Origin of the sequence: Nonomuraea sp. NPDC050733 (assembly GCF_040654215.1) — a bacterium.
In the GTDB taxonomy this organism is placed as follows: Bacteria; Actinomycetota; Actinomycetes; order Streptosporangiales; family Streptosporangiaceae; genus Nonomuraea.
Genome location: NZ_JBFAHO010000017.1, coordinates 55158 through 109779 on the forward strand (window position 1 = coordinate 55158; position 54622 = coordinate 109779).

The following is a 54622-nucleotide window of genomic DNA, read 5'->3' on the forward strand; positions in this document are numbered from 1 at the left end:
GCGCCAGCCCGGTCGCCCGGCCGAGGCTCGCGTCGGCGCCGGCGTGCGGAGAGCCGTTGGAGAAGCGCACCAGCGCGTCATGCCGTCCCGGCGTGGCGTAGATGCCCTGCGCGTACTCGGCGGGAAGGCCGTCGAGGATCTCGACCTCTCCCCTGACGATCCCGTACCCCTTGGCGTGCGCGTCACGGACAGCCAGGCCGGTGCCCTCGGCCTCGACCGACTCGGTGATGAACCGCTCCGTCTTGCCGATCACCGTCCGCAGCATCTCGTCGAAACCCGGAACGGCGGCCTCGACGTCCGGCGTGTAAGGGACGAATCGTGACGGCATGAGCTCGACCATCTCCCTTGTCCCCCACCCGCTGCGGGCGACACCGTGAGTTCAGCCCGGGGCGATGGGAGCACGGAGCTCCTGGCCGACAACCAGGGTAAGCACGCAGGTCTGTGGAGTGCCGTGGCGAGGCAGCCATTTGGCGGACAGATTGTCGGTGGATCGCCGAAAAATCGCTCATTCATGCCCCCCGTAGCGCTATGCCACTTTTGCCGCGCTGCCGGACCGGGCGGGGCGGCTCGTGACGGGTGCAACCCGGCGATCTTCCGGGCGGGGCGGCGTGAGGATTCCGTAACGCCGTCCGTAGCAGGTCGGCAGGGGTTCATAACCGGTCGCCACCAGGGTGAGGTCAACCGACCGGGCGGGCGCGGTGTTCTCCCACCGCACCGTCCGTCCCCTCCTCCCCTGGAGCCACCCTCATGGCCGCCGCCCCGAACCGCTGGTGGGCACTGCCCGTCGTGCTGGTCGCCGTCTTCATGACGACGCTGGACTTCTTCATCGCCAACGTGGCCGTCCCCTCGATCAGGACCGGGCTGCACGCCGGCGGCTCCGAGGCGCAGCTCGTGATCGCCGCCTACGGGCTGGCGTACGCCGCGGGGCTGGTCGTCTCCGGCAGGCTCGGCGACCTGTACGGGCCGCGCCGGGTCTTCTCGGCGGGCCTGGCGCTGTTCACGCTCGCCTCGGCCGCGTGCGGGATCGCGCCGGCCGCCTGGGTCCTGGTGCAGGCCAGGGCCGTGCAGGGGGTCGCCGCGGCGCTGCTCGCGCCGCAGGTGCTGGCCCTGCTCGGCGACCTGTACCAGGAGGCGGACCGGGCCAGGGCCTTCGCCTGGTACGGCACGGCGGTGGGACTGGCGGGCGTCAGCGGGCAGGTGATCGGCGGGCTGCTGATCGCGGCGGACCCCTGGGGACTGGGCTGGCGGGCCTGCTTCCTGGTCAACGTGCCCCTGGGCCTGGCCGCGCTCATGGCGGCTCGGCGTGTCCTCCCCTCTCCGCCATCTGTCCGACCGGACGACGGGCCGATGGCAGGTGGCGGCCGGGGGCTGGACCTGGCCGGGGCGGGGCTGGTCGCCGCCGGGCTGGTGGCGGTCGTACTGCCGCTGGCTCAGGGGCGCAAGCACGGCTGGCCGGCGTGGACGTGGCTGTGCCTGGCGGCCTCGGCTCCCCTGCTCTGGGCGTTCACGCACCGGCAGCGCCGTCTGGCCGCCGCCGGGCGGCAGCCGCTGCTGGACCTCGGCGTCTTCCGGGAGAAGGGGTTCGCGGGCGGGCTGGTGGCGGTGGCGCTGCTGTTCGGCGGCTCGGCGGGGCTGTCGTTCGTGCTGGCGCTGTACCTCCAGGAAGGGCTCGGGCTCGGGCCCGCGGCGGCCGGGGCGGTGTGCACGGCGCTCAACGGCGGGTTCCTGGCCGCCTCCGCGTGCGGAGCGACGCCGGCCGGGCGCCTGGGGGCGCGGCTGCCCGTGGCGGGAGCCGCCATGCTGCTGCTCGGGCTGCTCCTGCTCGACCGCGCCGTCGCCGGACACGCCGGCGCCGCTTCCGGGGGTGGGGCTGTGGCGTGGCAGGTCGCCGGAGCGCTGCTCGTGACGGGCGCCGGGATGGGGCTGCTCATGCCGCCGCTGCTCTCCACGGCGCTGGCCCGGGTGCGGCCGGCGCTGGCCGGCGCGGCGGCGGGCGTGCTGGGCACCGTACAGGAGACAGGGGGCGTGCTCGGCGGCACGCTCACCGGGACGGTCCTGCTGGGCGCGCTGGAGTCGGGCTGGGAGCCCGCCGCGCGGGCGGGGCTGGCCGTGCCCATCGCGTGCGCCCTCGGCGTGCTCGCCATGACCGCGCTGACCCTCCGGCACACCCCGGCGGCTCGCTCGATCATCAGCGGCGGGACCGGGTCAAGAACCAGCACGACGCCTTGACCTGCACCGACCTCATGATCACGTGGCGCGGCGAACGAACCGGAGTAGACTTGGGCTACCGAGGACTTTTGTGTGCGTTGGCAGCAGGTCGGCGTCGCCCACGGCGATAGAACACTTGGGTCCCTCCCCGGGGGGCCTGGACGGGCAGGCGATCATGCCGCCGGCGCTTCTCACTGCTCACGATCCGCTCAGCGCCGCCGCCGCCGTGGTGCCGCGCGTCGACTCGCGGACGAGGCTCGACCTCGATCCCGTTCTCGACCGGCACCGCCGCTCGCACGACGTCACCGACGGGACCTGGTGGCCGTACTCACGTGATGCCGCGGACGAGTTGCCGAGTCTGATCGCGGCCGTGGACCAGCGGCGCGGGCGCACCACGCTGCGCGTCGGCGTGCACGCGGAGGCGTGGGAGCACATTCCGCGCCGCCTGCCGGCGCGGGGGCGCCGGATCGAGGTCAGGCTCTTCCACCACGCCGCCCAGGACCTGATCGTGCTGTGCTTCGCCGGCGGGGAGCATCTCGCCCTGCGGATCGTCCCGCCCGACGCCGCCCGCGGTCGCTAGCCGCCGGCCCGTGGCCCAGGTGGCCGCCGGGCGTCCCACACTTCTTCTCCGCGCTGCGACAGGAGAGTTCCATGCGCATCTTCTCGCCGGCTCGTCCCGGCAGAGCCGGTCCGGTGACCACCGTCGTGCACCTGACCGGCGAGATCGACATCTTCACCGGCGAAGCCCTTCGGCGGCGGCTGCTGCGCGCCCTGCCCTACGAGGGCGGCCGGCTCGTCGTGGATGTGTCCTCGGTGTCGTTCTGCGACGCCTCCGGCCTGGCCGTCCTGGTCGACATGCAGCGCCGGGCCCGGCAGCGGGGGGTCACGCTCGCGCTGAGGGCCCCGCGCCCGCAGCTGTCGAGGCTGCTGCGCATCACCGGCTTGGAGCGCGCGTTCACGATCGTCCCATGACACCCCTGGAAACAGGACGAGCCGGGGCCCGCACCGGTGAAGGTGCGAGCCCCGGCTCGGGGTGTGCCCTGGGTCAGGCGGGAACGATGTTCTCGGCCTGCGGGCCCTTCTGTCCCTGGGTGATGTCGAAGGCCACGCGCTGGCCCTCACGCAGCTCGCGGTAGCCGCCCTGGGAAACGATGTTGGAGTAGTGGGCGAAGACGTCGGCGCCGCCGCCGTCCTGCTCGATGAAGCCGAAGCCCTTTTCCGCGTTGAACCACTTCACGGTTCCGTTAGCCATGTCGATCTCCTTCTGGTTGGCAGGGCCGGTGCCCGCCGTGTGCGGACGCCGCGTCGCCGTAATGAGCCCATCCGGAGATGACCGGCAAACAAAAATGCGCCTGAGGGTTACATACCGTCAGGCGCACACAAAGTTCGTATGGGTACCTCAACTGCAACTGGCTTCAGCCTAGCACATCCCCGACCCGCTCCTTCGTCGCCGAGCGGGTCTCCGGCGGGGTGCGGCTCACGCCGACCGAGTGGCGCATGGTGGAGCTGCCGCGACCCGGCCGTCCACCTGCTGACCGAGCCGGGCATGGGCTACCGGTTCATGCCCCGACCCGTATGTTTGATGGGTCTTTGGGTATGGTTGCCGCTGGTGTGCCGGGAAGTCTGGTCGGCTTGTTCTACAGCCGACCCTGCCCGGGAGTTCTCCTTGACCCGCACGCCGCCGCCGTCCCCCCGTGTCCTGCGCCTGTTCGGCCGCGGCTCGCGGGCCGAGTCCCGGCGCATCGCCGACGTCCTGCGCACCGAGACCATCGGCGGCGCGCTCCTGCTCGCCGGCGCCCTGCTCGGCCTGGTGTGGGCCAACTCACCGTGGGGTGGAGCGTACGAGGCGCTGCGGTCGTTCAAGGTCGGGCCCGCCACCCTCCACCTGGACCTCAGCCTGGCCGCCTGGGCGGCCGGCGGCCTGCTGGCGATCTTCTTCTTCGTGGCCGGCCTGGAGCTCAAGCGCGAGTTCACGGCCGGTGACCTGCGCGACCCGCGGCGCGCGGCGGTCCCCGTCGCCGCCGCCATGGGCGGCGTGCTCGTCCCCGCCGTCGCGTACCTGGTCACGACCTCCGTCGCCGGCGCCGCCGACGCGGCGCAGGGGTGGGCGATCCCGACCGCCACCGACATCGCCTTCGCGCTGGCGGTGCTCGCGGTGGTCGGCCGGCACCTGCCGGCCGCGCTGCGGACGTTCCTGCTCACCCTGGCCGTGGTGGACGACCTGCTCGCCATCGTGATCATCGCGGTCTTCTACACCGAACGGCTCGCGCCGCTCCCGCTGCTCGGCGCCGCCGTGCCGCTGGCCGTCTTCGCCCTCCTCGTACGGCGGGACGTGCGCGCCTGGTGGCTGCTGCTGCCACTGGCGGCGCTCACCTGGGGCCTGGTGCACGCCTCCGGCGTCCACGCCACGGTGGCCGGAGTGCTGCTCGCCTTCACCGTTCCCGCCTCCGCCCGCCAGCCCCGGGGAGCGGTGCCGGCGGAGCATTTCGAGCACCGGTTCCGGCCGTTGTCGGCGGGGGTGGCGGTCCCGGTGTTCGCGTTCCTGTCGGCGGGGGTGGCGATCGGCGGGGCGGACGGGCTGGTCCGGACGATGAGCGACCCCGTCGCCCTCGGCGTCGCCGCCGGGCTGGTCGTCGGCAAGCCGCTGGGCGTCATGGCCGCCACCTGGCTGGTGTCCCGGTTCACGCACGCCGAGCTGGACGAGAGCCTGTCCTGGGTGGACGTGCTGGGGCTGGCGCTGCTGGCCGGCATCGGGTTCACCGTGTCGCTGCTCATCGGGGAGTTGGCCTTCGGCGTCGGCAGCGAGGACGACGCCCACGTCAAGATCGCCGTGCTCGCCGGCTCGCTGACGGCGGCGCTCCTGGCGGCGGTGGTGCTGCGCCTGCGCGACAACGTCTACCGCCGCATCGAGCGGGAGCAGGCGCCTTCCGGCCCGTCCTAGACCTGTCCTGGGCGCGGGTGCCGGGCTCAAGCTGCTCGCGAGCTGGGCCGCCACCACCCACCACCCCGACCAGCAGGGGTTCAGGTCGCGGCCCTGACGTCCCCCGCGGGGTCGTTCGTGGTGCCGGCCGGGGCGCGGTCGAGGCGGCCGGTCCAGACGCGGCTGAGCTGGAGCATGCTGCCGCCGAACATCAGCACGCCGATCGGCACGTGCAGGACCTTGACGTGCGCCATGCCGAGCGCCGCCTGCACGAGCGTGAGCACCAGCATTCCCACCGCCGGCATGATGACGGCGAGCCGGCGCGTCATGACGGCCGCCACCAGGTGCAGCAGCACCGTGACGACGACCGCGACCGCGGACGCGCCGTGCAGCTCGCGCCCGCCGGGTGAGGACAGCAGCAGGCCGGCCGTGACCGCCTGGACGATGAGCGCGAGGGTCTGCAGCAGCATCGCGACACGTAAGAACACGGGGTCTCCTCCGGGGAGTGCGGGAGTGTGGGCGGCGTGCCGCCCGTGACGACCGCCATCGTCCCGCCCGGCCGGTCGCCGCGCGTCCGGCCAGGGGAGGCTTCCGCGCCTACCCCGAGGGGGGCAGCGGGACCGGCCCGGTTACGCCACCGGGAGTAGCCGGCCGTACATCGGCACGTCGACCCGGGACGGCGACGCGTGGACGATCTCCCGACCCCTACGATGAGCTGTCATTGGCGACATAACGGATTCGCCTGCGCGAATGTGGAGGAAACCAGTGCCAGCGCCGATCCTTCGCCCCCGCGGCGAGGCAGCCCGGGTCATGCCGGTCGAGCTGTTCTTCGACCTTGTGTACGTGTTCGCCATCACCCAGCTCTCCCACCTCCTCCTCAACCACCTCGACGCGGCCGGGGCGGCGCAGACGCTGCTGCTGACGCTGGCCGTGTGGTGGGCCTGGATGTACACCACCTGGACCACGAACTACTGCGACCCCGACCACCCGATCCTGCGGCTGACACTGACCGGGGCCATGCTCGCCGGGCTGGTCATGGCGGCGGCGCTGCCGCAGGCGTTCGGCCCGCGGGCATGGTGGTTCGCCGGCGCCTACGTGGCGCTCCAGGTGGGCCGGACGATCGTGGTGACGGTGGCGGCACGCGCGTTCCCGATCGGGCGGACGTTCCGGCTGGTCCTGGCCTACCACGCGGTCAGCGCGGTGCTCTGGATCGCGGGCGCCGCGCTCGGCGGGACGGCCCAGGCGGTTCTGTGGACGGCCGCCCTGCTCGTGGAGTACGCGGCGCCGTGGCTCGGCTATCGCATGCCGATCCTCGGCGGCGTGACGACTGCCGACTGGACGATCGACGGCGCCCACATGGCCGAGCGCTGCCAGCTCTTCGTCATCATCGCGCTGGGCGAGTCGGTGCTGGTGACCGGGGTGACGCTGGCCGAGCATCCGCACCTGAGCACCGCCACGGTCGCCGCGTTCACCGTCGCGTTCCTCGGCAGCGTGGCGACGTGGTGGGTGTACTTCCACCAGACCGCCGAGGCGGCGGCCGAGGCCATCGCCCAGTCCGGCGACACCGGGCGGCTCGGCAGGTCCGCGTACACCTACATCCACATCCCCATGGTCGCCGGGATCATCGTGGCGGCCGTGGGCGACGAGCTGGTGATCGCGCACCCGCTCGACGGGGTCTCCGCCGGCACGGCCCTCACGGTGCTGGGCGGTCCGGCGCTGTTCCTGGCGGGGCACGCGCTGTTCCAGAAGGCCGTGTTCGGGCGGGTGCCGGCCAACCGCGGCGCCGGGATCGGCGTGCTGGCGGCGGCCGGGCTGCTCGTGGCGCTCGCGCCCGGTCTCGTGCCGCCGCTGGTGCTGACGGTCGTCGCCGCGCTGGTCCTCGCCGCGGTCGCCGCGACCGACATGGTCCGCGGCCGGTCCCGCGACACGGCGGGCCTCGCCTCCTGAACCCCGCGCCCCGCTACCGGCCGGGCGCCTGACTCTCCCGGCGGTCAGACCGGTTCGCCGGCGACTCCCGAGCGCCCCGCGGGGACGCCCACGAGGAGCACGGTCGCGCGTGGCCGCACGCCCTCACCGAAGACTTCCGTGAGGGCGTCGGTGATGGCGGCGATCAGCCGGGCGGGGACGTCACCGAGCCCGGGAACGGTGAACGCCCCCTCGCGGAGGTTCAGCGTCACGACCGGCGCCGTCTCCTCCGCCGGCTCGCCGCCGATCCCCCAGCGGCGCTGCGGGATGCCGAACAGGTCCACGACGGCGAGCGACCGCAGCCGCTCGCCGAACACGGCACCGACCACGTCGGTCAGCGCCCGGATGAGCCTGGGCTCCACGTCACCGTCGAGCGCCTCCTCGCGGATCTGCACGTGGAAGTGCGGCATGGTATGTCTCCGTTCATCGAGTACGACATACCGGGCGATGTTGCTGTTCATGCCGCGCATGGTGGGGCGCGCCAAGCGGATCCAGGTCCCCGAGGAGCTGCGGTCCCTCGCGCTGGCGCCGCGGCACCTCTCGCTGCTGTCGTACCTGCTGTTCGACGGGCCCATGACCGTGAACGACCTGGCCGCGCGCCTGGAGGTCGCTCCTACGACGTTCAGCCTCATGGTGGGCGAGCTGAGCCGCAAGGGCGTCCTGGAGCGACGGGAGGACGAGGCCGACCGGCGCCGCGGCATCGTCAGCATCACCGACGCCCAGCGGCCCGCCATCGCCGGCTGGCTGGCACCGGGAGCGGCGGCCTGGCGGCGCGCCCTCGAACCCCTGACGCCCCCCGAGCGACGCCTGTTCATCGACACCCTGCGCGCGTACGAGGCGGCGATCGCCGACGACGACGGCCGCGATCCGTAACCGCGCAGGTCGGGGCGGATCACGGTGTGGCCGGCCGGGGCCGGAGGCGGCGTCCTAAGCCTCGGCCCGGCTTCGGCGAAACGCCTTCACCGCCAGCACGGTCGGGATGGGGTGTTCGCGCGGTTCGTACACCCGATCGATGCTCAGCTCGGCGTCGATGAACGCGTTGATCAAGTCGGGCAGCGGCACGTGGCTCATCCCCACGCGCTCCCGGATTCCGCCTGCACGCCACCACGGCGACCGCTCGTGCCAGCCCTTGATCCGGTAGGTGGGATGGATGACCACCGCTCCGTCCTCACGAACCTCGATGTGCGGGCCGTTGAAACAGGGATGCACACCGTAGAACAACAGCAATCCACCCGGAAGCAGCACGCGCGCCGCCTCCTTCAGCAGCCCGGCGAAGTCGCCAATATCGGTGGAGACCCACAGCGCGGTCACCGTGCCGAAGGTGTCCGCGGCGAACGGGAGCGCCAACGCGTCGCTCCGGAGGAGCGGAGCGCGGTCCCTCTGGCGGGCCCGACGAAGCTGATCGGCTGAACGGTCGAGACCGACGACGGTTCGGCCGGTCGATCGGATGGTGTCGAGGTACAGGCCGGTGCCACAGTCGATGTCCAGGCATAAGCCTTCTCCTGGACCGAGAAGATCGGCTATCCAGTCGACGTTGGCGGCCGCACCGGACTCGACGTAGCTGTCGTACCACTCGGCATGGCCTTCATAGCGCGCGGTCATGATTCATTCAAACAGACGACCCAGTCCATGATCGGTAAGGAAAGGCCGGAACCGCCGTCGGCTCACGCGACCCGGTCCGGTGGCACTGTTGCCTGTGTGCGGTTCTGGCGTAGCGGGCGCACGCGATCGTCGCTGATGCTGGAGGCCGGATCGCTCCATTCGGTGAACTTCTCGGCGATTCAGGCCAGCCGGCCGACGGGTGAGTCGGTCAGCGCGTACGCGAGAGTCTGCGGGCGCGTGGACTGCAGCACGTGGTAGCCGGGAGGTTGAGGAGGTCACCTCACCGAGGCCGGTCGGCAGTCGAGGTAGGCGTCCAGCGCGGCGGCGCCCGTGAGCATGGCGCGGCTCCTGGCCGAGAGGCGGGCGTGCCAGTCGCGCAGCGTCGACTCCAGCGGCGCGACGCCTCCGGCGGAGTGGACCTGGGCGATCAGCGGGGCGATCTGCTCCAGGAGGTAGCCGCCCCTTCTGAGCTGGTGGGCCAGCCGGGCGTCGCGTACGTCGGCCGCGCTGTAGACCCGGTAGCCCGTCTGCGGGTCGCGGCGCGGGTGGACCAGGCCGGCGCGTTCCCATTTGCGCAGGGTGGCCGGGCGGATGCCGAGCCTTCTCGCCAGCGGGCCGACGAAGGTGTCGCCGCGTTCCGTGGGCACGGGCGCGAGGTCGCGGAGCGCGGCTTCGACGGCCTGAAGGGTGCGGCGGTCGTCGAGAAGCTGGGCGTGGCTCTCGTCGATGAGCCGCAGCGCGTCCTCCGTGTCATCCCGGTTGACCGCCTGCATGATCGACGTGGCCGTACGGTGGCCGTGTCCGGGCACGAGGGCGAGGAACGCGCGCAGGGCCTGCGCGTGCAGCGGCGTGTAGGTGCGGTAGCCGTGGGGGGTGCGTTCGGCGGCCGGAAGGATGCCGGCTTCCTCGTAGTTCCTGATCGCCTGCGTGGACAGACCGTGCCCGCGCGCCAGGTCAACCGGCCTGAGCCGCTCGCCGCTTTGAAGGTTACGTCCCATGAGCCTGCCGATGCCGCGAGAAAGTATCAACGTTGGGGTCAACGATACCGTTTATGGCATGGTCACTGGAATCGAGGACGCCGTCCATGCCGTGGAGGCCGCCGCCGTCATGAGGCTGCTCCCGGCCCGGCCGCGACTGCTCGCCCTGGGCGAGCCCACCCACGGCGAGGACATTCTGCTCGACCTGCGCAACGAGCTCTTCCGGCAGCTCGTCGAGCAGGAGGGCCACCGGTCGATCGCGGTCGAGAGCGACTGCATGATGGGCCTGGTCGTGGACGACTACGTCACCTCGGGCACGGGCACCCTCGACGAGGTCATGGAGCGCGGGTTCAGCCATGGGTGGGGCGCGTCCGCGGCCAACCGCGAGCTCGTACGCTGGATGCGCGCGTACAACGACGGCCGGCCCGCGTCCGAGCTGCTGCGCTTCGCCGGCTTCGACGGCCCGCTTGAGCTGACCGGCGTCGCGAGCCCCCGGCAGGCCCTCACCGCGCTCCACGGCTACCTCGCGGCCTGGGGGGACGCGGACCTGCTGCCCTGCGCCGCGGAAACGCTCGATCGCCTGCTCGGCGCCGACGATCGGTGGACCGATCCGGCCGCACTGATGGACCCGTCCCGGTCCGTGGGGCGGTCGGCCGAGGCCCGGGAGCTGCGGCTGCTCGCCGACGATCTGGTGGCGCTGCTCGACGTACAGACGCCGCACCTGATCGCGGCGTCCTCGCGGGACGCCTGGGACCGGGCACGCCTGTACGGGCGCACCGCCACCGGCCTGCTGCGTTACCACTTCTGGATGTCCGACACGTCACCGAGCCGCGTGGCGCGGCTGTGCGCGCTGCGGGATTCGATGATGGCCGCCAACCTCCTCGCCGTCGCCGAGCGGGGCCCGGCGCTGGTCCACGCCCACAACCGCCATCTCCAGCGGGACAAGAGCACGATGCGACTCGGCGACCTGCCGCTGGAGTGGTGGAGCGCCGGCGCGCTCGTCCGCGCTCACCTGGGCGAGGAGTACGCGTTCGTGGCCACGGCGCTCGGCACGATCCCGCACCGGGGAGTGGGCGCCCCGTCCCCGGACACCGTCGAGGGGCTCCTGTACGCGCTCCCGGAGGACCGTTGCCTCGTCGACCCCCGCCGGCTGGCCGCCGCCCTCACCGACGCGCGGCCCGCCCCTCGCGAATCCCCCTGGTTCGGCTACTTTCCGCTGGACCCCGCCCACCTGGTCGACACCGACGGGATCATCTTCGTCAGGGACCTCCCGCAGGGCTAGGCTCCCGCCGCTCCTTCGTGGCGGCCTCGCACCGGGAGCGCGCGGAGATCTCATCGTGCTCGTCATCCCCTGGGATCGCCACGTCCGATCAGCAGGCTGGTCCCGCTCGGTCGAGTGGTCGAGCAGGACCTGGCTCCGCGTGGTGCTCGACGTGGCCGGCAACCAGATGCGTGACGACCACCTGCGCCGTGCCGGAGACCGGCGGTGTGATGGTCTCCGACAGGATCACGCTTGAGTTCGACCTGTCCGCCGTCAAGGCCGCGGGGAACATTCATCCAATCCACCGGCCCGCACCCACCGCGACAGTGAACTCATGACATCTCATGAGGCGCAGCCCGTCGCGGGCTCGGCCCTGCCCCTGGACGACGACGACATTCACGTGTGCCAGGACGGCCCCCGCGACGCCCCCGCACTCCTGCTCATCCACGGATCCGCGTCCTCGGCCCGCTCATGGGACTCGATCGTCCCGATGCTGACCGGATCCCATCGCGTCGTCCGGGTCGACCTGCTCGGACACGGCCGGTCGCCCAAGCCGGCCGGCCGTCGCTACGCGCTGCCCGACCAGGCACGCCGGGTCGCCGTGGCCTTGGACCGGCTGGGCGTCGAGCACGCCGTGGTCGTCGGCCACTCCAGCGGCGGCGCGGTCGCCACCGCCCTCGCCGAACAGCGCCCCGACCTGGTGACCGCGCTCGCGCTCATCAACACCGGCCCCAGCCTGGACGCCTTCATCGCTCCGCAGTCCGCCGCGATCAGCCCCTCGCAGTGGCCGCCGACCGACGAGCAGCTCCGCCAGTTCGCGAGCACCGGTTTCAGCCGCGCCGGTTACCGGCTCCCACAAGAGCTCCTGGACGAGGTGCGCTGCATGACCTTCCACACGCTCACCGCCACCATGCAGGCCACCCGCGAGTACCTGGAGCAGCAGTCGCTCCCGGATCGGCTGAAGGCCCTCGGCAAGCCGCTACTGGTGATCTTCGGTCAGGACGACCGCAGATGGCGATCCTCGTCGGCCGCCGACTACGGCGTCGTTTCGGGGGTGAAAGTCGAGATGTTGCCCGGTCTCGGGCACTCGCCCATCCTGGAGGACCCGCCGCGCACCGCCACTGTCCTGCTGGCCTTCACCGCGATCCACGCCGGGCAGGCGCGTTGAACGGAGGTGCTCGCAGCCTGATACTGCGTATCGCACCACCACGGGTGCCCTCACCTGGATGGGACGATGCCGCGTTTCGATGTCGGTCATGGCTATGCCCTCTACCAGGGGCCGTCGTGGGACACCGCCTTCCATCGTCACGCCGCCTTCCAGATCGCCGTCGCGATCGAGGGCGACGTGGGCATGGTGGACTCCTCCGAGACCTGCCACCGCGCCGTGGCGCTCGTCGTGCCGCCCATGGTGCGGCATCGGATGCTGGCGACGACGGACCTGCGTGTCTTCTTCGTCGAACCGCAGTGCGCGTACGCCGACCGGTTGCGCGAGCGCTACGGTCCCGGGATCGGCGCGGCCCCCGAACTGCGCCGGCTCAGTGACGACGACGTTCGCCGCGCCGGCGCGCGACCGTCCGGTGAGCTCGATCCCCGGCTGCTCGCGGCGATGGACGCACTGGTGGACGGCTCCGGCTCGATGCAGGACCTGGCCGTGCGGGTAGGTCTGTCATCGCAACGGCTGCGCGCTCTGGCGCACAGCCAGTTGGGCATGCCGCTGGCACGGTGGCGGGTCTGGGCCCGGCTGCGCCGGGCGGTGGAGGCGTTGCGGGCGGGGCGGACACTGGCAGAGGCAGCGGCCATGAGCGGTTTCGCCGACCAGGCCCATCTGACGCGCTGGACGCGCGAGATGATGGGCCTGACCCCGGCGGTCCTGCTGCCGGTGCTGCGCGGGCCGGTCGCGGCAGGTCAGCCGCGGAAGGCGACGTAGACCGAGATCGAGCCGGTGAGCGTTGACACCACCTCGGCCTCCCGCACACCGCCGAAACCGGCTTCGGCCATCAACGTCGGCACCACACCCTCGGCGTTCGGCTGAGTGTCCTCGACGCCGTCGGCGGCCTGCACCAGCCGGAACCCCAGACGCATCAGCCGGGTGCGCTGCAACCCGTAATCGGCGATGACCAGTTTCCCGCCCGGCCGCAGCACCGCGTGCATCGAAGCCAGTATGGCCTGCTTCGTCCCCAGCGGGCATTGGTGCAACACCAGGCTGGACACCGCCGTGTCCGCCACACCTGCGCCCACGATCTGCGGCAGCGCGTCGCCCATGCCGGCCTCCCACCGCACTGTCGCCCCGACGGCTGCGGCCTTGCGCCGGGCGATCTCCAGCGCGCCCCGATCCGGGTCCACCGCCACCACCCGCGCCCGCGGCTCGGTGCGGTTCAGCAACAGCGCCGTGGACCCGGTGCCGCATCCCACATCGACGATCACATCCTCCGGCCGTGGCGCGACGTGCATGACGGCCAGCGAACGCCACAGCCGCTCGCGGGTCAGGACGACGACGGGGTCGTAGAAACGCGTGGGCGCGAAGCGTCCCAGCGCGGGAGTGTAGGTCCGTTCGGTCATACGAGCACACTCGCGCCAGGGCGCCTGTGCGGTCTTGAACGAACCGCTCTTCCCACCTCGGTCCGCGGCGCCCCCGAACGTCAGGCCGGGCCGGCGCCGTCGGCGAAGTGCGGCAGGACCATCTCGACCAGTGCGGTGACGTCGGCGTCGGCCATCGGCTCGCCGGTCATGCCCATCCGGTGGAGCAACGTTCCGACGACGACGTCGATGAAGAACAGGACCCGGTGCTCCGGCTCGCCGAGCGCGTCCTGGAGCGCGAGCCGGTACGGGTCCTGCAACCGCGCGGACAGGATTGTGCGCAGGGCCGGATCGCTGACGGCGTCGCTGAACACGCCGGCGAACGCGTCCCCTACTCCCGGCTCGCTGATCTTCGCCGCGATCCAGTGAACGGCCGAGGACATGAGCTCGGCTCGATCGGCGCCCTCCAGCGGCAGCGGGCCGAACGCGTCAAGGAGGCAGTCCGTGATCAGCGCACCCTTGGACGGCCAGCGCCGGTAGATCGTCGTCTTCGCGACGCCGGCCGCGGCGGCGATGCGGTCGACGGTGGCACGCGCGTAGCCGAGCTCGTGGACCGTGCTCAACGTCGCGGCGAAGATCACGGCGTTGACGCCGGAGCGCGGGCGGCCGGGTGGCCTGGCGGATGCGGTCGCTCGGGTCATGGTCACACGATAACGCGTTACGCTACTCTCGGTATCGATACTTGAAGTAGCGAAACTAGACGGACGAGGAGGACATATGAGCAAGGTCACCGATGCGGAGCGACCGCCGCTGGGCATCCGGGTGCTGCATGCCCTGGGCAAGGAGCCGGACTGGTCGGCGATGACGACCGAGGATCTGGTCGCCTTCCGCGACGCCGAGAACCGCAAGCGGGCGTCCCGCCTGGTACGGGTGATCACCGGGTTCCCGGATCGCGGCGCCACGATCCGGTGGCAGGAGGTGGCGCTGCCCGGCCGCGCCCTCCGGGTCCGGGTGTACCGGCCCTCGCGCGGGCATGACGGCGGGGGCCCCGACCCGGCCGGTCTGCCGCTCGTGCTCCACGTGCACGGTGGCGGGTTCGTGGGCACGGCGGCGCAGAGCGACTGGGTGAACAGCCATCTCGCCGCGCGGCTGCCCGCGGTCGTCGTCTCGGTCGAGCACCGCCTCCTCGACTCCGAGACGCCGCTGTCGGCGGCCGTCGACGACGGCTGGGACGTGCTCCAGCACGTGGTGCGGCACCCCGCGCAGTGGGGGGCCGACCCGGCGCGGATCGCCGTGTTCGGCGAGAGCACCGGCTCGTTGATCAGCGCCCTGGCGGCGATCCGGGCCAGGGCGGCCGGCCTGCTCCTGCGGGCGCAGGTGCTGGCCAACCCCGCCGTCGACCTGACCCCGACGATGTTCGACCACGCCTCGATCCGCCGGCACGCCCAGAGCCCGACCCTCACCATGACGCAGATGCGGCTGTTCCACCGGTTCGCCGTACCCCCCGGAACCGACCCTCGTGCGCTGTCGCCGCTGCACGCCGACGACCTGAGCGGGCTGGCCCCGGCGCTCGTCGTGGTGCCGACCGTCGACCCGCTGGCCGACCACGGCCGCCGCTACGCCGAACGACTGCGAGCGGCCGGGACGCCCGCGCGGCTCACCGAACATCCCGGGGCGACGCACGCGTTCCTCAGCATGCCGGGCGTGGTGCCGCAGGCGAAGGCCGCGCGGGCGGAGATCCTCGAGTTCCTCCGAGGCGCCCTCGCCGGCTGAGCCCGACCAAGACCACCAAGGAGCCCGTACATGTCCTTCCCTCCCCACACCCCCGGCCCGGCCGATCCGGTGGTGGCCGATCTGGCGGCGCTCGCCCGTGTACCGTCCGCGGTGCCGCTCGGCGCGGACACGCTGATCGAGCCGGACCACCCGACGCTCCGGCACCGGCAGGCCGCCATCCTCCGCGACACCGTCACCCACTTCCTGACGGGGGGTTCCTGAGTCGTCACCGCACCCGCTGCTCCTCGAGCCACGCGTCGAACGTGGTCGGCGCGATCCGCGCGTTCTCCCCGGGCAGCAGCACGTTGCCGGCCATCCCCGGGCCGAACAGCCCCGACCACGTCGGCACGAGCTTCACCTCACGGCCGCGCGCCCGCAGCGTACGCCGGGCCATGTCGACGAAATCCTGCGGCTCGGGGCCGGCGACGTCGGCGTGGCGCCCCTGCGGCTCCCCCACGGCGACCTCGGCCAGGATCTCGGCCACGTCGGCCGGCGCGATCGGCTGCACGAGCAGCGGCGCGATCGTCGCGACGCCGTCCCGCTCGGTCCAACCGGCCACCATCTCGGCGAAGTCGTGGAACTGCGTGGCCGGGACGATCGTCCACGGCACCGGCCCCGCGGCCACCAGGCGCTCCTGCTCCCGCTTGCCGGCGTAGTGGGCGTTGCCCTCGACCCGGTCGATGCCGACGATCGACAGCAGCACATGGTGACGGACGCCGACCCGCTCGCCGGCGGCGAGCAGGTTACGGGTGGTGGCGCGGAAGTACGCCACCGTCTCCTCCACATCGGTGGCCGGGCCGTTGGTGGCGTCCACCACCGCCTCGACGCCGGCCAGGGCGTCGTCCAGGCCGTCACCGGTCAGCAGGTCAACGCCGAGCGAGCGGCTGATGCGGACGACGTCGTGCCCGCCCCGTTCGAGGGCGGCCACGGTCAGGGAGCCGATGGCGCCGGTCGCGCCTGCCACGGCGATACGCATGACGGTCTCTCCTTCTTCTCAGTACCCCGAGACCATATCTCGGACTAAACAGATCCTCAATATCCGCGATATGGTGGTGATCGTGAAACTGCCCGTGAGCACCGAATGGCTGTTGCACTGCGCCACCTCGCTGGCCCAGTTGGAGCCGGGAGCCACCGCGTCGGCCGCCCAGCTCGCGGAGTACTACGACCTCCCGGCTCCCTACCTCGCCAAGCAGCTCCAGTCGCTCGTGAAGGCGGGCGTGCTGTCGGCCACGACGGGGCCGCGGGGCGGCTTCCGGCTCGCCCGGGCGCCCGGGGAGATCACGTTGCTGCAGATCGTGGAGGCGGTCGACGGCGCGTCCTCGCCGTACGAGTGCCGCGAGATCCGCCGGCAGGGGCGCGGCGCGCTGCCGGCCGAGGATTGCCTGGGCGCCTGCGTCCTCGCCGCCAAGATGGCCGAGGCGCACCGCGCGTGGCGCGGCAGCCTGGCCGGGGTCTCGCTCGCCGACATCCTGTCCGAGCTGCCCCCCTCGGCGCCGTCGCGCACCCGTTCATTGCTCACGGGCCCGAAGGGCTCCTGGCCCCATCGGCGGGCCGCGCCCGGCTGACACGCCGGACGCTGGATCTGCTGGACGCCGACCTGCTCGGCATCCTCGGCCCGGAGCACCTGGGCGCGCTGCGCGAGGCGCTCACCCGGGTCGCCACGGCCCACGACATCCCGCCGGCCGCCTGACCTGGCACCCGGGCTTCAGCCGCCGGTCAGGCAGGTCCGCAGGGCCGCGACCAGGCGGCCGGCGCGGGCGTCGCCGTGGCCGATCATGCGGTTGGCGACGTACGCGAACCCCACCCCGAACTCGTCGTCACCGAAGGCGAACTGGCCGCCCGCTCCGTCGTTGCCGAAGCTGCGCTGCCCCAGCATCGGCCGGAACGCCGAGTCGAGGAGGAAGCCGGAGCCCCAGCGCGCCCCGGCGTCGAAGCCCAGCCACCCTGTTCCGGAGGAGACCTCGCGGACCGCGTCCGTCACGCTGTCCGGCGTGAGCAGCCGCTCGTGACCCTCGACGCCGGTGGCGGCCGCCGCGTACAGCCCGGCGAGGCCGCTCGCCGACGCCGTGGCACCCGCTCCGGGCAGCTCCATGCCGAGCAGCGCCGGATCGTTCCAGCCGTGCGGCTCGTCGAGGCCGGGGAAGACCAGGGCCCCGTTCATGGTCACGATGCGGGTGAGCAGGTGCTCGGGTCCTGGCATGGGCGGCCGCCCTTCGGCCTCGGTGAGCCGGGCGCGGCCGTCCATCTCCTCGGCGGGCAGTCCGATCCAGGCCCGTAGTCCCAGTGGCTCCCCCACGGCGCGGCGGAAGTACGCGCCGGGGGTGAGGCCGGTGACGCGCCGGATGACCTCACCGATGAGGAAGCCGAAGACGTGGCCGTGGTACTCGTACGCCGTGTCCGGCTCCCACAGCGGCTCCTGCTGCTCGATGGCGTGGATGACCGGCGTCCAGGCGGCGATCTCCTCGAAGCCGAGCACCGGGTCGAGGGCGGGCAGCCCGGCCCGGTGGCCGAGGACCATGCGACAGGTGACGGCCTCCTTGCCGTGCCGCGCGAACTCGGGCCAGTACCTGCTCACCGGGGCGTCGAGGTCCAGGCGTCCCTCCTGCGCGAGGAGGTGGGCGCAGACGCTGACGAGGCCCTTGGCGCAGGAGAAGACCGGGACGACCGTGTCCTTCGTCCACGGCCGGCCGGTGCGCCCGTCGGCGACTCCGCCCCACAACTCCACGGCCTTGCGCCCGCCGACGAACACGGTGACGGCCGCGCCGAGTTCGTCGTGGTCGGCGAAGTTCCGGGCGAACGCGTCGGCGACCGCTCCGAACCGTTCGTCGGCCCATCCGCTGTGCTGCACGGTGATCTCCTTCTCTCGATGGGTCGTCGACGGTCGCGCCGTGTTGCCGGGCGCCGGTGCGCGGTCCCCGGTCACGTCATGACCTTGTCGAGGAACGCCGACAGCTTGGCCCTGGTGCGATCGACCTGCTCCTCCACCGTCAAGGTCTCCTCCAGCCGTCCGCCCGGCTCCGGGATCTTCCTGCCGCGCACGTACAGGGAGCAGGCGAGGTCGGAGCACACGTACACGCCGACCGAGTTGCTGTCCCGGCCGGCCTGGCCCGCTCGCCGGGCGGTCATCAGGGAGACGCCGCTGCCGGGGTGCGTGGTCAGGCACAGGGAGCACATGCCGCGGTGGAGGTGCCCGCGCTGCTGGGCGGCCAGGCGAAGGGCCACGCCGACGACGGCGCCGCCGCGCTCGGTGACGAGGTAGGCGCGATCGGGCGCGCCGGAGTCGCGCCACCCGAGGAAGTCAAGGTCGTCCCAGGGCTGCTCGGTCAGGTGCCGTGGCAGTGGCAGGCGCTGGGCCTCTCCCTTGGAGCAGTTGACGAACGACGTACGGATTTCCTGCTCACTGGCTGGTTTCATGGCGCGGAACGCTACAATGCCTAGGAGCATTATGCAACTACCTAATACTCCTAGGAAAGCGTGGAGGTGGCGATGGCTCGTGCGGGACTGACGGCGGAGCGCGTGACGGAGGCGGCCGCGGACCTGGCGGACGCCGTCGGGTTCGAGAACATCACCGTCTCCGCGCTGGCGCGGCACTTCGGGGTCAAGGACGCGAGCCTGTACGCACACCTCAAGAACCTCCAGGACCTGCGGGAACGGGTCGCGATGCTGGCCGCGGGAGAGCTGGCCGACCGCATCGCCGCGGCGGTCGCGGGCCGGTCCGGCAAGGAGGCCATGGTGGCGTTCGCCAACGCCTACCGGGACTACGCGCTGGCCCACCCCGGTCGTTACACGGCGACCCAGGCGGTCCGGGTGGACCCGGCCGTGCTCGCCTGCTCCACCGCCTACGTCCGCACGATCGAGCTGACCCATGCGATGCTGCGCGCGTACAAGCTGGCCGAGCCCGACCTGACCGACGCGGGCCGCCTGATGCGCAGCGCCTTCCATGGCTACATCACCCTGGAGGCCAACGGCGGATTCAGCCACTCCCGCGAGGTGCGGAGGTCCTGGGAGCGAGCCCTCGACGGCCTCCACATCATGCTGGAGAACTGGCCCGCCGATCCGTCGCGTCACGCGGCCGAGGAGGACTGATCGAGCGGCCCGCTCACCACGGCCTTCGCCGAGGCTGCTCGCCCAGCAGACCCGCCGAGCGCCCGGCCGGCGTGTCCTCTTCGCCGGCGTCGGCGCGAACGCCACCGCATCCCTACGACAGAGCGGGGATCTCGTGCAGGTGCTGCTCCACCCAGGAGCGCAGCATCCCGAGCGGCACGGTCACGCTGCGGCCCAGCTCGGTCAGCGCGTACTCCACGTGCAGCGGCACGGCGGGGTAGACGGTGCGGTCCACGAAGCCCGCCTCCTCCAGCCGCCGCAGCGTCTGCGTCAGCACCTTGGGGCTGACGCCCTGAAGCTGCCGTTGCAGCTCCCCGAAGCGCTGCGGACCATCCTCCAGGGCGCCGATCGCCAGCGTGGACCACTTGTTGGACAGCAGATCCAGCACGTCGCGGCAGGGGCAGAGCGCGGAGTAGACGTCGTGGCGGTCGTGCTCCCCGGTGGGGCATCTCAGGATCACGGGCTGGGGCTCCTCTCGTACTACCCAACAGATAGTAATACTCCTTGCGGGTTACTACCACCTGGCGGATAGCGTCCGGGATCGTCGCACCAAGCCCAACAAGTGAGGAGAAGCAGCATGTCGACGCCCACCATGCGAGCGATCAGCCAGTCCGCGTTCGGCGGCCCCGAGGTGCTGGAGCCGGTCCGCGTCCCCCGCCCCGAACCGCTGCCCACCGAGGTCCTGGTACGGGTGCACGCCGCCGGGGTCAACCCGGTGGACTGGAAGACCCGCTCCGGCGGCGGGATGGCGGGGGTGCTCGGCCAGCCGCCGTTCGTCCTGGGCTGGGACGTCTCCGGGGTGGTCGAGGAGGTCGGGTTCGGCGTGACCGTCTGGAAGCCGGGCGACGAGGTGTACGGGATGCCGTGGTTCCCGCGCGCGGCTGGCGCCTACGCCGAGTACGTCACCGCCCCGGCCCGCCACTTCGCCCGCAAGCCCGCGACGCTGGACCACCTGCGGGCGGCCGCCGTACCGCTGGCGGCTCTGACCGCCTGGCAGGCCCTGACCGACACCGCCGGCGTTCAGGCGGGGCAGCGGGTGCTCGTCCACGCCGGTGCGGGCGGCGTCGGCCACCTGGCCGTGCAGTTCGCCCGCCACCTGGGGGCGCACGTCTTCACGACCGCGAGCGCCGCCAGGCACGAGTGGCTGCGCAAGCTCGGCGCCGAGGAGACGATCGACTACACCACCACCCGCTTCGAGGACGTGGTGTCCGACGTGGACGTGGTCATCGACCTGGTGGGCGACGGGCACGACCACACGAGCACGAGGTCGCTGGGCGTGCTGCGCCCCGGCGGCCTGCTGGTGGCGGTCCCGTCGGGGGTCTCCCCCGAGCTGGTGGAGCGGGCCCGGGCGGCGGGTGTCCGCGCGACCCCGTTCCTGGTCGAGCCCGACGGGCCGGGGCTGGCCCACGTCGCCGGCCTCATCGACCGGGGCGAGGCGGCGATCGAGGTGGAGGCCGTCCTCCCGCTCGAACAGGCCGCCGAGGCGCACCGGCGCGGCGAGGAGGGCCACACCCGCGGCAAGCTCGTCCTGGCCGTCGCCTGACTCGCACGCGGCTGTTCGCTCGCCCGCCGGGATTCGCCGACACGGCGGCCACCTGGCGGGCGAGGGCGGGCCCTGTCGGCGTCGCGCCCCTACTCCCCCGGCGAGCCCCTGAGTCTGAGCAGCCTGTCCGCCAGCATCACCGCGTGCTCGGCTCCGACCGGCCGGTTGAAGAAGATCGCGTGGTAGTAGACCGGGGCGACGATCACGTCCAGCACCTCCAGCAGGTCGGGGGCGTTCTCCCCGCGCTGCCGGGCCCGCTCCAGCACGCCTTCCAGCTGCATCCCGCGTTCCATCATGTACGTCACGTAGTCCTTGTCGCGCGTGCCGACTTGGGCCGCGCGCACGTACAGCGGCCCGAGTGGCCCTGCCACGTCGCCTGCCAGCCGCACCGCGTACTCCTCCAGGTCCCCGCGCAGAGACCCCGTGTCCGGCATCGGGGAACCTTGCGAGAGCTGCTCGGTCACCGCGTCGTCCACCAGCGCGGAAAGCGTGCCCCAGCGCCGGTAGATCGTCGCCTGGTGCACGCCTGAGCGCTCGGCCACCTGGGCGATGCCCAGCTTGTCCCAATCCTCCTCGCGCAGCAGGTCGATGACCGCCTGGTGCACGGCCGCGCGCACCTTGGCGCTGCGGCCTCCCGGGCGTCGTGCGGGTTGCATGGATCCACCTTAACGCGAAGTCGCTTGCGTTAGTTCTCTGCCGGGGCTACTTTGAAGCGAGAATATTCGCGTTAAGGTGAGGACGTGGTCATGAACCGCTCCATGCTCAGGGTCGCCCTGTGTGACGTCGTGCCCTCGGTCGCCCTCTACTACGTCCTCCGGCTCCTGCATGCCTCCGAGTACGCCGCCCTGCTGACCGCCGCGCTGGCCGGCCTCGTCCGCGCCGCCTACGTCGCGGTCCGGGAGCGCAGGCTGGAGGGCTTCGCCGCGTTCATGTTCCTGATCTTCGGCCTCGGCCTCGCACTGGCCTTCGTCACCGGGGACGCGCGGTTCACGCTGGCCGTCAAGTCCGTCACCACGGCGGTGATCGCCGCGGTGCTGGTGGCCACGTGCGTGGCCGGCCGCCCGGCCGCGTTCGGGCTGGCCAAGCGCTTCGGCGCGGAGGACGCGGCGACGGCCGGGCGCTGGGACGTCCTGTACCGCGACCAGCCGGCGTTCCGGCGCGTGTACCTCGTGATGACGCTGACCTGGGCGGGCGCCCTGCTGGCGGAGTCGGCGGCGCGGATCCCGCTCGTCTACCTGCTGCCGGTCGACGTGATGGCCGGCCTGTCGTCGGTCATGCTGGTCGGGACGCTGGTGCTGCTCGGCGTGTGGAGCGCCTGGTACGGCGGCCGCGGCGAGCGGTCCGCCGCCGGCACGACCGCCTAGCCCGGCGCGTGGCCGGCGGCCGCCTCGGCTGTGGTCTGCCGGCGACGCCGGTGGTAGGAGACGGCGGCGGTGGCCAGCGCGGCGCCCCAGATCGGCCAGAAGCACTCCGGCAGCCAGGCACCCCATTCGGCCAGGGCGAACCGGCCGGCGATCGTCCAGCGGAGATAGGTGAGCCCGGCCACGGTGACGATGATCGAGACGAATCCGGCCGGGACGACCGCGAGCAGCGGCGGCACCCGCCTGCCGCGCAGTCCGGGGATCCAGCGGGGGAAGATCTCGCCCCACCGCTGGATCAGCCCGAGGGTGAGCACGCCGCCGAACGCGCCGAAGGTCGCCAGATAGGCGCCCGCCAGCCACAGGCCGCCCTCGCCCTCGGCCAGGAACTCCTTGCTCACGCCGAGCGGAATGCCCAGCGCCCACGCCCACCGGGTGGCGCAGTACACCAGCGGCACCGCGACCGCCACGTACACCGCGACGCGCCCGCGCTCCGGGGTGAACCAGCTCCTGCGCCCCTGGTCGCGTCCGTAGGCCAGCGCGGCGGTGGCCAGCAGCAGGCCGCCCAGCACGCACACGAGCTGGTTGAGCACCGGCCACGGCCAGGCGTCGGCGAAGGTGGCGCCGCCCAGGCCCCACCCGAAGACGGGGGCGGCCAGCAAGAGCGGCGTGTAGGCGACGCCCATCATCAGCCGGGAGTCGGGAATCACCAGGATGAGGAGCGCGGCGACGGGCCAGGCCACGAACAGCGGCGCACGGTGGCCGCTTCGGCGGGTCAGCGCCAGTGCCGTCACCGCGGTGAGCAGGCAGAAGGCGGCGATCCACCAGCCGAAGGCCGGTGTCGTGCCGGCCAGGATCGACAGCGCCCCGTCGGGGTCGGGGTCGGCGGCGCCCCAGGGGAAGCCCGGCGTTCCCAGCGCCCACGCGACGCCGAGCACACCGTAGGCCAGCGCCCACAGCGCCGCCGCATACTGTCGCCAGGCATAGGTGAAAGTCTTCATGTGATCAGCCTCATGGCGGGGCCGGTCGGTGAGCCAGATGCCGATCGGCACCCCTGGGGCCGGAAGAGGTGCCGTTCGGCACTCGCGGGTGAACCCTCCGGTGCGCGTATCTTCATCAGGTGGACGTGACGTGGGCTGTCGCCCTGGTGTCGGAGGCGGTGCCCGCGCTGGTCGCCGTCGCGGTGGCCGCGACCGGGCTGTTCCGGCCCCGGCTCAGGCCGCGTCTGTCCGCGTCGGCCCTCCTGGCCGCGAGCGTGTCCCTGGCCGTCACGGCGGCCCACGCCACCGGCGTGACGCGGGCCGCGCCGGGCGCCGACGCGCTCGGGATGGCCGAGAGCGTGGCGCTGATGGTGCTGGTGGGCCTGGTCGTCCGGTACGCCCCCCTCCGGCAGGCCGTGGTCTCCTCGTCGGCGGCGGGTCTGGCCGCGGCCACCTGGCTGCTGCGCGTGTTCACGCCCGCATCGCCGCTGGAGGGAGTGGGCGTGTGCGCGTTCTGGGGTCTGGGGGCGTTGGCGGCCGTCGCCGTGGGCGCCTACCTGCGCTCCCTCGACGTACGGCAGGAGCGGGCGGTGGCCGACACGCGCACCGCCCTGCGGCTGCGGCTGGCCCGGGACCTGCACGACTTCGTCGCCCACGACATCGGCGAGATGGTGGCGCACGCCCAGGCGGGCGGCGTGGCGGGCGATCCGCTGCGGGCTCTCGAACGCGTCGAGGCCGCGGGGCAGCGGGCCCTGTCGATGCTGGACCGCACGCTCGACATGCTGCACCACGACCGGCCGCTCGGCCCCGTCGGCGATCTGGGCGGCATAGCCGAGGCGGCCGAGCGGTTCTCCGCCGCCGGCCCCGCCCGGGTCAGCCTTCGCATGGACCCGGCCGTGACGGTTCCGGTGGAGACCGCGGCGCTGGCCTACCGGGTCGTGATCGAGGGACTGACCAACGTCCGGCGGCATGCGCCGCGGGCCGGGCACGTCGACCTGCGCGTCGGCGCCTCGGCCGGGGTCCTGGAGGTCACGATGACCAACGACGGCGTGGCCCGCGCGCGAAGCCGCCGGCGGGGCGGGTCCGGCCTGCCCGGCCTGGCCGCGCTCGTGGCGGAGCAGGGCGGCGAGCTGGTGACGCGGGCGCTGCCGGACGGGTGGTCGCTGACGGCCCGCCTGCCGCTGGCACAATCACCGGAGTGGTCACCCGAATCCTCATCGCCGACGACCAGGAAGGCATCCGCGCCGCCTTCCGCATGATCCTCGACGCCCAGCCGGACATGACCGTCGTCGCCGAGGCCGCCGACGGCCGCGCCGCGATCGACACCGCGAAGACCGTCAAACCCGACGTGGTGCTCGCCGACATCCGCATGCCCCGCGCCGACGGCATCGAAGTGACCCGGGCTCTGGCCGGCACCGGCATCCACGTCGTGGTCGTCACCACGTTCGGGCTCGACGAGTACGTCAATGCCGCCCTGCGCCACGGCGCCGCCGGGTTCATCCTGAAACGCTCCGGACCCACGCTGCTCATCGAGGCGATCCGCGCCGCCATGAACGGCGACATGCTCATCAGCCCGCAACTCACCGTCCGGCTGCTCCGCCGGCGCGGCGTGCCGCAGGAGTCGCCACACGTCGTCCTCACCGAGCGGGAGGACCAGATCGTGGCCATGGTCGCGCACGGCAGGACCAACGCCGAGATCGCCGCGGAGCTCTTCCTCTCCCCGGGCACCGTGAAGAACCACATCGCCTCCATCCACGACAAGATCGGCGCCCGGAACCGGGTCGCCATCGCCGCGTGGGCCTGGGCCACCGGAAGAGCCGAGCCCTGAAGCGCGCGGCGCACCGCCGCCGGCTGCTGGCCGCAGGACCAGCAGTAGGACGATCCGCGCGCGGTCAATGGTCGAGGTAGCGCAGGATCGCCAGCACCCTGCGGCTGTAACCGGGATCGCGCGGCAGGTCCAGCTTCTCCATGATGGCGTTGATGTGCTTCTCCACCGTGCTCAGCGACACGTGCAGGCGCTCGGCGATCGCCGTGTTGACGTAGCCCTGCGCGAGGTGGCGCAGCACCTCGGCCTCGCGGGGGCTGAGCCTGCTCAGCGGGTCGGCGTGGGTGGTGCGGGCGAGCAGCTGACGGACCACCTCGGGGTCCACCACCGTGCCGCCCGCGCGTACCCGCTCCAGCGAGTCCAGGAAGTCGGCCACCTCCGAGACCCGGTCCTTGAGCAGGTAGCCCAGCCCCTCGGTGTGCCCGGCCAGGAGCGTGGCGGCGTACGTCTTCTCCACGTACTGCGACAGGACGAGCACGGCGACCTCCGGGAGGCGTTCGCGGATCTCCAGTGCCGCCCGCAGCCCTTCGTCGGTGTGCGTCGGCGGCATGCGCACGTCGACGACCGCCACGTCGGGGCGGTGCTCCTCGACGGCGGCGAGCAGCGCCGGCGCGTCCCCGACTGCGGCGACGACCTGGTGACCGGCGTCGTCGAGCAGCCGGCCCAGACCCTCGCGGAGCAGCACCGAGTCGTCGGCCAGGATCACCCGCACGGCGTCTCCTTGGGCAGCGTCGCCGTGATCCTGGTGGGGCCGCCCGGCGGGCTGTCGACGGCGAACGACCCGTCGAGCGCCAGGACGCGCCTGGCCAGGCCGGACAGGCCGCCGCCCGAGGGGTCCGCGCCGCCCACGCCGTCGTCCGAGATCGCCACGCTGACCGTCTCCTCGTCCTCGCTCAGCACGACCAGGATGTCACCCGCGCCGGCGTGCTTGATCGCGTTGGTGATCGCCTCGCGGGCGACGAAGTACAGGGCCGTCTCCACCTCGGACACGGGCCGCCCGGTCAGCCCGTAGTGCACGGTCACCGGCCCGCCCGACCGCTCGGCCACGCCCGCGAGCGCGGCGCGCAGGCCCAGCTCGTCCAGCGCGGTCGGGTAGATCCGCCAGGCGACGCTGCGCAGCTCGTCCAGGAGCCGGCGCGACTCGGTGTACGCCTGGCCGACGAGCTCCCCCGTCCTGGCGGGGTCGGCGCTGTGCCGGGCGCGGCCCAGCAGCATGGCCAGCGCCACGCCCCGCTGCTGCACGCCGTCGTGCAGGTCACGCTCGATCCTGCGCCGCTCGTCGTCCACGGCCCGGACGATGCCCGAGCGGGTCGCGGTCAGCTCGGCGATGCGCCTGCGCATCACCTCCTGCCGGCTCGGCCCGAGGAAACGGCCGGCCAGCCGCCGCTCGGCGGCGCCCGCGGCGGCGGTCGCGGCCACGAGCAGGACCAGCAGGAACGCCGCGCTGGACAGCCCGAGGATCGCGGTGTCGGTGACCAGTCGCACGCCGGGCAGGTTGACGGCCACCGCCTCGCCCCTGCCCGTGGCGACGGCCCACAGCCCTCCGGTCAGCAGCAGGCCGCTGAGGAACAGCCCGGCCGCCAGGACGTACCCCACCATGACGCCCAGGGCGGCGCGGGCGGCCAGGAAGCCGTAGCCGCCGCCTCCGGGCTCGGTGTCGTGGCCGAGCCACCGGGACAGCCGCCGGCGTTCGAGTGCCGTCAGCCGGGCCAGGCCCCGCTCGGCGGCGGGCCGCGTGGACGCGAACAGGGACGCCGGCCAGGCCACGCAGAGGAAGAGCAGCTCGGCGATGCCGAGGGCCGCACCCGCGAGCACCCCGACCAGGGTGCGCGCGACCCGGTAACCCGACACGGCCAGCAGTCTAGGCGTCACGCCGGCGCAGGACCGCGTGGCCCGCCGCCAGAGCCGCCGCCGTCCACCCCGCCAGCCAGGCCAGCCCCTCCGCGGCGGTGTACGGGATCGGGCCACCGGTCAGGTTGTCGGTGCTGCCCATGAACGCCAGGCCGGCGAACAGCGGCATGCGCATCGACGCCTCCAGCGCCGCCTGGCTGCCCGTCATCAGCAGCAGCAACGGCAGGCCCATCAGCAGCATGAACACCACGGTCAGGGTGCCGGCCGCGCTGCGCATCGCGGCGCCCACGCCGACCGCCATGACCGCCACCAGGGCGAAGAAGACGCCCATGCGCAGGAGGTCGAGCGCGACCTCGGCGGGCGGCAGCTCCACCCGGCCGCCGAACACGTCGGCGGACAGCACCGCGTAGACGGCCGCCGTGGCCACGCCCCCGGCCACCACTCCCACGGCCAGCATCACCGGCACCACCACCAGCGCCTTCGCGGCGAGCACCCGGCCGCGGATCGGGGTGGCCTGCAGCGTGGCGCGGATGCCGCCCGACGCGTACTCGGAGGTGACCACCAGCATCGCCATCGCCACCAGCGCGAACTGCACGAACGACGTCGCCGACACCACCGGCTCGCTCGCCGTCAGGCGCGCCCCCGTGACGCCTTCGCGGACCATGTCGGTGACCGTGGCCCCGCCGAGCATCAACGCGCTGAGCACCATGAGCACCGTCGCCGCGGCCAGGCACCACCAGGTGGAGCGCACCGACCACAGCTTCACCCATTCGGCGCCGACCGCCCGGCCCAGCTCTCCGCTCCCCATGATCACGATGGTCACGCCCCCGCCTTCTCGGTGCCGTACTCCACGCTGCTCGCCGTCAGCTCCTGGTAGGCCTGCTCCAGCGACGCCTCGCGCGTGCGCAGCTCGTGCAGGCGGATGCCCGCCTCGTACGCCAGGTCGCCGACGCGCTCGACCGTGGCGCCGGTGGCGACGAGCTCGTTCTCCCCGAGGCGTTCCACGGTGATCCCGGCGGCGCTCAGCCGTACGGCCAGGTCGTCCGCGTGCGGCGTGCGGACGGCCACGGCGGTCAGGGCGCTGCCGGCGATCACCTCAGCCAGCGGCGCGTCCATGATGAGCCGTCCCCTGCCGATCACCACCAGATGGTCGGCGGTCAGCTGCATCTCGCTCATCAGGTGGCTGGAGACGAACACCGTGCGCCCCTCCCCCGCCAGCGAGCGCATCAGGTGGCGTACCCAGCGCACGCCGTCGGGGTCGAGCCCGTTGACGGGCTCGTCGAACATCAGCACCTCGGGATCGCCCAGCAGCGCGGCCGCGATGCCGAGCCGCTGGCTCATGCCGAGCGACAGCGCGCCGGCCCGCTTGCGCGCCGCGTCCGTCATCCCCACCTTGTCCAGGACCTCCGCGACCCGGCCGCGCGCGATGCCGTTGCTGCGGGCCAGCGCCGCCAGGTGCGCGTGCCCGCTGCGTCCGGGATGCAGCGCCCGCGCGTCCAGCATCGCGCCGACCGTGCGCAGCGGGTTCCTGATCTCGTGGTACGGGACGCCGCCGATCAGCGCCGTGCCCGCGGTGGGGCGGTCGAGTCCGAGAACCAGGCGCATCGTCGTCGACTTGCCGGCCCCGTTCGGCCCGAGGAACCCGGTCACCGCGCCCGGCCGCACCTCCAGCGACAGGTCGTCGACGGCGGTCCGGTCGCCGTAGCGCTTGGTCAGATTCTTGAGACTGATCACGCCGGCAACGCTAGGCAGCCGCCGGTACGGCCACCATGGCGGCGAACCTCCGACTTCGATGGCGGAAAACCGTAACGCCTCGCGGTAGCAGACCGTTGATGTGACGCCTGCCACCTTCCGGGTGCTTCGGGGCGGGCATGCGGGATCATGACCGGAATGGACAGGTCCATCCTGATGACGTCGCGCTCTGTCTTGAGGTCGACCGGTTCCCCTTCGCCATGGTGGCGACCTTGGAGGACTCGCTCATGGTCCTACGCGCGACACCTTCGCCGACAGACCAGGCCCCGGTCTGATCGAGGCGGAGGCAGGCGACCTCGGCTGGTCGGCCCGGGATGACTTGCGCAGGCACGGGCCGACCCTGACGACACCGGCTCAGGCCGGGGCGGGCAGCTCGATCGAGGCGAGTTTGGCCGGATCGACGACGATGTGGATGCCGCTGATCCGGCCTTCTGTGACCGTGAAGGCGATGACGGAGAGCGGGGTTCCGTCGGGGCGCCAGGACATGTGGCCGGGGACGCCGTTGACCAGCACGGGCTGCTGGCGGGCGACCTGGCCGGAGAACATGCGGGCGCCGGCGGCGACTTCGGTGGCGCCGAGGGTGACGACCATGCCGCCGGGGGTGTCGACGGTCAGCTTCACGTTCGGATCGAGGACACGCAGGAGCGCTTCGAAGTCGCCGCCGAGCGCGGCGGCGCGGAATGCCTGGACGACCTCCTGGTGCTCGCGGCCGGGGCCCGCTGGCCGGTCCATGGCTTGGACCTTGCGGCGGGCGCGGCTGGCGATCATCTTGGCGGCGTCGGCGGACTTGCCGAGGATGTGGCCGATCTCCTGGAACGGGACCGCGAACATGTCGTGCAGGACGAACGCCAGGCGCTCGCTCGGGGTGAGCGAGTCGAGCACGACGAGCATGGCGAGGCCGACCGAATCGGCCAGCGCCACCTGCTCGTCCGGCGCGGGGTCGCGGGCGGGCGTCACCACGAGGTCCGCGAACTCGTGCCCGTAGGCGGTCTCGGGGTGGGCTCGACGGGATCTCAGGAGGTCCAGGCTGATCCGGCCGACCACGGTGGTCAGCCAGCCCGCCAGGTTGCCGATGGTCGCCTCGTCCTGGCGGACGAGGCGCATCCACGCTTCCTGGACAACGTCCTCGGCGTCGGCGTGCGAGCCCAGCACGCGGTACGCGAGGGCGCGCAGCCGATCGCGCTGGGCTTCGAACGCCTCGGTCACGAGGCCGGACGGGTGGGCGGTCACGGCTTTCGCTGCTGGCGGAGCGAGACCCGGTTGCCGTCCGGGTCCACCGCCTCGATGCGCACCCCGAACGGGTAGTCCACGGGTTCCTGCTCTCTGAAGGTGACGCCGCGCCGGCGCAGGATCTCGAAGTCCTTCCGCAGATCATCGGATTCGAGGATCAGCGGACCGGGCGCGGCGGCATGCCGGTCCACGTCGCCCGGCTGTCCCGCGGCCGCCGCATGCGGCCACAGGAGGATCTGCACCGGGCTGCCGGGAACGCCGACGGTGAGGAACCGCCCGTCGGGCCCCGAGAAGTCGATCCGCTTCTCCAGGCCGAGTCCCCCGGTGTAGAACTCCAGCGCGCGGTCCTGATCGGTGACGTAGATCGTCACGTACATGATGTCGGTCAGCATCCTGTTCTCCGTTCACTCATCGGTGTGACGGCCGTTCGTTCCCGGTCGTCGCACCCATGACGAGTGCCGACGGGGAAAGGTAACAGAACCGGTCCGCCGGAGGCTCCGTTGCGGGGTCTCTGCCGGAGGGCGTAAGTTACTCGACGGTAGAATCCGATCGTCGGCGTGACCTGCCGCCCACTCCGCCCGAGGGAGCCGCCGTGCCCATGCTCGACCGCCAGGACGACGTCTTCGTCCTCGACCTCGGCGACACCGAGAACCGCTTCCACCCCGACTGGATCGACGCCGTCAACGCCGCGCTGGACGAGGTGGAGAAGGCGGAAGGGCCCCGCGCCCTGGTGACCGCCGCCACCGGGAAGTTCTTCTCCACCGGCCTGGACCTGGACTGGCTGTTCGCCCACGCCGACCGGCACCGGGACTACGTCGTCAGCGTCCACGAACTCCTGGCGCGGATGCTGGCCCTGCCGATGATCACCGTGGCGGCCCTGCAGGGTCACACCTTCGCCGCCGGCGCCATGCTGTCCCTGGCCCACGACTTCCGCGTGATGCGCGCCGACCGCGGCTACTGGTGCCTGCCCGAGGCCGACATCGACATCCCGTTCACCCCGGGCATGTCGGCGCTGATCCAGGCCCGGCTGACCCCACAGGCCGCGCACGAGGCCATGACCACCGCCCGCCGCTATGGCGGCCACGACGCCCTGGCCGCCGCCATCGTGGACCGCGCGGTCGAGGAGGACGCGGTGCGCCGTACCGCCGTGGAGATCGCCCGTACCCTGACGGGCAAGGCCGGCGCGACGCTCGGCACCATCAAGGCACGCATGTACGCGCCCGCCCTGGCCGCGCTGCGGGACGGGGACGCCCCCTCGGCTGAGCTCTGACAGCGCGGCCCGGTCAGGGCCCGCGGTGCTGGTTCTGCTCGGGCAGGTGGCCGTCCGGGTAGGCCCGCACGAGGACGTTGTCCGGCCGCGAGCCGCCCATGTGCTCCCTATGCTCGCGGCCGAACTCGCCACCCCTGCCCTCCCGCGTCAGGGATTGCCGCAGTTCTTCGAACTCCGGCCGCTGCGCCTTGCTCCGCTGCGAGAAGGCGTACCCCACACAGGGCACCTTGTGCTCGCACTCCACCACCCGCACATGGTGTCCCCCGGCGCCCGGAAGTGAACTCGTCGTCGTGCCGTACTCCGTGCAGGCGATGGCCCGTCGCCAGGGCGGGATCGAAGCCCGCGCCGTGGTTGAGCTCCGCGCAGGCGCGTAAGTAGGACTCCACGTACGGGACCGCCTCGGCCGGCCACCGGCTCCCACAGCAGGTTCCCGGCGATCGCCGAAGCCGCTCCTTGCCATCCGTGCTGCTCCGCTATAGCCTTACGGTCATAAGTTAAACGATCGTAATTCAATGGTGCAGGGAGTCTGAGATGGCGACACATCGGCCGGTGGCACTCGTGACGGGGGCGTCATCGGGGATCGGTAACGCAACCGCTCGCGCCTTCGTCACAGCCGGGTTCGAGGTGATCGGAACCGGACGGAACACCTCGGGACTCACCCCGACCGCCGGCGTGACCTTCCTCGACCTCGACGTGACCAGTGACGAATCCGTCACCGCCGCCGTCCAGGAAGTGATCGAACGGTTCGGACGGATCGACGTCCTCGTCAACAACGCCGGTCTCGGCTCGGCCGGCGCCGCCGAGGAGAACTCCGTCGCCCAGGCCCAGAGCCTCTTCGACCTCAACTTCTTCGGTCTCGTCCGCATGACGAAGGCCGTCCTGCCGCACATGCGCGCCCAGGGCCGTGGCCGCATCGTCAACCTCTCGTCCGTCCTCGGCGTCATCCCGCAGCCCTACATGGCCCTCTACGTCGCCGCGAAGCACGCCGTCGAGGGCTACTCCGAGTCCCTGGACCACGAGGTCCGCGAGCACGGCGTCCGCGTCCTGCTCGTCGAGCCCGGCTACACCCGGACCGCCTTCGATGCCAATTCCGCGCAGCCCGACACCCCGATGCCGCTGTATGCGGAGCGGCGGCGGGTCTTCGACGAAGTGGTCGCTGCGGCGATGAAGACCGGCGACGACCCCGCCGTCGTCGCCAAGGAGATCGTCACGGCGGCCACCGCCCCGAGACCGAGGCTGCGCTACACCGCCGGACCGCTCGCCTCACGCATCACCACCGCGCGACGCCTCGTCCCCGCCGGGATCTTCGACAAGCAGATCCGCAAATTCAACCGGATGCCCGGCTGACCTCGCACCCGGCCCATCGACCTGCAGTGCGCGCGAGAGGCGCGTTCAGCCCTGCCCAGACAAGGAGCATCACCATGGGAATCGGCTCGGAAGCACAGCAGTTCGCGCAGTTCCTCGAAAGCGTGCGCGCGAAGGCGTCGACACCGGGGCTCGACCTGGCCGTCGTCCGCGACATCGTCGACACACATGCTTCGGCGTCGACCGAGCCGGAAGGCGTCACCTACGCCGAGGTGGACGCGGACGGCGTCCCCGCCCTGTGGGCCATCCCTGAGGGCGCCGACCCCGGCAAGGCGCTGCTCCACTTCCATTTCGGCGGATCGGTCGCGGCCTCTATCTCATCGGACCGCAAGGCGGCCGGCCACATCGCCAAGGCGGCCGGAGCCCGCTCACTCGTCGTGGGCTTCCGCCTGGCGCCCGAGCACCCTCACCCGGCGCAGATCGACGACGCCGAGACCGCTTACCGCTGGCTGCTCGCGCAGGGCTACGAGCCGCGGAACATCGGCAGCACCGGCCACTCCATCGGAGGCACCCTCGCGGTCGCGCTGCCGCTGCGCCTGCTCGCCAAGGGCGAGGCAGCCCCCGGGGCGATCATCAGCATCTCGCCGTGGACCGACCTCACCATCAGCAACCCGAAGGTGGACGAGAACGAGGAACTCGACAAGATGCTCAGCCGGGGCATCCTCGAGCAGTTCCGAGCGGCTTGGCTGCAGGACCCCGGCGTGGACTTCACCGACCCCGACATCAGCATCGCGAACGCCGACCTGACCGGCCTGCCGCCCACGGCCCTCCACTACGGCGAGTACGAGACGCTTGCCGGCGAGGGAGCCGACTTCGGCCGCCGACTCGCCGACTTCAAGATCCTCTCCGAGGTCCGCCCGCTGCCCGGGGGCCAGCACTCGTTCATCCTGGGCGCGGGGCGCGTGCCCGAGGTGGACCGGGCGATCGAGCAGATGGGTCAGTGGCTCCGCCGGCACCTCGGCAGCTGATCTGGAAGCTGCCCGGACATGCGCATCGTCCACCGAGAAGGCAACCGAGAAGATCACGCAAAGGGATGGCTGACATGAAGGCATTCGTCGTCGAGAAGTACGGCAAGGACGGCCTACGCGCCGCAGACGTTCCCGAGCCCACCGTCGGGGACGGCGACGTCCTGGTCAGAGTGAGCGCCACCAGCATCAACCCGCTGGACAAAATGGTCCGCAACGGGGAGTTCAAACGACTCCTGAAGTACAAGCTTCCGTTCGTGCTCGGCCACGACGTCGCCGGCATCGTGACGCAGGTCGGGTCGGCCGTGCGCGACCTGACAGTCGGCGACGAGGTCTACGCACGCCCCCGCGACCTGCGGATCGGAGGCTTCGCCGAGTTCGTTGCGATCGACCAGGACGACGTCTCGCCCAAGCCGGAGTCACTCACCCTCCGCGAGGCGGCCGCGGTGCCACTGGTGGCCTTGGCCGCCTGGCAGATCCTCGTCGACCGCGCCCACGTGATGCCGGGTCAGAAGGTGCTCATCCACGCCGGTGCCGGTGGCCTCGGATCGACGGCAATCCAGCTCGCCAAGCACCTCGGTGCCACGGTGGCGACGACCACGAACTCCCGCACCGAGAAGTTGGTCAGGAGTCTCGGCGCCGACATCGTCGTCGACTACACCAAGGAAGACTTCTCGCAGGTGCTGTCCGGCTACGACCTGGTGCTGGACTCCCTTGGCGGGACAAACCTCGAGAAGTCGCTGACTGTGCTGAAGCCGGGCGGCCTGGCCGTCGGTGTCGTCGGCCCGCCGGACGTCGGGTTTGCCAGGCAACTCGACGCCCCGTCGCTCATGGGCGTGGTCATGACCGCGCTCAGCCGCAAGGTGCGCAAGCAGGCCAAGGCCCTGGGTGTGCGCTATCAGTTCCTTTTCATGCAGGCCAGCGGCGCCCAGCTCCGTGAACTCGGCACCCTGTACGACAACGGACAGCTCCGCCCGGTCATCGACCGAACCTTTCCCTTCGACCGGACGCTCGAGGCGATGGCGTACGTCGAGCAGGGCCGCACCACGGCCGGAAAGGTCGTGATCTCGATGACGCCCGACGACGACTGAATCGGGCCGACTGCGGAGAAGGCGTGTCGGTACTCCAAGACACCGTCAGCACACCATTGGAGTACGTTCGCAATCCAATATGATGGCGAAGCGCGGGTGACCCTTGCGGCGCACAAAGGAGCGAGCGCGTGACGCGTTACGGGAAAGAGCACAAGCAGGCGACGAGGCAGCGGATCATCGAGACCGCCGGCCGCCGGTTCAAGCGGGACGGTATCGACGGCTCGGGCATCTCGACGCTGATGGCGGACGCCGGACTGACCAACGGCGCCTTCTACGCCCACTTCGCATCCAAGGACGACCTCGTGGCCACCGCGGTCGCGGACCAGTTGCGCACCCAGTACGCGAACGTCATCGAGCAGGCGGCCCCCGGCGTCGCCGGAGTCGAGCAGATCGTACGGTGGTATCTGTCGCCCCAGCACCGCGACAGTCCCGACGACGGCTGTCCCTCCGCGGCACTCCTCGATGAGATCGGGCGCTGCGCGGACGAGACCAAGCAGGCGTACACCGACGGCGTGCTCGCCGTCGTCGACGGTATCGCCGCTCGCCTTGCGCCCGCCGATCCACGCTCGGTGCGCACGAGGATCCTCAGCATCTACGCCATGATGGTCGGGACGCTGCAGCTCTCCCGCGCCCTGGCCGACCGGCGACTCTCCGACGAACTCCTCGAAGAGGGCATCCGCAACGCCCTCACTCTGCTCAGCGCACAGGAATCCCGCTGACAACCTGATACTCGGGCCATTGGTTGCTCTGGATGGTTTGTCGCCGGCGGGAGGAGAGCTGGCGCCCCGTGTGCCGGTCTGCTCACCTGGTCGCGGATGTTCGCACCCGCGGTCGGCATCACCGAGTCAGCGCAGCGTCGGCAGGCCGGCGAGCAACGCGGTGAGGGCGCGCTTCAGCGTCGGGAGGAACGGCGGACGCGCGGCGGCGATCCACGGCTCCTGCGCGTAGAGCTCGGTCAGCACCGGGGACGGATTGGCCATCGGGTAGAGGGACGCGGCCAGTCCGGTGGCCGCCCCGACCAGCTCCAGTCCCTCGCCGTCGGTCAACCCGGTGGCTCGCGCCACCTCGGCCCCGAGGCCGGCGCCCACGTCCAGGAGTACCACCTTGAACGCGCGGGCCGCCTCGAGGGACACGTTGTGCTCCAGGCTGGCCGAGATGTGGCCGAGCAGGTCGCACATCAGCGGCCGCGCCACCAGCGTCTCGGCGAGGGCGTCGACCACGTCGCCCGGCGCGCCGGCGGCGCGCAGCCGCTCGGTGGCCGCCTGTCTCCAGCCCTGCCACTCCTCGGCGGCGAGTTCGAGATAGATCTCCTCGCGCGTGCCGAAATAGCGCACCACATTGGACTTCGCCAGTCCCGCGGCCGTCGCCACAGCGCGCAGGCTGACCGTACGCACGCCCGACTGCAGGGCGAGGTCGCGCGCGGCGGCGAGGATCGCCTCGCGTCGCTGTTGCTTGTGCTCCGGCCGTCTGGCCCGCAGAAATTCCGAGTTCCTCATTTTCCCCGACAGCATAACGGCACTCTTAACAGACCACTGTCCGCTTGTTAGGGGGACAGTGGTCTGTTAACGTCGCCGGGAACCCCCACCTACGGAGGAGCCATGCCGGCTGTACGGCTACGGGTGAACGGGACCACCCACGAGCTCGACCTGGAACCACGGGTCAGCCTGCTCGACGCCCTGCGCGAGCGCCTCGGGCTGACCGGCACGAAGAAGGGCTGTGACCAGGGCGCGTGCGGAGCCTGCACGGTCCTGGCGGACGGCGTGCGCGTCAACGCCTGCCTCGCGCTCGCCATCCAGTACGAGGGCCGCGAGATCACCACGATCGAGGGGGTCGCGAGCCCGCTCCAGACGGCGTTCGTCGCCAACGACGGTTTCCAGTGCGGCTATTGCACCTCCGGCCAGATCTGCTCGGCGATCGGCATGCTGGCCGAGCACGGGGACGGCGTGCCGAGCGCGGTGACCGAGCACCTCGCCGCCGACGGCGTGGAGTTGACCGACGCCGAGATCAGGGAGCGGATGAGCGGCAACCTGTGCCGCTGCGGCGCCTACAACGGCATCGTCGCCGCGATCAAGGAGGTCGCCGGAGCGGACGCCGCGACCCGGGTTCCGGAGGAGATTGCGCGATGAGATCGTTCGCGTACGTGCGCCCACCCGACGTGGCCGCCGCCGTCCGGGCGGTGGCGGCGGAGCCGGGCGCGAAGTTCCTCGGCGGCGGCACCAACCTGGTCGACCTCATGCGCGAGGGGATCGAGCGGCCCTCGACCGTCGTCGACGTCACCAGGCTGCCGCTGGAGGACATCGAGGAACTGCCCGGCGGTGGCGTGCGCGTCGGCGCGCTGGTCCGCAACAGCCGCCTCGCCGCGCACCGGCTGATCCGCACCCGATACCCGATGCTGGCCCAGGCGCTCCTGTCCGGCGCGTCGGCGCAGCTCAGGAACATGGCGACGGTCGGGGGCAACCTGCTGCAGCGCACCCGTTGCCTGTACTTCTACGACGGTGCGGCCCCCTGCAACAAGCGCGAGCCGGGAGCCGGCTGCGCCGCGCGCGACGGGTTCAACCGGGGCGGGGCGATCCTCGGCGCGAGCGGGGCCTGCGTCGCCACCCATCCGTCCGACATGTGCGTCGCGCTCGCCGCGCTGGACGCCGTGGTCGAGGCGGAGAGCGTGCGCGGCGTCCGCCGCATCCCGCTGGCGCACTTCCACCGGCTGCCCGGCGACACCCCGCACATCGAGACCGAGCTGGCCGCCGACGAGCTGATCACCGCCGTCGAGCTGCCAGACCTGCCGGTCGCCGCGAGCTCGCGTTACCGCAAGGTGCGTGACCGCGCGTCGTACGCGTTCGCGCTGGTCTCGGTCGCCGCCGCGCTGGAGGTCCGTCACGGCGTGGTCACCGGGGCGCGGCTCGCGCTGGGCGGGGTCGCCGCCAAGCCATGGCGGGCCTCGAAGGCCGAGCAGGCACTGCTCGGCGCGCCCGCCACCGAGGAGTCCTTCCGGTACGCCGCCGAGATCGAGCTCGCACCCGCCGAAGGACTTCCGGGAAACGAATTCAAGATCGAGCTCGCCCGGCGCACGATCGTCGCGACCCTGCGCCAGTTGCTCACGGAGAGGGGCGCGGCATGACGGGGCCGGTGGTGGGCAAGCCGATCGACAGGGTGGACGGCCGAGCCAAGACCAGCGGGCAGGCACTATTCGCGGGTGAGTACCCGTACCCCCGTCTCGCGTACGCCGCGCTGGTGCACGCGACGGTCGCACGGGGCCGCGTCACCGGATTCGACGTGGCCGGGGCCGCCGCCGTGCCGGGCGTGCTGACCGTGCTCACCCACGAGAACGCGCCCCGTATGAAGCCGCCGCCGCGGGCGACCCTGACGAACGGAGGCATGATCGTCACTGGGACCTCGGTCAACTACCTCGGCACCGACGAGGTGCACTGGAACGGCCAGCCCGTCGCGGTCGTCGTCGCCGAGACCCTGGAGGCGGCGCGTGAGGCGGCGGGACTGGTCAGGGTCACCTACCAGGAGGTCCCGGCCACCGTCGACTTCCCCGCCGAGGAGAGGCACGCCGTCCCGCTGAAGGGCAACCCGCTCCAGCCCGGAAGCGCCAGGAAGGGCGACGCCGAGGCGGCGCTGGAGAGCGCCCCCGTGTCGGTGGATCTGCGCTTCACCACGCCCCCGCTCAACCACAACGCGATCGAGCCGCACTCCACCACCGCCGTGTGGGACGGCGACCGGCTGACCGTGCACGAAGGGACGCAGGGCATCGCCTGGCTCCGTGCCCATCTCGCGGCCAGGTTCGGCGTCCCCGAGGCGTCCGTCCGGGTGATCTCGCCGGCGGTCGGCGGCGCGTTCGGCGGCAAGGGCCCGGTGTGGGCCGGCACGCTGCTCACCGTGCTGGCGGCCCGCGCGACCGGGCGGCCGGTGCGGATGATGCTCACTCGCGAGGGCGTCTACCGCACGGTCGGCGGGCGCTCGCCGTCCATCCAACGGGTGGCGCTCGGCGCGACGGCCGACGGCGGGCTGACCGCGCTCATCCACACCGGCGTGACCGGCACCGGCCGGGTCGGCGGCCTGCCCGAACCGGTCACCTCGCCGTCCGGGCACCTGTACGCCGCGCCGAACATCCTCCTCCGGCACAGTCTCGTCGAGCTCGACCTGCTTCCCAACACCTTCATGCGCGCTCCTGGCGAGGCGACCGGCACGTTCGCGCTGGAGGCGGCGGTGGACGAGCTCGCGTACGAGCTGGGCATGGACCCGATCGCGCTGCGGATGCGCAACGAGCCGGAGACGAACCCGATCGACGGCAAGCGCTTCTCCCACCGGCTGCTGCGCGAGGCGTACGCCTACGGCGCGGAGCGGTTCGGCTGGGCGGACCGCACGCCCGAGCCGGGCTCGATGCGGGACGGCCGATGGCTGGTCGGCATGGGCGTCGCCACCGCGCACCACGGAACGATGCAGTTCCCCGCCAACGTCACGGTGCGGCTGTCGGCGGACGGGAGCGTCCTGGTGCGGTGCGGCCTGCAGGAGATGGGTATGGGCGCGGTGACCACCCAGGCACAGATCGCGGCCGACGCGCTCGGCGTGCCGTTCGAGGCGGTGCGGGTGGAGCACGGCGACTCCACGCTGCCCACCGGACCCGCCGCGGGCGCCTCCGCCCAGACCGTGAGCGCCGCCGCGAGCCTGCTGGCCGCCTGCGACAAGCTGAAGCGCAAGGTGCGCGCACTCGGCGAGGGCGGGTCGTACGCGGAGATCCTCACCCGGGCGGGACGGGACCACGTCGAAGCGGCGGTCGGCTCCCAGACCCGGCTCGGCGCGCTGGCCGGGCAGGCGAGGTTCGTCGCGAAGTTCCTGCGCGACCAGCGGCGCTGGGTGAAGGCGGGGTGCGGGGCGCAGTTCTGCGAGGTGCGGGTGGACCCCGACACCGGCGAGGTGCGGGTGTCGCGCTGGCTCGGCGTGTTCGACGTCGGCAGGGTGATCAACGCCAAGACCGCGGTCAGCCAGCTCCGCGGCGGCATCGTCATGGGCATCGGCATGACGCTCTCGGAGGAGACCCTGGTGGATCCGCGCACCGGGCGCATCATGAACCCGAGCCTGGCCGAGTACCACGTCCCCGTGCACGCCGACATCCCGCCGATCGACATCCACTACCTGGACGAGCCCGACCCGACCATGCCGCTCGGGCTGCTCGGCCTCGGCGAGATCGGCGTCACGGGCGTGGCCGGCGCCCTCGCGAACGCCATCCACCACGCCACTGGCAAGCGTGTCCGCAGCCTGCCGATCACCCTGGACAAGCTGCTCTGACCACATTCGCGGGATGGAGCCGCCCTCTTGACCTCCGCAGACCACGCCCTCCCCCCGGACAGCGCCGAGCCCGTCCCGCTGCGGCCACCCACGATGACCTGCGCGAGGCTCGGTCAGGGTCCCGGTACTGAGGTACTGGCGGCTGTTGCCGCGCTCCCCGGCCTGCCGAAGGAGGTCCTCGTCAGGCTCCGAGGCGAGTTGGATCCGCTCGCCAGGCCGAGGTGCCCGACGACCCCCGCGGCGAGCCCTGCGAACACCAGGAGAAGCGGCAAGACGCCCATGTTGTGATCGTAGACCGCGGTGACGGCATCGCATGGTCCTCCAGCGGCGACACGTCCGGCCCGATGGCGGCCCCGCTCTCCCTACTTGCTGTGCACGATCTGGAGCAGGTTGCCGCAGGTGTCGTCCAGGACCGCTGTGGTGACCGGGCCCATCTCCAGCGGCTCCTGGGTGAAGCGGACCCCGAGCCCGCGCAGCCGTCCGAACTCCGCGGCCACGTCCTCCACGGCGAAGGAGGTGGCCGGGATGCCGTCATTGACCAGCGCCTCCTTGTACGGCCTCACGGCGGGATGGCCGTCGGGCTCCAGCAGCAGCTCGGTTCCGTCGAGGTCTTCCGGTGAGACCACGGTGAGCCAGCGGTCCTCGCCCAGCGGGACATCGTGCTTCTTCACGAAGCCGAGCACGTCGGTGTAGAAGCGCAGGGCCTTGTCCTGGTCATCGACGAAGACGCTGGTCAGGTGGATCTTCATGGGGTGCCTCCGGTGCGTCGCGCTTGAGCCACCGGGTGACGATGAGCTCAAGGGGTTCGGTGTTCAGATCGTGGATCTTGTAGCGGCCCTCGCGCCGCGAACGGACCAGGTCCGCGGATTCCAGTACCGCCAGGTGCTGACTGATCGCCTGGCGGGACAGGCCGAGACCATGCTTGGTCACCAGCCGTGTGCAAATCTCGAACAGGGTCTGGCCGTCCCGTTCCACCAGCTCATCGAGGATGCGCCGGCGGGTGGGGTCGGCCAGGGCCTTGAAGACATCCTCCGCCATGATCCCCACAATAGGCAAGTAGCGACTTGCCTATCAAGCCGAGCAGCCCCATGCGCGGCGACATCACCTGACACTGAGCTGAGAACGGGCGGATGGTCCCGCGCCGGCCACCCGCCCCGGCCGCTCAGTGCCTCACCACCGCCGGAGAGCCTTCAGGCAGTGTCTTCCGGGCGGTTGGGCGCCCACAGCCGGTCGGCGTCGCCGGCGACGAGCCGGCCGCGATAGACGTCGATCTTGTGGTCGATGAGCTTGAGATTCTCCTGCAGCTCGGCGAGCCTGGCCGTCACGTCGGCGCGGTGGGCCTCCATGAGGGCGAGCCGCTCCTGCTCGTTGCCGTGACCGGCGGCCACGAGCTCGGCGTAGTGCCGGATGGCCCTGATGGGCATGCCGGTGGCCCGCAGCCTGGTGCAGACGTCGATCCACTTGAGGTCGATCCGGTGGTAGCGCCGCCGGCCGCCGGCGGTGCGCTCGACGGTGGTGACGACCAGGCCGGCGCGCTCGTAGTAGCGCAGCGTGTGCACGCTGACCCCGGTGCGGCGGGCGGCCTCGGCGATGCTCAGGCCCGGATCGGGGTCGGAGTGGGCGGGCGCGGGTGTGGGCTGCGACTTGACTTCGAGCACGCTCTAAATCCTAGCGTCGTGGTCAGTCACTGAGGCGCCTCACCGCGATCGTCAGCGGTGCCTACCGATTGGACCTGTATGCCCGAACTCAGCGCACGCCGCCGATCGTTGGTCCTCGCGATCTGCTGCGCGAGCATGGTCGTCGTCGTCATGGACATCTCCATCGTCAACGTCGCACTGCCGGCGATCCGCCGCGACCTGCACACCTCGGTGTCCGGCCTGCAGTGGACCGTGGGCGCGTACACACTGGTGCTCGCCGGTTTCCTGCTGCTGGCCGGGTCCACCGCCGACCGCGTCGGCCGCCGGCGGATCTTCCAGATCGGCCTCGCCGCCTTCGGGCTCGGCTCGCTGCTGTGCAGCCTGGCGCCGAGCATGGGTTGGCTGATCGCGGCGCGAGCACTGCAGGGCGTCGGCGGCACGATGCTCAACCCGGTGGCCATGGCGATCGTCGCCACCACGTTCCCCGCCCGGGCCGAGCGGGCCAGGGCCATCGGCGTGTTCGGCGCGACGTCCGGTCTGGCGCTGGCGCTGGGGCCGATCCTCGGTGGCGTGCTGGTCGACGGCCTCGGCTGGCGTTCCATCTTCTGGGTCAACGTGCCGATCGTGGCCGCCGCGATCGGGTGCACCGCCCTGTTCGTGCCGGAGTCCCGTGCGGCGCGGGCACGCCGGTTCGACCCGGTAGGCCAGGTCCTCGTGGTCCTGGTGCTGGGCTGTGTCGTCTACCCGATCATCGAGTCGGGCAGGCTGGGCTGGGCCTCACCGGTGGTCCTCGGCCTGCTCGCCGTCGCCGTGCTCGGCGTCGCAGGCATTCTGGTCTACGAGCCGCGCCGTGCCGACCCGCTGCTGGAGCTGCGTCTGTTCCGGAGCGTGCCGTTCAGCTCGGCGATCCCGATGGCGCTGTTCGCCCTGTGCGGGTTCGGCGCGTTCCTGTTCGTGACCATGCTCTACCTGCAGAACGTACGAGGCATGTCGGCGCTGATGGCCGGGCTGTGCCTCCTTCCGGTCGGAGGGCTGATCGTGGTGCTCTCCCCGATCAGCGGCCGGCTGGTCGGCGGGCGCGGTCCCCGGCTCCCGCTGGTGGTGTCCGGGACCGCGCTGGCCCTCGCCGGCGGCATGTCGCTCTGGCTCGGACCGGCCACCGCGCTGCCGGCCGTGCTCGCGATCTATGTGCTGTTCGGCATCGCGCAGGGCACCGTCAACCCGCCGATCACCAACATGGCGGTCGCCGGAATGCCCGCCTCGATGGCCGGGGTGGCCGCCTCGGTCGCCTCCGCCGGCCGGCAGACCGGCACCACCCTGGGCGTCGCGATCGCCGGAACGATCGTGGGAACGGCCGCGGCGCGCGGCGGGACGGCGTTCACCGGCGCGGAGCACGGCGTGTGGTGGCTGGTCCTCGGGCTCGGCGTCGGCATCCTGTCCCTGGGGCTGCTCAGCACCGGGCGCTGGGCCGCGGACACCGCCGCGCGGGCGGCGACCCTGTTCGAAGGCGTCGAGACCGGAGCCGCGGCGGCCCCCGGACTCCCGTCCCTGCCCCGAGTCGCCGGCTGACCCTGCGTCCTGCGCCGGCTCCACGCGCTCGAGCTTGGTCCAGCCCGTCCAGCCGCGCCGCTTCAGCAGCTCGATCAGCCGGCGGGCCGGCGGCACGGTGTCGAACGCCAGCGTGTCCATCAGCTTGGCGAACGGCGGCTCGATGTCGGTGTCGTCGACGTAGTCCTCGCCCTGCTCGTCGGCCATCCGTGTGAGGTAGGCGGCCACCTTGTCGGCCAGCTCGACCAGCCGCGGGTCGTCGTCGGTCCGGTCGAGAGCCTGGCCCAGGGTGAGATAGAAGTCGACGAGCTGCGGATCGGTGATCTGCTCCCGCTTGCGTGCCATCCACTCCGGGACCCGCTCGGGTGAGCGCATGGCCAGCGGGATCCAGCCGTCACGTTCGGCCCGGACGATCCGCTCGTCGACCCCGAGCGCCCGCAGCCGGTCGAGGAACTCGACCACCTCCGGAGGCAGCGCCACGTTGTCCCCCGCGGCGAGGCGGGCGATCCGCTCCCGGTGCCGCTGCCGCTCCCGGATCTCCGCCCGCAGCCGCCTGTCGATGTCCGCGACCGCCGCGGCGAACTCCTCCTCGCCGGCCCGCAGCAGCTCCCGCACACGCGCCAGCGGGACCCCGGCCTCGGCCAGGGTGCGGATTCTGATCAGCTCGACCACGGCGCCGGCGTCGTACCTCCGATAACCGGAGCGGTCCCGCTCCGGCTCCGGCAGTAGCCCCTTGGCGTGATAGTGCCGCACCGCGCGCACCGTCACTCCGGTGTACGACGCCAGCTCGCCGATGGTCAGCATCAGACCTCCTTCAGCCGATCTTCGGTGTCGCCCGCATGCCGAAGTAGACGTACGGTATGCCGTCCGGAAGCGTTCCGAACACCAGTGGCAGCCACGGCACGCTGACAGGGCCGAGGCCCGGCATGGCGAGCACCGTGTCGGACACCGTCACCAGGTCGGTCTCGATCGGCGGTGAGTAACCGGCGTTCCCGCCGGTCAGCTGCAAGCGCAGACGCGGCACTCCGCCCCGCTCGCCGATCGTGAGCCGTATGCCTTCGCGTTCGTACGTGCCCGTGAGCGCGGCGACATCGACCGGCTGCGGGTCCGCGGCGGGGGCGAAGGCGTCGGGCATACGCACCCCGGCCAGCTCACCGAGCAGCTCCTGGAACAGCTCGACGAACAGACCGGTCGCGCCGCCGCCGTTGGTCAGCAGCGCGGCGGCGACGCCGCTGCCCGGCACGACACGCAGGTAGGAGAACTGCCCGAGTGCCGCACCGTCGTGACCGTAGCCGGGGACACCGTCCCAGTCGTACAGCGCCCACCCGTGGCCCCACGCGTGCGCCATGAACGTCCATCTGTCCAGGCAGTCGACGGCGCGCCGCCGCATCGTCGCCACCGACCCGGCGGACAGGACGCGTGTGCCGTCGGGCGCGGTGCCGCCGTCGAGATGCATCCGCGCGAAGCGGACGACGTCGCCGGCCGTGACCAGGACGCGCCCGTACGGCCCGGCCGAGCGCGGCAACATGTCCCACGCGGGCGCCGGCTCCGGGTCGCTTCCCAGATCCCCGAGATGGCCCATCGCCGCCCGGAACCGCAGCGCCTCCTCCGGCAAGGTCATCGAATGCTCCAGACCGAGCGGCGCCAGCAACCGGTTGCGCAACGCCTCGTCCCAGGTCTGACCGGTGACCACCTCCACGATTCTGCCGAGGATCGCGTACCCGGTGCTGGAGTAGGAGACGACGGTCCCCGGCGGGCAGTCCTGACCCAGGTCCGCGCACGCCTCCACGTAACGGGCGAGGCAGTCGTCACCGCGGCCGGTGTCGTGGGTGAAGTCCCCGGCGATCCCGCTGGTATGGCTGAGCAACTGGCCGATCGTCACGCTGCTGGTGGCCTCGTCGTCGGCGACCGCGAAGCCCGGCAGCACGTCGACGACCCTGCTGTCGAGCCGCAGCTCCCCGGAGTCGACGAGCTGCATCACCAGCGTCGCCGTGTACGCCTTGGCGATCGAGCCGGACTGGAACACCGAGTCCGTCGTCACCTCCACGCCGGTCCCTCGGTGCAGCACTCCGCCGGCCAGCTCGTGGATCTCACCCTCCACCAGCACCGCCAGCGCCGCGCCCGGCACGTGGTGACTGGCGCGCAGCTGGTCAAGGCGCTCCTGCCAGCGAGCACGGTCGAAACCCACAGGGTCTTCCCTCTTCTTCGTGGTCATGCCGACCATGCTGAGCGGTTGCCCCTGCGTCAGGGTCAAGCGTCGCGACGACATTTCCTCCGCGTGACGTTGAGGGAGATCCCGGCCTCGACTGTCGCCGCGGGTCCGGTCCGCCGGAAGGTGCCACCGGTCCGTCTCGCCTCGGATCGGCCGTGGCCCGATCCGAGGCGACTCGGGCCGTGGCGGTGCGCGCGGCGTCTTCGCGCTGATCGGCGCGGTCGTGCCTCAGGGGGAGCCGAACCAGGAGATCGGCGACGTCGAGATCTTCCTGACGCCGGCCGAGGAGCTGCACTTCGGCCGCACGGCGGAGCGCGGCGAACAAGATGTCCGCGTCACCGAGGGTCGCAGCTCGCCCTGACGGAAAAGGCCTGGCCGTCGCTCTTCCGGAATCGCGGATCGAGTACGGTGGATCACCGCAACAACGACAAATACCGCATGATCATATGAAGCGGAGACTTATCGTGGCAGGTCAAGCGTGGAACTGCGGGACATCCAGATCTTCCTGACGCTGGCCGAAGAGCTGCACTTCGGGCGCACCGCCGAGCGCCTGCATGTCTCCCCGGCCCGGATCACCCAGGCGATCAAGAAGCAGGAGCGGCAGATCGGCGCCCAGCTGTTCGTCCGGAACAACCGCAGTGTCTTGCTGACGCCCGCGGGAGTGCGCCTGCGTGACGACCTGCGGCCGATATACCACGCGCTCGGTGAGAGCGTGGAGCGGGCCAAACGTGAGGCGCAGAACAAGAACGAGGCGCTGCGGTTGGGCATGCTCAGTACCAACACCGCCGAGCTCCGTCCCGTCTTCGACGCGTTCGCGGCCCATCGCCCCCACTGCGAGATCCAGCTCCGCTACATCAGTTTCGGCGATCCCTTCGGACCGCTGCGTGCCCGGGAGGTCGACGTGCTGCTGGCCTGGCTCCCCGTCGAGGAGCGCGACCTCACCGTGGGCCCGATCATCTCCACCGAACCCCTCGTGCTGGCTATGTCAGCCACGCATCGACTGGCCACGCGAACGTGGGTGAGCTACGAAGACCTCGGTGACGAGATCGTCATGGGCGGCGCTCACCCCGGCTACTGGCGCGAGGCGATCGTCCCCACCCGCACCCCCAACGGCAGGCCCATCCGCATCGGGCCGATCGTCTCCACCGGCGAAGAAATGCTCCCCATTCTCGCCGCCGGAGAGGCTGTCTCACCGGTTTATGGTCACTCCACCCGCTACTACGCCCGGCCCGACACAGTTCACGTGCCCATTCGCGACGCGCCGCCGCTGCGCTGGGCACTCATCTGGAGCACCGCAGCAGAAAACGACCTGATCCGCCAGTTCGCCCGTGCTGCCCGCGACGTCGGCGAGCTCGAATTCTGAACGAGGGCATCTTCGACTCCGAGCGCATCCGGCTCCGGACCGGCTCCTAGCCGAGCTGATCAGGCAGCAACGGTCGCATGAAGGTGCGTTCGTAGCGGAGCACGCACCCGCTCTCGTCCCTGATGCGATCCGCCTCCACGAAGTCCGGGTGGACGCCGAAAAGGCCGCGGTATTCCTCATAGGCGGCGAGGCTGGGGAAGCTGAACAGGGCGAGGGCCTTGTCGCTGGCGCCTTCCGCCGGCAGGAAGTAGCCGTGATGCGTGCCACCGTGCAGGTTGACCAGCTCGATCCAGCGGCGGCCGAAACGTTCGAACGCGTCGATCTTCCCTGGATCGATCACGTACTCGACGACACAGGTAATCATGGAGCCATTCTCCCGGGTCCGCGACTCCGCGGGTCAGCTGCGGCGAGACTCGGGGTTGGGTGTCTGCCGGATCAGGACCGTGGTGGCGCGTTCGAGGAGCTCGCACAGCGTGTCGCGCTCGGTCGGCGTGAAGCTCTCGGCGAGGGCGCGTTCGAGCACGATGACCTCCTGGTAGGCGCCGTCCAGCACGTGCCGGCCGAGTTCGGTCAGCGAGGCGATGGGGACCTTGGAGTGCACGGGTGAGGTCTCGCGGGCGATGAGCTCCTTGTTCTGCAGGCCGGTCAGGACAGAGGCCATGGTCTGCTGGGTGACCCCGCAGGAGCCCCTCCCCGCGTCGGTCCGCTACTGGCCTATGCGTCCGTCGATCCGCTCGCGCAACAGGTCGACGTGGCCCATGTGGCGGCCGTACTCCCAGATCATTCCGACCAGCATCTCGCGCAGCGACATCGCCCCTCCACCGCTGCCATGCTGGTTCAACGGGTCGTCGGCGGTGATGTCGAGACTGGGCGCCTCGGCCACGAACCGCTCTGCGAAGTCCACCTCCGCACGCCATGCGTCCCACGCCTCCGCCACCACCTGAGGGTCGGGTACGGCGCCGTCGAAGTCACCGTCACGGTCGGTGTCGGAGCAGAACAGGCGGGGCGCGTCCTGTCCCGCCATCGTCCCCCGGAACGACGCACGCTCCACCTCGGCCAGGTGGCGCACCAGCCCCAGGAGCGACATCGTCGACGGCTCGACGGAACGCCGAGCCATGGCCTCCGCGTCGAGACCTGAGCACTTCAGCTCCAAGGTGAGGCGTGCGGAGCGCAGGGCTTCGACCAGTGTGGTGCGTTCGTCGCCCAGCGTCGGCCCGTTCTCACGCGGGTCGTCGTCAGAGGGCTTGCCGTCCGCGGTGAACATGTCGGCTCGTCGTGTCGTGGCCATGACCGCCATCATCGGTGACGCGCACGGCGGCCGACAAACGAATTACCCGCTCCGGTCGACGGGTCGGCACCACGACCCCGCTACGGCTGGTGGCATGGCCGGCGCCTGTCGATGCCGGGGAAGTAGCCCGCCCACTGCTCGGCCGTGAGGTCCGGGGCCCTGGCGCAGACGGTCAGACCGGCCAGTGCCGGATCGACGCTCCACAGCCGGGCCGGGCGGTCGGCGCCGCCGCTGACCAGCAGGCGGCCCGCGAACAGCAGGCCGACCACGGGCCCTTCGCCGCCCGTCAGGGTCGCCCAGCGGGCGGGCGCGCGGGGATCCGTGACGTCCCACAGGTGCACGATCGGCTCGCCGCCGCCGGTCGCGAGCAGACGGCCGTCGGGGCTGAAGGCGAGCGAGTCCACGTAGGTGCCGTGGCCGTCCAGGACCGCCGGCGGGGTCGGGCGGCCAGGGCGGGTGATGTCCCACAGCCGGACGGTGGTGTCCTGACCGGCGGTGGCCAGGGTGCGGCCGTCGGGGCTGAACGCGCCGTTGTAGACCGCGTTGTCGTGGCCGCGCAGGACCGCCACGGAGACCGGGCGGTCCGGGTCGGTGAGGTCCCACAGGCGGGCGGTCCTGTCGTAGCCGAAGGAGGCGAGCAGGCGCCCGGACGGGGCGAAGGCGAGGGCGTTGACGAAGCCGGTGTGGCCGGTGAGCGGCCGGGTCTCGCGCGGGTGGGCGGGGTCACTGATGTCCCAGGTGCGGATCACGAGGTCGCGGGTGGTGGTGACGGCGAGCACCCGGCGGTCGGCGCTGAACTCGGCGCTGTCCGGGGGTGCCGCCGCGCCGTTCATGGTCGCGAGCTGTGCGGGGACGGGGCCGGTGAGGCTCCACAGGCGGATCGTGCCGCCGGGGCCCGCGGTGACCATGAGCGATCCGTCGGCGGACAGCTTCACCAGCCCTTCGGTGCGGGCCTGGAGCCGGCTCACCGGGCGGTGCGGGTCGCTGACGTCCCAGCGCAGCGCGCGATCGCCGTTGCCGGTGATCACCGTACGGCCGTCCGGGGCGGCCCAGACCGGCCTGGTGCGCCCGCCGCCCATGAGGGCGGGGCCGGGCAGGTCCCACAGGCGAAGCAGGTGGTCGTAGGAGCCGGTGGCGAGGGTGTGGCCGTCCCGGCTGAAGGCGACGTCGGACATCGCCCCGGTGTCGATCGGGGCACCGGGGCGCGGGCTGAGCGTCTGGAGTGGGCGTCCGTCGGCGACGTCCCAGACGCGGGCGGTGTTGTCGTCGCCCGCGGTTGCGATGGTACGGCCGTCCGGGGCGAAGACGGCGCTGTTCACCGCCCAGCGGTGGCCGGACAGCGTGGCCTGGAGTCGGGGACGGCGCGGCCGGGCCACGTCCCACACCCGGGGCGTGGCGTCCTGACCGGCGGTGACCAGGCGCCGCCCATCGGGATCGAACGCGACCGACAAGACCCTGCCGGTGTGACCCGCCAGCGTCGAGAGCGGGCGGACGCCGGTGAGCGTCAGGGCCGGACCGGATCCGGTCATCGGCGGGACCGGGCGGGTTCCGGTCGCCGGTGGCAGCGGTGGTAAGGCGGTCAGGTCCCACAGGCGGGCCGTCCCGTCGTCCCCGGCACTGGCCAGCAGCCCGCCGTGTACGGCCAGCCGCCGCACCATGCCCCGGTGGCCGTGCAGCGTGGCCAGGGGCCGGCCCGTGGCCGCGTCCCTCATGGTGATCACGCCCGTGCCGCCGCCGGTGGCCAGGAACCGGCCGTCCGGCGTGTAGGCCAGTGCGTGAACGGCGCCGTCGGCGGCGGGCACGGTCATCAGGGGCCGGACGGTGGTGGGGCCCGTCAACGGACGGGCGATGGTGGGGTCCGTCAGGGGGCGGGCGGCGGGAACGCCCCACAGGCGGATGGTGCCGTCGTCGCCGCCGCTGGCGAGCCGCCGCCCGCCGGGTGCGAAGGCGAGCGCGACGACCTCGCCTGTGTGCCCGGCCAGGACGGCGAGCGGACGCGGCCGGTGCGGTGTGGCCACGTCCCACAGCCGCACGGTCCCGTCCTTGCCGGCGCTGGCGAGCAGCTCGCCGCCGGGCGCGTACTCGACATCGTGCACGTAGTCGGTGTGGCCGCTCAGCCGCAGGTTGAACGGCGCGCCGAAGGCGCTGAGCAGCCCGCCGCGCGCCTCCGTGGTGGGTGCGAGCACGTACGCGGCCTGGACGAGCCTGTCGGCGAGCGCGGGATCGGCGGCGCGGACGGCGGACGCCTGCCCGGCCACCTGACGGGACAGGGCGATGTCGCGCTGCTCGCGCGCGGTCGCGGCCTCGTCGAGCGCGGCGACGCCGCTGAGGCAGGCCAGCACGAGCAGCAGGACGAGGCCGGCCACCAGCCGCCGCAGCCTGCGTGCCCCGGCGCGGGCGGCCTGCTCCTGCCGCCGTACCAGCTGGGCCGAGGCGTCGAGGAACTCGGCGGCGAGCTCGCCTGGCGGATGCGTGGTGGCCGCGCTCCACTCCTGGGCGGCGGCCAGGCGGGTGCCCTGGTAGAGGGAGGCGGGGTCGCGGCCCTCGCGGTCCCAGGCGGCGGCGTCGGCGGCCAGGCGGCGGCAGGCGAGGAGCGCGGCCCGGTCCTCCGCGAGCCATGAGCGCAGCAGCGGCCAGGCGGTGAGCAGCGCCTCGTGGCTGATCTCCACGGTTCCGTCGTCGGCGGTGAGCAGGCGCTGGGCGATGAAGCGGTCCAGGACGTCCCCGGCGCCCTCGGGCAGGTGGCGCCTGGCCACCCGTCGGCGGGCGTCGGCGGTGTCGTCGGCGACGTGCACCAGTTGCAGCAACAACAGCCGGGCCAGCGTGCGCTGCGGCTCGGTCAGCCCGGCATAGGCGTTGCCGGCGCTGAGCGCGATCGCGCCGGCGATGCCGCCGGCCGCGTGGTAGTCGGCGACGGTGATCGTGGTGCCGTGGCCGCGCCGCCAGGTGGCGTACAGGGCGTGGGACAACAGCGGCAGCGCGCCGGCGGCCGGAGCCCGGTCGCGCAGGGTCAGATCGCGCAGGATGAGGTCGGTCAGCCCGGCTTCGAGGTCGAGGCCGGCCTTGCGGGCCGGCTCGGCGATGGCCGCGCGCAGGCCGGCCTCGTCCATCGGGCCGAGCGTGAGCTGGCCCTCGGTGATGGCGGCCACCAGCTCCCGATGGCCCAGGGCCTGGGTGTAGAAGTCGGAGCGCAGGCCGAGCACGACGACGTTGCCGCGCGCGAGGCCGTGAACGGCGGCGACGAAGGCGTGCCGCTCCTCCTCGTCCCCGCACAGGGTGAACAGCTCCTCGAACTGGTCGAGCACGATGAGCGGACCTTCCAGGCCCTCGAGCGTGTCCATCGGCCTGGCGCCCGGGGTCCGGACCGTTCCCGTACCCAGCGTGGCGATCAGCCCGGCGCCGATCAGTGAGGACTTCCCCGACCCGGAGGGGCCGACCAGCACCTGCAGGCCGCCGCCGCGTTCGCGCAGCTCGCCCACCCGGGCGACCAGCCGCCGGGCCGGCTCGTCCCGGCCGAAGAACCAGCCGGCGTTCTCGGGCTGGAAGGCGGCCAGGCCCCGGTACGGCGCGGACCCCGACCGGGGTGCGCCGCGCCGCTGCCTGGCCCGCCGCCAGCCGGCGAGCCACTCCCCGATCCGGTCCTGGTCGTCCTCGCCGCACGCGTGCAGCACCTGGAGCAGCAGCTCGCGGGAGGAGGTGGACGGGAGCCCCCGCCCGGCGAACCAGTCGCCGATCGTGCTGTGCGCGCCTCGTACGCCGACCTTCGCCGCCACCTGGCGGACGGTCAGGCCGGCGCGCTCGCGCAGCAGGGTCAGCTCGTCGGCGAAGTCGCGGCGCGTCCTGATCCGTCGCGGCAGCGGATCGTTGGCCTCGGGCACATCTGCATGTCGGCGTGACCTGCCGCGAGGTTACACACCGCGTACGGACTTGTACGGATATCGCGGCGGCTCTCGGCTCGTCAGGGCGTTCTCTCTACCGTCGAGGCGTGCGATCCTCCCTCGGGCGTGGTCTGGCCGCCCTGCTGCTGACGCTTGCCTGCGTACTGGTCGGGATTCCGCCCGCGCCCGCCCTGGCGGCCGGGGCGTGCGAGCTGGGGTTCGTCGTCGAGACCGGAGGCGACGGGATCAGGGACGACTCCCTGGAGATCTTCCGGCTGGGCGAGAAGGTGTTCCTGTTCGAGGAGCGCCCGGTGGGCTTCCCGCTCCGGCCCTTCCACCAAGGCGGCACCGGCGACCGGGGGAACGCCGAGTTCCGATGGACGGGCCACCTGACGCTCTGTGCCACCACGGCGGATCTGGCCAAGGGCCTGTCCATCGAGCACATCAGCTTCGCCGACGACTACCGGGCCGACAACTGGATGCTGAAGTCGCTGACCGTCGTGAACCGCGCCACCGGCGCCGTACTCGCCGAGCGGACCACCCCCACGGGGCAGGACTACCTGCAGTACTTCCACAAGAACAGCGACCAGATGCTCACCATCCCGCTCGACGCCGGGAGCGAGCCGGACCCGCCGGCCGATCCGGCCCGCAGGTTCTGCCGGCTGGAGATCTCGGTCACGACCGGAGGCGACGGGATCAGGGACGACTCCCTGGAGATCTTCCGGCTCGGGGACCACGTGGTCCTGTTCGACGAGCGCCCGGCGGACCTGCCGCCCCGGCCCTTCCACCAGGATCGCACGGGCGACCTGCGGAACTTCGAGTACACCTGGCAGGCACATCTGCCCGGCTGCGCCACCGCCACCGAGCTGGCCCAGGGGTTCGACATCGAGCACATCAACTACGCCGACGACATCGCCACTGACAACTGGTACCTGGTCTCCCTGCGGGTCGTGGACCGTGACACCGGCACCGAGCTCCTCGACCTGGACACCCCGCCGGGAGCGGAGTTCCTGCACTACTTCCAGAAGAACAGCGGCCAGCTCTACCACACGCCCGACCAGGACCTCGACGGCGACCACCTCAGCGACCGCATCGAGCTGAACGGCATCCCCCGCGCCGACGGCACCGTGGACACCTGGCTGCCCGACCACGGGGCCAACCCCTGCCGCGACACCATCGCGGTCGAGATCGACTGGCTGCTCGACACCGGCAGCGGCCGCGGCGACAAACCCGACCAGGCCGCGATCGACGAGGCGATCGCGATGTTCGCCAACGCGCCCCGCCAGGCGGAGGCCACCTGCCCGTACGGATTCCCCCGCGAGCGGGGCGTCCAGTTGCTGGTCCAGCTCGACCAGCCGATCCCGGTCAACCGCGCGCAGCGCGAGCAACCGCTCGCCATCGCGGTGGGCGGGCAACCCCAGCCGTTCGACTCGTTCCGGGCCGCCCACTTCTCCCCGGCCCGCTCCGGCCTGTTCTTCTACAACCTGTGGGGTTACCGGACCAACAACACCAACATGGGCGGGTGGTGCTGTTTCGGGCGGGACTTCGTCGTCACCCTCGGCGCCCTGCGCGAGCGCCCGGTACGGATGCAGAGCGGCACCTTCGTCCACGAACTCGGGCACGCGCTCGGCCTCGGCCACGGCGGCGCCGACCGGGTGAACTACAAGCCGAACTACCTGTCGGTCATGAACTACACCTACTCGGCGGTGGGCCTGCCCGACCACAGCGCGTGGCAGGCCCGCATGGCGGACCTCGGCGACGCCACCGACGGCAGCATCCTGCTGCGGACCCTCGACGAGGTCAGCAGGCTCGACTACTCCGACAGCAAGCTGCCCTCGCTGGCCCGCACCCGGCTCGACGAGGGCGAGGACCTCGGCACCGACCGCCACACCATGGCGGCCTGGTGGAACAACAAGGGCATCCTGCACGTCGGCGACGCCTCGACGCCCCTCGACTGGGACACCGACGGAGAAGAAGACGAGCAGGCGGTCGCGGTCGACGTCAACGGCGAGTTCCAGAAGTGCGTCGAAGGCACCGACCCTGACCGGGACCCGCCCGTCGACGACGAGCTGGAGACCGACAGCTCGGGGGACGACCTCAAACAGCGCGGACGCATCTACGCCGGCCTCAACGGGATCTGCGAGACCTCGCCCGAACCGACCGACCAGGCCGCATTCGTGCCGGACACGTCGATCAGGGTCCCGATGTACTTCGACTACCCCCACACCTTCCGCTACGCCGACGAGCTGACGGGCTTCGACGACTGGGAGCACCTCAGGTTCGACCGCGCCGCCGGGGACCAGGGCGGCGGCCCCGCGCCCGACGTGTCACTCGAACCGACCACCGACGAGATGATCGATCACCGGGCCCGCCTGGTGGACGCCCTAGTCGCGGCCGGCAGCCCGCGACCGGCGTCCCGGCCGCGCTGGGCGTACGCGTACATGGACCGGGCCACCACCGCCGAGGCGCCGATCGGCGCGACCGTCCCGCTCACCCCGTCCTGGCAGTGGAGCACCGGCCGGCTCGACCCGGCCACCGCCGACCGGCGCGCCACCGTGGTCCACACCGGGACGGGCACGTACGAGGTCCGCCTGCCCGGGGTCGCGTCGGCGGCCGGGATCACGCACGTGACCCCGTACCGGACCGCCTACCGGGGCCGTACCTGCGGGGTCACCGGGTACGCGCCCGCCGGCCCCGACCAGGTGGTCAAGGTGCGCTGCTTCAACGAGGCAGGCGCGCCGGTGGACTGGTGGTTCACGATCTTCTTCGCCGCGCCGGGGCCCGGCACCGCCCCCTACGCCACGGTCAGGTACGACGACGGTGCCGGAGGCACGGGCTCGGTGAACC

General features: G+C 72.0%; 59 protein-coding genes and 1 pseudogene (2 of these 60 only partly in view). 29 read left to right on the forward strand and 31 right to left on the reverse strand.

What is annotated here, in order from left to right:
- Positions 1 to 328, reverse strand: the 5' end (the start) of a protein-coding gene (locus tag AB0H64_RS25080) for a catalase family protein (protein ID WP_357628767.1). Its footprint begins 794 nt before the window's first position; 328 of the gene's 1122 nt are visible here — the first part of the coding sequence; the start codon lies at positions 326 to 328; the stop codon falls past the left edge of the window.
- A gap of 419 nt (positions 329 to 747) precedes the next feature.
- Between AB0H64_RS25080 and AB0H64_RS25085 the strand changes: the two genes are divergently transcribed.
- The 3 genes from AB0H64_RS25085 to AB0H64_RS25095 all read left to right on the forward strand — a co-directional run bounded on the left by AB0H64_RS25085 (position 748) and on the right by AB0H64_RS25095 (position 3180).
- A complete protein-coding gene (locus tag AB0H64_RS25085) occupies positions 748 to 2229 on the forward strand; it encodes an MFS transporter (protein WP_357628770.1) in 1482 nt (493 codons plus the stop codon).
- A 154-nt stretch (positions 2230 to 2383) separates the two neighbouring features.
- On the forward strand, positions 2384 to 2788 hold the full coding sequence (locus AB0H64_RS25090; RefSeq protein ID WP_357628773.1) for a DUF5994 family protein: 405 nt from the start codon (positions 2384 to 2386) through the stop codon (positions 2786 to 2788).
- A 71-nt stretch (positions 2789 to 2859) separates the two neighbouring features.
- Entirely contained in the window at positions 2860 to 3180 is a 321-nt protein-coding gene (locus AB0H64_RS25095) for an STAS domain-containing protein (protein WP_357628775.1), read from the forward strand.
- Between the two features lie 73 nt (positions 3181 to 3253).
- Here AB0H64_RS25095 and AB0H64_RS25100 read toward each other — a convergent pair whose 3' ends face one another.
- Positions 3254 to 3460 carry a cold-shock protein gene (locus AB0H64_RS25100; RefSeq protein WP_310711358.1) on the reverse strand — a complete coding sequence of 69 codons (207 nt, stop codon included), beginning with the start codon at positions 3458 to 3460 and terminating at the stop codon, positions 3254 to 3256.
- 447 nt (positions 3461 to 3907) lie between these two features.
- Between AB0H64_RS25100 and nhaA the strand changes: the two genes are divergently transcribed.
- Positions 3908 to 5149: a Na+/H+ antiporter NhaA gene (gene nhaA, locus AB0H64_RS25105; RefSeq protein ID WP_357629034.1), complete on the forward strand. Its 1242-nt coding sequence runs from the start codon at positions 3908 to 3910 to the stop codon at positions 5147 to 5149.
- An 80-nt stretch (positions 5150 to 5229) separates the two neighbouring features.
- Here nhaA and AB0H64_RS25110 read toward each other — a convergent pair whose 3' ends face one another.
- Complete coding sequence (locus AB0H64_RS25110; RefSeq protein ID WP_357628779.1) at positions 5230 to 5616, reverse strand: hypothetical protein; 387 nt, start codon at positions 5614 to 5616, stop codon at positions 5230 to 5232.
- A gap of 322 nt (positions 5617 to 5938) precedes the next feature.
- Here AB0H64_RS25110 and AB0H64_RS25115 point away from each other — a divergent pair, with 322 nt between their 5' ends.
- Positions 5939 to 7075 carry a low temperature requirement protein A gene (locus AB0H64_RS25115; RefSeq protein WP_357628781.1) on the forward strand — a complete coding sequence of 379 codons (1137 nt, stop codon included), beginning with the start codon at positions 5939 to 5941 and terminating at the stop codon, positions 7073 to 7075.
- A 44-nt stretch (positions 7076 to 7119) separates the two neighbouring features.
- Here AB0H64_RS25115 and AB0H64_RS25120 read toward each other — a convergent pair whose 3' ends face one another.
- Entirely contained in the window at positions 7120 to 7503 is a 384-nt protein-coding gene (locus AB0H64_RS25120) for a hypothetical protein (RefSeq protein ID WP_357628784.1), read from the reverse strand.
- A 49-nt stretch (positions 7504 to 7552) separates the two neighbouring features.
- On the opposite strand from AB0H64_RS25120, the gene AB0H64_RS25125 reads away from it, so the two are divergent.
- On the forward strand, positions 7553 to 7966 hold the full coding sequence (locus tag AB0H64_RS25125; protein WP_357628787.1) for a MarR family winged helix-turn-helix transcriptional regulator: 414 nt from the start codon (positions 7553 to 7555) through the stop codon (positions 7964 to 7966).
- Between the two features lie 54 nt (positions 7967 to 8020).
- On the opposite strand, the gene AB0H64_RS25130 is transcribed toward AB0H64_RS25125, so the two are convergent.
- Positions 8021 to 8695: a class I SAM-dependent methyltransferase gene (locus AB0H64_RS25130; RefSeq protein WP_357628790.1), complete on the reverse strand. Its 675-nt coding sequence runs from the start codon at positions 8693 to 8695 to the stop codon at positions 8021 to 8023.
- Positions 8696 to 8970: 275 nt separating this feature from the next.
- Entirely contained in the window at positions 8971 to 9693 is a 723-nt protein-coding gene (locus AB0H64_RS25135; protein ID WP_357628793.1) for a TioE family transcriptional regulator, read from the reverse strand.
- A 58-nt stretch (positions 9694 to 9751) separates the two neighbouring features.
- On the opposite strand from AB0H64_RS25135, the gene AB0H64_RS25140 reads away from it, so the two are divergent.
- From AB0H64_RS25140 to AB0H64_RS25150, 3 genes are all read left to right on the forward strand, one after another.
- A complete protein-coding gene (locus tag AB0H64_RS25140) occupies positions 9752 to 10954 on the forward strand; it encodes an erythromycin esterase family protein (RefSeq protein ID WP_357628796.1) in 1203 nt (400 codons plus the stop codon).
- A gap of 313 nt (positions 10955 to 11267) precedes the next feature.
- The gene (locus AB0H64_RS25145) at positions 11268 to 12101 is read left to right on the forward strand and encodes an alpha/beta hydrolase (RefSeq protein WP_357628798.1); all 834 of its coding nucleotides are present in this window, start codon (positions 11268 to 11270) and stop codon (positions 12099 to 12101) included.
- Between the two features lie 66 nt (positions 12102 to 12167).
- The gene (locus AB0H64_RS25150) at positions 12168 to 12860 is read left to right on the forward strand and encodes an AraC family transcriptional regulator (protein WP_357628801.1); all 693 of its coding nucleotides are present in this window, start codon (positions 12168 to 12170) and stop codon (positions 12858 to 12860) included.
- Here the strand turns inward: AB0H64_RS25150 and AB0H64_RS25155 are convergent.
- Both AB0H64_RS25155 and AB0H64_RS25160 read right to left on the reverse strand, forming a co-directional pair.
- A complete protein-coding gene (locus tag AB0H64_RS25155) occupies positions 12839 to 13492 on the reverse strand; it encodes a class I SAM-dependent methyltransferase (protein ID WP_357628803.1) in 654 nt (217 codons plus the stop codon). The two genes, AB0H64_RS25150 and AB0H64_RS25155, sit on opposite strands and share 22 nt — an antisense overlap.
- A gap of 80 nt (positions 13493 to 13572) precedes the next feature.
- Positions 13573 to 14151 (reverse strand): TetR/AcrR family transcriptional regulator, encoded by a 579-nt coding sequence (locus AB0H64_RS25160; protein WP_357628806.1) that lies wholly within the window; start codon positions 14149 to 14151, stop codon positions 13573 to 13575.
- A 76-nt stretch (positions 14152 to 14227) separates the two neighbouring features.
- On the opposite strand from AB0H64_RS25160, the gene AB0H64_RS25165 reads away from it, so the two are divergent.
- Positions 14228 to 15223: an alpha/beta hydrolase gene (locus AB0H64_RS25165; protein ID WP_357628809.1), complete on the forward strand. Its 996-nt coding sequence runs from the start codon at positions 14228 to 14230 to the stop codon at positions 15221 to 15223.
- A gap of 30 nt (positions 15224 to 15253) precedes the next feature.
- On the forward strand, positions 15254 to 15445 hold the full coding sequence (locus AB0H64_RS25170) for a hypothetical protein (protein WP_357628812.1): 192 nt from the start codon (positions 15254 to 15256) through the stop codon (positions 15443 to 15445).
- 4 nt (positions 15446 to 15449) lie between these two features.
- On the opposite strand, the gene AB0H64_RS25175 is transcribed toward AB0H64_RS25170, so the two are convergent.
- Positions 15450 to 16199, reverse strand: a complete 750-nt coding sequence (locus tag AB0H64_RS25175; protein WP_357628815.1) for an NAD(P)H-binding protein — start codon at positions 16197 to 16199, stop codon at positions 15450 to 15452.
- Between the two features lie 82 nt (positions 16200 to 16281).
- On the opposite strand from AB0H64_RS25175, the gene AB0H64_RS25180 reads away from it, so the two are divergent.
- On the forward strand, positions 16282 to 16788 hold the full coding sequence (locus AB0H64_RS25180; protein WP_357628818.1) for an Rrf2 family transcriptional regulator: 507 nt from the start codon (positions 16282 to 16284) through the stop codon (positions 16786 to 16788).
- A gap of 140 nt (positions 16789 to 16928) precedes the next feature.
- Here AB0H64_RS25180 and AB0H64_RS25185 read toward each other — a convergent pair whose 3' ends face one another.
- Together AB0H64_RS25185 and AB0H64_RS25190 are read right to left on the reverse strand one after the other, a co-directional pair.
- Positions 16929 to 18071 (reverse strand): serine hydrolase domain-containing protein, encoded by a 1143-nt coding sequence (locus AB0H64_RS25185; protein ID WP_357628820.1) that lies wholly within the window; start codon positions 18069 to 18071, stop codon positions 16929 to 16931.
- Positions 18072 to 18142: 71 nt separating this feature from the next.
- Positions 18143 to 18637, reverse strand: a complete 495-nt coding sequence (locus AB0H64_RS25190) for an FBP domain-containing protein (RefSeq protein WP_357628823.1) — start codon at positions 18635 to 18637, stop codon at positions 18143 to 18145.
- A 72-nt stretch (positions 18638 to 18709) separates the two neighbouring features.
- On the opposite strand from AB0H64_RS25190, the gene AB0H64_RS25195 reads away from it, so the two are divergent.
- Positions 18710 to 19309, forward strand: a complete 600-nt coding sequence (locus tag AB0H64_RS25195) for a WHG domain-containing protein (protein WP_357628826.1) — start codon at positions 18710 to 18712, stop codon at positions 19307 to 19309.
- Between the two features lie 112 nt (positions 19310 to 19421).
- Here AB0H64_RS25195 and AB0H64_RS25200 read toward each other — a convergent pair whose 3' ends face one another.
- Positions 19422 to 19787, reverse strand: a complete 366-nt coding sequence (locus AB0H64_RS25200) for a helix-turn-helix domain-containing protein (protein ID WP_310711295.1) — start codon at positions 19785 to 19787, stop codon at positions 19422 to 19424.
- Positions 19788 to 19904: 117 nt separating this feature from the next.
- Here AB0H64_RS25200 and AB0H64_RS25205 point away from each other — a divergent pair, with 117 nt between their 5' ends.
- The gene (locus tag AB0H64_RS25205) at positions 19905 to 20870 is read left to right on the forward strand and encodes an NADP-dependent oxidoreductase (protein WP_357628829.1); all 966 of its coding nucleotides are present in this window, start codon (positions 19905 to 19907) and stop codon (positions 20868 to 20870) included.
- An 89-nt stretch (positions 20871 to 20959) separates the two neighbouring features.
- Here AB0H64_RS25205 and AB0H64_RS25210 read toward each other — a convergent pair whose 3' ends face one another.
- Positions 20960 to 21526, reverse strand: a complete 567-nt coding sequence (locus AB0H64_RS25210) for a TetR/AcrR family transcriptional regulator C-terminal ligand-binding domain-containing protein (protein ID WP_357628832.1) — start codon at positions 21524 to 21526, stop codon at positions 20960 to 20962.
- A 90-nt stretch (positions 21527 to 21616) separates the two neighbouring features.
- Between AB0H64_RS25210 and AB0H64_RS25215 the strand changes: the two genes are divergently transcribed.
- Positions 21617 to 22234, forward strand: coding sequence for a VC0807 family protein (locus AB0H64_RS25215; protein WP_357628835.1), 618 nt, complete (start codon positions 21617 to 21619; stop codon positions 22232 to 22234).
- Here AB0H64_RS25215 and AB0H64_RS25220 read toward each other — a convergent pair.
- Entirely contained in the window at positions 22231 to 23229 is a 999-nt protein-coding gene (locus AB0H64_RS25220) for a hypothetical protein (RefSeq protein ID WP_357628838.1), read from the reverse strand. The two genes, AB0H64_RS25215 and AB0H64_RS25220, sit on opposite strands and share 4 nt — an antisense overlap.
- A gap of 119 nt (positions 23230 to 23348) precedes the next feature.
- Between AB0H64_RS25220 and AB0H64_RS25225 the strand changes: the two genes are divergently transcribed.
- Together AB0H64_RS25225 and AB0H64_RS25230 are read left to right on the forward strand one after the other, a co-directional pair.
- The gene (locus AB0H64_RS25225) at positions 23349 to 24467 is read left to right on the forward strand and encodes a hypothetical protein (protein WP_357628841.1); all 1119 of its coding nucleotides are present in this window, start codon (positions 23349 to 23351) and stop codon (positions 24465 to 24467) included.
- Entirely contained in the window at positions 24407 to 25036 is a 630-nt protein-coding gene (locus AB0H64_RS25230) for a response regulator transcription factor (protein ID WP_357628843.1), read from the forward strand. The genes AB0H64_RS25225 and AB0H64_RS25230 overlap by 61 nt, the downstream gene beginning before the upstream one ends.
- 64 nt (positions 25037 to 25100) lie before the next feature.
- On the opposite strand, the gene AB0H64_RS25235 is transcribed toward AB0H64_RS25230, so the two are convergent.
- The 6 genes from AB0H64_RS25235 to AB0H64_RS25260 all read right to left on the reverse strand — a co-directional run bounded on the left by AB0H64_RS25235 (position 25101) and on the right by AB0H64_RS25260 (position 30258).
- On the reverse strand, positions 25101 to 25745 hold the full coding sequence (locus tag AB0H64_RS25235) for a response regulator transcription factor (protein ID WP_357628846.1): 645 nt from the start codon (positions 25743 to 25745) through the stop codon (positions 25101 to 25103).
- Positions 25736 to 26884 (reverse strand): histidine kinase, encoded by a 1149-nt coding sequence (locus AB0H64_RS25240; protein ID WP_357628849.1) that lies wholly within the window; start codon positions 26882 to 26884, stop codon positions 25736 to 25738. Before AB0H64_RS25240 ends, AB0H64_RS25235 begins: the two co-directional genes overlap by 10 nt.
- Positions 26885 to 26894: 10 nt before the next feature.
- Positions 26895 to 27707 (reverse strand): ABC transporter permease, encoded by an 813-nt coding sequence (locus AB0H64_RS25245; protein ID WP_357628852.1) that lies wholly within the window; start codon positions 27705 to 27707, stop codon positions 26895 to 26897.
- Complete coding sequence (locus tag AB0H64_RS25250; RefSeq protein ID WP_357628855.1) at positions 27704 to 28618, reverse strand: ATP-binding cassette domain-containing protein; 915 nt, start codon at positions 28616 to 28618, stop codon at positions 27704 to 27706. Before AB0H64_RS25250 ends, AB0H64_RS25245 begins: the two co-directional genes overlap by 4 nt.
- 372 nt (positions 28619 to 28990) lie before the next feature.
- Positions 28991 to 29866, reverse strand: coding sequence for a sigma-70 family RNA polymerase sigma factor (locus AB0H64_RS25255; RefSeq protein ID WP_357628858.1), 876 nt, complete (start codon positions 29864 to 29866; stop codon positions 28991 to 28993).
- The gene (locus AB0H64_RS25260) at positions 29863 to 30258 is read right to left on the reverse strand and encodes a VOC family protein (RefSeq protein WP_357628861.1); all 396 of its coding nucleotides are present in this window, start codon (positions 30256 to 30258) and stop codon (positions 29863 to 29865) included. Before AB0H64_RS25260 ends, AB0H64_RS25255 begins: the two co-directional genes overlap by 4 nt.
- A 200-nt stretch (positions 30259 to 30458) precedes the next feature.
- Here AB0H64_RS25260 and AB0H64_RS25265 point away from each other — a divergent pair, with 200 nt between their 5' ends.
- Positions 30459 to 31136, forward strand: a complete 678-nt coding sequence (locus tag AB0H64_RS25265) for an enoyl-CoA hydratase-related protein (RefSeq protein WP_357628863.1) — start codon at positions 30459 to 30461, stop codon at positions 31134 to 31136.
- A 13-nt stretch (positions 31137 to 31149) separates the two neighbouring features.
- Here AB0H64_RS25265 and AB0H64_RS25270 read toward each other — a convergent pair whose 3' ends face one another.
- Complete coding sequence (locus AB0H64_RS25270; protein WP_357628865.1) at positions 31150 to 31389, reverse strand: hypothetical protein; 240 nt, start codon at positions 31387 to 31389, stop codon at positions 31150 to 31152.
- Between the two features lie 278 nt (positions 31390 to 31667).
- Here AB0H64_RS25270 and AB0H64_RS25275 point away from each other — a divergent pair, with 278 nt between their 5' ends.
- The 4 genes from AB0H64_RS25275 (at position 31668) to AB0H64_RS25290 (ending at position 35276) form a co-directional block, all read left to right on the forward strand.
- Entirely contained in the window at positions 31668 to 32483 is an 816-nt protein-coding gene (locus AB0H64_RS25275; protein WP_357628868.1) for an oxidoreductase, read from the forward strand.
- 74 nt (positions 32484 to 32557) lie between these two features.
- Positions 32558 to 33469, forward strand: a complete 912-nt coding sequence (locus AB0H64_RS25280) for an alpha/beta hydrolase (RefSeq protein WP_357628871.1) — start codon at positions 32558 to 32560, stop codon at positions 33467 to 33469.
- 74 nt (positions 33470 to 33543) lie between these two features.
- A complete protein-coding gene (locus tag AB0H64_RS25285) occupies positions 33544 to 34557 on the forward strand; it encodes an NADP-dependent oxidoreductase (protein WP_357628874.1) in 1014 nt (337 codons plus the stop codon).
- Positions 34558 to 34685: 128 nt separating this feature from the next.
- Entirely contained in the window at positions 34686 to 35276 is a 591-nt protein-coding gene (locus AB0H64_RS25290) for a TetR/AcrR family transcriptional regulator (RefSeq protein ID WP_357628877.1), read from the forward strand.
- 126 nt (positions 35277 to 35402) lie between these two features.
- On the opposite strand, the gene AB0H64_RS25295 is transcribed toward AB0H64_RS25290, so the two are convergent.
- On the reverse strand, positions 35403 to 36053 hold the full coding sequence (locus AB0H64_RS25295) for a TetR family transcriptional regulator (protein ID WP_357628880.1): 651 nt from the start codon (positions 36051 to 36053) through the stop codon (positions 35403 to 35405).
- Positions 36054 to 36155: 102 nt separating this feature from the next.
- On the opposite strand from AB0H64_RS25295, the gene AB0H64_RS25300 reads away from it, so the two are divergent.
- From AB0H64_RS25300 to AB0H64_RS25310, 3 genes are read left to right on the forward strand one after another with little or no spacing between them, the layout of a single operon-like run.
- On the forward strand, positions 36156 to 36683 hold the full coding sequence (locus AB0H64_RS25300; protein ID WP_357628883.1) for a 2Fe-2S iron-sulfur cluster-binding protein: 528 nt from the start codon (positions 36156 to 36158) through the stop codon (positions 36681 to 36683).
- A complete protein-coding gene (locus AB0H64_RS25305; protein ID WP_357628885.1) occupies positions 36680 to 37675 on the forward strand; it encodes a xanthine dehydrogenase family protein subunit M in 996 nt (331 codons plus the stop codon). The genes AB0H64_RS25300 and AB0H64_RS25305 overlap by 4 nt, the downstream gene beginning before the upstream one ends.
- Complete coding sequence (locus AB0H64_RS25310) at positions 37672 to 39849, forward strand: xanthine dehydrogenase family protein molybdopterin-binding subunit (protein WP_357628888.1); 2178 nt, start codon at positions 37672 to 37674, stop codon at positions 39847 to 39849. Before AB0H64_RS25305 ends, AB0H64_RS25310 begins: the two co-directional genes overlap by 4 nt.
- A 362-nt stretch (positions 39850 to 40211) precedes the next feature.
- Here AB0H64_RS25310 and AB0H64_RS25315 read toward each other — a convergent pair whose 3' ends face one another.
- The 3 genes from AB0H64_RS25315 to AB0H64_RS25325 all read right to left on the reverse strand — a co-directional run bounded on the left by AB0H64_RS25315 (position 40212) and on the right by AB0H64_RS25325 (position 41507).
- Positions 40212 to 40598, reverse strand: a complete 387-nt coding sequence (locus AB0H64_RS25315; protein ID WP_357628890.1) for a VOC family protein — start codon at positions 40596 to 40598, stop codon at positions 40212 to 40214.
- Positions 40564 to 40887, reverse strand: a complete 324-nt coding sequence (locus tag AB0H64_RS25320; RefSeq protein WP_357628893.1) for a metalloregulator ArsR/SmtB family transcription factor — start codon at positions 40885 to 40887, stop codon at positions 40564 to 40566. The genes AB0H64_RS25315 and AB0H64_RS25320 overlap by 35 nt, the downstream gene beginning before the upstream one ends.
- Before the next feature lie 152 nt (positions 40888 to 41039).
- Positions 41040 to 41507 (reverse strand): MerR family transcriptional regulator, encoded by a 468-nt coding sequence (locus AB0H64_RS25325; RefSeq protein ID WP_357628896.1) that lies wholly within the window; start codon positions 41505 to 41507, stop codon positions 41040 to 41042.
- 78 nt (positions 41508 to 41585) lie between these two features.
- Here AB0H64_RS25325 and AB0H64_RS25330 point away from each other — a divergent pair, with 78 nt between their 5' ends.
- Complete coding sequence (locus AB0H64_RS25330) at positions 41586 to 43055, forward strand: DHA2 family efflux MFS transporter permease subunit (RefSeq protein ID WP_357628899.1); 1470 nt, start codon at positions 41586 to 41588, stop codon at positions 43053 to 43055.
- A 585-nt stretch (positions 43056 to 43640) separates the two neighbouring features.
- Here AB0H64_RS25330 and AB0H64_RS25335 read toward each other — a convergent pair.
- Positions 43641 to 43838 (reverse strand): annotated as a pseudogene (locus tag AB0H64_RS25335) (MerR family transcriptional regulator); the annotation flags it as partial.
- Between the two features lie 10 nt (positions 43839 to 43848).
- The gene (locus AB0H64_RS25340) at positions 43849 to 45249 is read right to left on the reverse strand and encodes a serine hydrolase domain-containing protein (RefSeq protein ID WP_357628902.1); all 1401 of its coding nucleotides are present in this window, start codon (positions 45247 to 45249) and stop codon (positions 43849 to 43851) included.
- Between the two features lie 220 nt (positions 45250 to 45469).
- Between AB0H64_RS25340 and AB0H64_RS25345 the strand changes: the two genes are divergently transcribed.
- Together AB0H64_RS25345 and AB0H64_RS25350 are read left to right on the forward strand one after the other, a co-directional pair.
- Complete coding sequence (locus tag AB0H64_RS25345) at positions 45470 to 45607, forward strand: hypothetical protein (RefSeq protein ID WP_357628905.1); 138 nt, start codon at positions 45470 to 45472, stop codon at positions 45605 to 45607.
- A 117-nt stretch (positions 45608 to 45724) separates the two neighbouring features.
- A complete protein-coding gene (locus AB0H64_RS25350) occupies positions 45725 to 46609 on the forward strand; it encodes a LysR family transcriptional regulator (RefSeq protein ID WP_357628908.1) in 885 nt (294 codons plus the stop codon).
- Positions 46610 to 46655: 46 nt separating this feature from the next.
- Here the strand turns inward: AB0H64_RS25350 and AB0H64_RS25355 are convergent, their stop codons facing one another.
- The 4 genes from AB0H64_RS25355 to AB0H64_RS25370 form a co-directional block, all read right to left on the reverse strand.
- Positions 46656 to 46973 (reverse strand): NIPSNAP family protein, encoded by a 318-nt coding sequence (locus AB0H64_RS25355; RefSeq protein ID WP_357628910.1) that lies wholly within the window; start codon positions 46971 to 46973, stop codon positions 46656 to 46658.
- Positions 46974 to 47006: 33 nt separating this feature from the next.
- Positions 47007 to 47270 carry a hypothetical protein gene (locus AB0H64_RS25360; protein ID WP_357628913.1) on the reverse strand — a complete coding sequence of 88 codons (264 nt, stop codon included), beginning with the start codon at positions 47268 to 47270 and terminating at the stop codon, positions 47007 to 47009.
- A 45-nt stretch (positions 47271 to 47315) separates the two neighbouring features.
- Positions 47316 to 47897, reverse strand: a complete 582-nt coding sequence (locus AB0H64_RS25365; protein WP_357628916.1) for a DinB family protein — start codon at positions 47895 to 47897, stop codon at positions 47316 to 47318.
- An 80-nt stretch (positions 47898 to 47977) separates the two neighbouring features.
- Positions 47978 to 51775: a helix-turn-helix domain-containing protein gene (locus AB0H64_RS25370; protein ID WP_357628919.1), complete on the reverse strand. Its 3798-nt coding sequence runs from the start codon at positions 51773 to 51775 to the stop codon at positions 47978 to 47980.
- A gap of 107 nt (positions 51776 to 51882) precedes the next feature.
- On the opposite strand from AB0H64_RS25370, the gene AB0H64_RS25375 reads away from it, so the two are divergent.
- Positions 51883 to 54622, forward strand: partial view of a hypothetical protein gene (locus tag AB0H64_RS25375; protein ID WP_357628922.1) — the 5' portion only. 620 nt of this gene lie beyond the right edge of the window; 2740 of the gene's 3360 nt are visible here — the first part of the coding sequence; the start codon lies at positions 51883 to 51885; its stop codon lies off the right edge, out of view.

Coding starts and splice junctions, on each gene's coding strand:
- AB0H64_RS25085 (WP_357628770.1), top strand. CDS start 748: ATGGCCGCCGCCCCGAACCGCTGGTGGGCACTGCCCGTCGTGCTGGTC.
- AB0H64_RS25090 (WP_357628773.1), top strand. CDS start 2,384: ATGCCGCCGGCGCTTCTCACTGCTCACGATCCGCTCAGCGCCGCCGCC.
- AB0H64_RS25095 (WP_357628775.1), top strand. CDS start 2,860: ATGCGCATCTTCTCGCCGGCTCGTCCCGGCAGAGCCGGTCCGGTGACC.
- AB0H64_RS25100 (WP_310711358.1), bottom strand. CDS start 3,460: ATGGCTAACGGAACCGTGAAGTGGTTCAACGCGGAAAAGGGCTTCGGC.
- AB0H64_RS25115 (WP_357628781.1), top strand. CDS start 5,939: ATGCCGGTCGAGCTGTTCTTCGACCTTGTGTACGTGTTCGCCATCACC.
- AB0H64_RS25120 (WP_357628784.1), bottom strand. CDS start 7,503: ATGCCGCACTTCCACGTGCAGATCCGCGAGGAGGCGCTCGACGGTGAC.
- AB0H64_RS25125 (WP_357628787.1), top strand. CDS start 7,553: ATGCCGCGCATGGTGGGGCGCGCCAAGCGGATCCAGGTCCCCGAGGAG.
- AB0H64_RS25130 (WP_357628790.1), bottom strand. CDS start 8,695: ATGACCGCGCGCTATGAAGGCCATGCCGAGTGGTACGACAGCTACGTC.
- AB0H64_RS25135 (WP_357628793.1), bottom strand. CDS start 9,693: ATGGGACGTAACCTTCAAAGCGGCGAGCGGCTCAGGCCGGTTGACCTG.
- AB0H64_RS25140 (WP_357628796.1), top strand. CDS start 9,752: ATGGTCACTGGAATCGAGGACGCCGTCCATGCCGTGGAGGCCGCCGCC.
- AB0H64_RS25145 (WP_357628798.1), top strand. CDS start 11,268: ATGACATCTCATGAGGCGCAGCCCGTCGCGGGCTCGGCCCTGCCCCTG.
- AB0H64_RS25150 (WP_357628801.1), top strand. CDS start 12,168: ATGCCGCGTTTCGATGTCGGTCATGGCTATGCCCTCTACCAGGGGCCG.
- AB0H64_RS25155 (WP_357628803.1), bottom strand. CDS start 13,492: ATGACCGAACGGACCTACACTCCCGCGCTGGGACGCTTCGCGCCCACG.
- AB0H64_RS25160 (WP_357628806.1), bottom strand. CDS start 14,151: ATGACCCGAGCGACCGCATCCGCCAGGCCACCCGGCCGCCCGCGCTCC.
- AB0H64_RS25165 (WP_357628809.1), top strand. CDS start 14,228: ATGAGCAAGGTCACCGATGCGGAGCGACCGCCGCTGGGCATCCGGGTG.
- AB0H64_RS25170 (WP_357628812.1), top strand. CDS start 15,254: ATGTCCTTCCCTCCCCACACCCCCGGCCCGGCCGATCCGGTGGTGGCC.
- AB0H64_RS25175 (WP_357628815.1), bottom strand. CDS start 16,199: ATGCGTATCGCCGTGGCAGGCGCGACCGGCGCCATCGGCTCCCTGACC.
- AB0H64_RS25190 (WP_357628823.1), bottom strand. CDS start 18,637: ATGAAACCAGCCAGTGAGCAGGAAATCCGTACGTCGTTCGTCAACTGC.
- AB0H64_RS25195 (WP_357628826.1), top strand. CDS start 18,710: ATGGCTCGTGCGGGACTGACGGCGGAGCGCGTGACGGAGGCGGCCGCG.
- AB0H64_RS25205 (WP_357628829.1), top strand. CDS start 19,905: ATGTCGACGCCCACCATGCGAGCGATCAGCCAGTCCGCGTTCGGCGGC.
- AB0H64_RS25210 (WP_357628832.1), bottom strand. CDS start 21,526: ATGCAACCCGCACGACGCCCGGGAGGCCGCAGCGCCAAGGTGCGCGCG.
- AB0H64_RS25215 (WP_357628835.1), top strand. CDS start 21,617: ATGAACCGCTCCATGCTCAGGGTCGCCCTGTGTGACGTCGTGCCCTCG.
- AB0H64_RS25220 (WP_357628838.1), bottom strand. CDS start 23,229: ATGAAGACTTTCACCTATGCCTGGCGACAGTATGCGGCGGCGCTGTGG.
- AB0H64_RS25260 (WP_357628861.1), bottom strand. CDS start 30,258: ATGCTGACCGACATCATGTACGTGACGATCTACGTCACCGATCAGGAC.
- AB0H64_RS25275 (WP_357628868.1), top strand. CDS start 31,668: ATGGCGACACATCGGCCGGTGGCACTCGTGACGGGGGCGTCATCGGGG.
- AB0H64_RS25280 (WP_357628871.1), top strand. CDS start 32,558: ATGGGAATCGGCTCGGAAGCACAGCAGTTCGCGCAGTTCCTCGAAAGC.
- AB0H64_RS25285 (WP_357628874.1), top strand. CDS start 33,544: ATGAAGGCATTCGTCGTCGAGAAGTACGGCAAGGACGGCCTACGCGCC.
- AB0H64_RS25295 (WP_357628880.1), bottom strand. CDS start 36,053: ATGAGGAACTCGGAATTTCTGCGGGCCAGACGGCCGGAGCACAAGCAA.
- AB0H64_RS25300 (WP_357628883.1), top strand. CDS start 36,156: ATGCCGGCTGTACGGCTACGGGTGAACGGGACCACCCACGAGCTCGAC.
- AB0H64_RS25305 (WP_357628885.1), top strand. CDS start 36,680: ATGAGATCGTTCGCGTACGTGCGCCCACCCGACGTGGCCGCCGCCGTC.
- AB0H64_RS25310 (WP_357628888.1), top strand. CDS start 37,672: ATGACGGGGCCGGTGGTGGGCAAGCCGATCGACAGGGTGGACGGCCGA.
- AB0H64_RS25315 (WP_357628890.1), bottom strand. CDS start 40,598: ATGAAGATCCACCTGACCAGCGTCTTCGTCGATGACCAGGACAAGGCC.
- AB0H64_RS25320 (WP_357628893.1), bottom strand. CDS start 40,887: ATGGCGGAGGATGTCTTCAAGGCCCTGGCCGACCCCACCCGCCGGCGC.
- AB0H64_RS25330 (WP_357628899.1), top strand. CDS start 41,586: ATGCCCGAACTCAGCGCACGCCGCCGATCGTTGGTCCTCGCGATCTGC.
- AB0H64_RS25340 (WP_357628902.1), bottom strand. CDS start 45,249: ATGACCACGAAGAAGAGGGAAGACCCTGTGGGTTTCGACCGTGCTCGC.
- AB0H64_RS25355 (WP_357628910.1), bottom strand. CDS start 46,973: ATGATTACCTGTGTCGTCGAGTACGTGATCGATCCAGGGAAGATCGAC.
- AB0H64_RS25360 (WP_357628913.1), bottom strand. CDS start 47,270: ATGGCCTCTGTCCTGACCGGCCTGCAGAACAAGGAGCTCATCGCCCGC.
- AB0H64_RS25365 (WP_357628916.1), bottom strand. CDS start 47,897: ATGGCCACGACACGACGAGCCGACATGTTCACCGCGGACGGCAAGCCC.